The sequence below is a fragment of the Mongoliitalea daihaiensis genome (assembly GCF_021596945.1).
Lineage (GTDB): Bacteria > Bacteroidota > Bacteroidia > Cytophagales > Cyclobacteriaceae > Mongoliitalea > Mongoliitalea daihaiensis.
Window position 1 is genome coordinate 4,324,440 of the sequence record NZ_CP063779.1, and the last position, 57,671, is coordinate 4,382,110.

The window sequence follows — 57,671 nt, forward strand, 5'->3', positions numbered from 1 at the left end:
ACTATGCAGTATTTGGAAATACTTTAGACTGATACAAAACATCCAAAACTTTCTAATAAAAGCAGTTAAAAACCAAAACCAGCTCCGACTTTTGATTAAAAAATTGATCGATTATGCTCCAAAAGCAATTTATCTTGAAAAAAAGAAAGGAAAATTGGCTCTTGAACATATAATTAACCTCTTAACCTGACGGCTATGTCCGCCAGGCAGGCATTCGGAGCCGTTCTCTTCCAGTCTACTCCTAACTTCTTAAAGATACTGATTTTCATAGTTACTCTGAACCGCCCCCTGTCTTCCAAGGTGATGTTATGCACTGTTCTTTTTCATTTTTTTGAGGCAATAAGTTCAAAAATCAATTCTTTCAATATTTCTAAATCACTCTCTATTGTTCCTTTCATATATCTTTCAAACACACTTTTATTGTCCGGAGGGTTTAGGTTCAGAATCAACCCTTTTTCCAAGGCCAATAACCTTAAAAACTCTCTTTGTGCACGTCCGTTACCTTCTCTAAAGGGATGAAAATAATTTACATTATCTAAAATTTCGGCTAACTTCTCTGCTAATTCTTTTCTTCTGTTTTTTCGAATTTTCTTGTAGTCAGCTATTAAAGAATTAATGTAGCTACTGGCATTATCAAAATGGGTGGTGGGAAAAAATTATTTTCCATCTTTACTTATTTCCACAACCCTCTTTTTGCCAGCCCAGACATATATGTCTTGAAACAAATGCTTGTGAATATCAAAAGGTTTTCAATTCCTTTAATCTTAATGGGATTGTTGTAAAGTTCCTGAAGTCGTTTTGTCACAGCTCCACTTTCAACAAAAAGTAATACATCTGGGTCTGTAATTCCCGGAATATTTTTTAAAATTCCTGTTTTTGGGTCTACATAAGTATAATCAAAATCTATGTACTTATAGGAATCAGACATAAGCCCTTTCTTCCGCAAACTTCACTAATTCACTTAATGAAATTTTTCCTGATACATAATCCCTGATTATTTCAACCCCTTTGGGCGTAGGTTTAAAACCCTCAAACATATTACTTCCCAAAGCATTTGCCGTGCTTTCTAATGTCTTTAAATCAGAAAATTTCACTCCCATTATCGTCAGGTTATTCCTATCAATTTCGATTGTAGCAAACATATGTTTTGATTTTAAACCTTTTACGAATTTACAAAATTTCCGTCATTATATTCTTAGGTTCTTCTTTTTTAGAATAGTGCATAACGGGATTCAGCTTGGAGACGGCGGGCATTCGGAGCCGTACTCTTCCAAGCTTACTCCTAACTTCTTAAAGATACTAAATTTCATATTCACACTGAACCGCCCGCTGTATTCCAAGGTGATGTTGGCAGCTGGCTTTATTCCCACCAATCCTTCACTTTACCTTTATCTTCTTTTCTTACAATTGCTTTGTTAGGAATTTGATTATTTAAGGATATGTCCATCCATCCTTTCTTCCAATATTTCTCAGATACATTAAATTCACCCACTCCAATATCAAAGTCTTTATTTGCTTTTGGCACTCTGTAGTCAGCCCAATTACAAATCTTCTTTTTATCTGTTGAGTAGCTTTCCCAAATTCCAACAAAAGCATTATTAAAATATCCATCTGAAATGAATTCAATATTATCATATTCTATCTGATTCTTTGAATTCAAATACCATTTAGTATAAAGTTTACCTTTAAAAACCCCACTGTGAGTTTGTTCTTTATTCTCTTTAAAACTGTAATCAGCAATTAATACACCTTGTGAAATAATTCCCTCCTCTGCAAATTCATCGTCAACTCCATAATTGAGCTCCTTAACTTCATAAATTTCGACCAAACTTATTGTGCCTTGAAAATCACAGATTGTTTCATTTACATTTGACTTCCCAACAACTGAGTATTCAATATCTTTTCCGGGTATTTTTTTAATTGTTAATAGCTTTATTCTTAATCTTTGATGATCTTCTCCTATTATTCCATAAACATTGCTGTTTTCTGTCTTCAGCCAAAGATTTGAAAAATCAAATTGAACGTATTTACCTAAAATATTTTCTGTCAGTAATTCACTGCCCAGCATAAAGTGATTCAGAAACTTTTCACTTTTCTGAGCAAACGAAACATTCGTTAAAAATAGTAATATGATAATTGTTCGTTTCATTTTTAAGCTTGATGCCAACGTCAGACCGTGAAAAAAGTCTCTCATTTTTCTTAGTTCAACGGTTTTTCATTTCCTCTAAAATTAGTAAATTTAGTTGTATTTGTTTTGATGACCACTAACAAATTTCAATGCACCACATCCTAGGAATAGACCGGTTTCAATTGACCTTCTCCTGTTTGGAAGATGCCATTCCCAATGACAATCCCGTCAGAATAATCGATGCCTTTATTGATATGCTTGACCTGGAACTCCTGGGGTTTAATTCAAAACCTACCGATGAAGAACAGACCAAAAAACATAATCCCTATCTCGACGGAAGACCTTCTTTTGAACCTAAAATTCTTCTTAAGCTTTATTTTTACGGCTACTTTAACGGCGTCCGAAGCAGCAGAAGACTTGAAAAAGAATGCCTTCGAAATATTGAAGTCAGATGGCTCATCAATGGCCTTGCTCCCAACTACCATACCATCGCAGACTTCCGTAAAATCAATCCCAAAGCTCTCAAAAACTGCTTCAAACTCTACACAACTTTCCTGCAGGAAGCAGGTCTCATAGGAGGAAAAACCATTGCAGTCGATGGTAGTAAATTCAGAGCTTCCAACAGCAAGAAAAACAACTACAGCCAAAATAAAATAGACAGGCATCTCAACTATATCGAACAAAAACTCGAAGAATACCTCCAACAACTAGACCAAGCTGACAGTCTCGAACTATCCGAACAAAGCATACAGCTCCTCGAACAAAAAATCGACTACTTCAAAAACAACAAAATCAATTATGAGCTCCTTCAGGAACAGCTCAAACAAAGCGGGGATACCCAACTAAGCACCACAGATCCCGATGCTAGGGCACTGCTCGTACAAGGACAGGTCGTTGAGGTCTCATATAACGTGCAGGCAGCAGTCGATGACAAACACAAACTCGTCGTAGCTACACATGTCATTAACAAAAACGATAGAAACGCCCTCCATGACATCGCTTCCGAAGCCAAGGAAAACCTCCATTCGGATGGTTTCACTGTTCTCGCAGACAAAGGATATCACAACGGAAGAGAATTACAGGATTGCCAGAACAACGGAATTCAGACCATTGTAGCCCCCAGTGAAATAGTCAACTCCAATAAATTTGGAACAACAGAAGAGTACCTCGTTACCAAATTCACCTATAATCCAGACAACGATACCTACACCTGTCCGCAAGGTAGTACACTTACATCCACAGGAACATGGCACAAAAAAACCAGAGAAAGAGACCATCACCTGTTCAAAAAATACAGAACCCCAGATTGTAAAACATGTCCGGTCAAACATCTCTGTACAGGAAGAAAAGACGGAGGTAGGGAGATAGAAAGAAGTGAATATGCAGAAGCAGTTGAAGCTAACCTCAAAAACCTCCAAGGAAACAAAGAACTGTACAAAAGGCGACAGATGATAATCGAACACATCTACGGAACTGCCAAAAGAAAATGGGGATTTAATTTTACTGACCTCCGGGGATTGGAAAAAGTAAACGGTGAGTTTGCACTCATCATGACAGTCTACAACCTCAAACGAACCATTAACATCCTCGGAATACCTGAGCTCTTACAACTAATCCAAAACTGGAAACCCGACTACAAAAGGGTTTCTTTGGCCTTAAAATCAAGCCTTTTTGGTCTATTCAAGGCCCTATTGGCCTTTAAAACTTTAATCTATAAAACTAACGAATTAAACTTAAAATTGACTCAGGTTCAAGATTACCTCTCTACGAACCCCCTATACTCCTCAGAAATGCGGTTTTTTCAAAAAACTGAAAGTTTTTTCACAGCCTGACGTTTTGGCGCTTGGCGAAGAAGCGGATTTCGAAGCACTAAACTGTCTTCCAGCACTGAACTTGATACGAAGCAAAAAACTTCATTTAAGTACTGAAGCCGCTTTTTTGCCAAACGCCTGTTGAACTGACACCCTACGGGTGAGCGATTTACCTAAATTCTACTTATTTTTAGTTATATCAAAATCTTTCATCATGAAAACTCAAAAAAAACACGCTGGGCACCGTAGCCCTCAATGATTCCGCTCAGGGGTATTTGCTAAAACTCGCTTCTTTCCTAGAAGCAAAAGCATATTCCCCCATGACCATCCGCAACTATATGGCCGAAATGCGCTTTATTTTTGCCTATTTCAATCATCTCAATCCTGAGCAGCTCACCCAAGATCACATCGCCTCCTACATCAACTACATCAAAAAAGAACATGCGGTGGGTAGAGATAAATGTAGAATGACAGCCCAAAGCTGTAGCTTCTTTTTTAAACACATTTTGCCTTCGCCCTACGTAGTGCCTCACGCTCTCTATCCCCGAAAGGAGTTCAGGCTTCCTGAGATTCTCACCCAAGAGCAGATCAGTCATGTAATCCAATCTACTACCAATATAAAGCATAAAGCCATCATTGCTCTGTTCTATGGAACAGGGATCAGGCTGAGCGAACTTCGTTTCTTGAAATGAAACATATTTCTCGGACAGACATGCAGCTCAAAATTGTGGCTGGTAAAGGTAGTAGGGACAGGTTTACAATCCTTCCTGCTGCCGTTCTTCCTCTACTCGAAGCATATTACAGGGTACACAAGCCGAAAGTCTTTCTCTTTGAAGGACAAACTCCAGGCAAAGCTATGAACGACCGCTCCATACAGCATGCCATCCGCATGGCCATGAATCAGGCGGGCTTTGAACAGTATGGTTTTTCTGCACATTCTATCAGGCATTCCTTTGCTACACACCTCTTGGATGCCGGTACGGACATCCATACCATCAAGCAGCTACTTGGACATTCCAAGATAGAGACTACCATGATCTATCTCCACCTGACCAAACAGCGCAGGGATAAACTCGTCTCTCCTCTTGACCTGCTCGGTCATGGAAACTGATGTTTCTTTTCAGTCCCTGTTCAGGCATCAATCCATCTCCAACTTCAATCCTTACAGCAGAGCGGTCTTTGCCGATCTTACTGCCTGTCATACCGCCGCAAAAGGGTATCACCTCAGCGGGTGCAATGAGCTGCATTGTGGAAACATCGCCCATAGATACCATTCCTGCGGCAACAGGCACTGCCCCAACTGTGGAAGCATGAAAAGGGATGCCTGGATTGAGAGTAGAATGGACGAACTCCTACCTACCGCCTATTATCACATTGTCTTTACCCTGCCACATGAACTCAATCCAGTATTCATGGGGAACAGAGCTAAGCTATTCGACCTTTTGTTTCTGGCAGCTTCCCAAACCCTGCTCAAGCATGCAAAGATGCCTGAATACCTTGGTGCCGAACCGGGGATCACAATGGTACTGCACACATGGGGACAGGATCTTAGTTTTCACCCTCACGTCCACTGCATCGTCAGTGCCGGAGGATATGACGGACAGAGATGGTAGGTAGATGCCAAACGCAAAAACAACCGATTCCTTTTTCCACAGAAAAGTATGGCAAATATATTCAAAGCAATCTTCATGGAAGGGTTGGAAAAAGACAGCTCAATTGGCTGGATTGGAAATAAAAACAGCTTACTGAAAGCCATAAGGTTCAAAAAATGGAACGTCTATGCCAAAGCTCCTTTCGGTTCGCCTGACAGGGTAGTGGAATATCTTGGACGTTACACACACAAGATTGCCATCACCAGACACCGAATCCTTGAGGTCAACGCAACACACATCAAGTTCAAATACAAAGACTATTCAGACGGTTCCAAAACAAAACAGATGTGGCTTACCCATCAGGAATTCCTTCGACGGTTTGAGCAGCATATATTGCCAAAAAGGTTTGTCAAAATCCGACACTTCGGATACCTGAGACTACAGGAAAAAACTGAACGGTTGGCACTGATACGGTCGTCACTTAATATGCAACCAGCCAAACCCAAAGTCATCATCCCATTCCAGATCAGAATGTTTGAAAAATACGGCAGGGATATCCACAAATGTCCCTGCTGCGAACATGGAAGAATGGAGACCATCTTTGATACTAGGGACAAATCAGGAAGAAAGCCAAAACCTCTTAAACCAAATCCCGCACCTTCTTGATCCAATTTCTGGATCCAAGAAATCAAGGGTTGGGTCCAAGACATGCCGAAAATTCAAATCCCCAGGTGTTGGGTGGGGGAAGTCATGCCCAAAGCAAAGCAAAAACTCCCAAAGTCATCGAAAAACAGAAACAACCGCTTCCTAAAATCCACCAACCCGCCTACTATTCCACCTAGCAAGACCTTCACCCTGCGAATGTCAGTCAACAGCCACTAGCAAAAAGCCCTGATAGATTTTTTCTCCTATCAGGGCTTTTTTTCGAGGACTTTTCTCTAGTGGGCTAAATGTTAGCTGCTGTTTTTCTTCTTGTTTTGTTTTTCAAATTCTTGTTTTATGTCCAATTTAAAGTTCTGGTATTTCTTATGTCCAATTTTTTTTCTAGTTACTTCAATCGCTGAAATTTGTCCCTTATTATCTAATACAACTTTCAAATAATCGCCTGATGTTGTCCATCTACTTTCAATGCGTTCTTTCAAAGTGCCGTTTTTATTGTAATATTCTGTCCACCGAAGTTTCTGCCCATTTTTTTCAACTATGTCTTTGTCGCAAAATCTTTTTATTTCTGTTATGTAGTTATTAGTGTCAGTAAATAAAACATCAAATAAAGTAGCATTTCCATCAGAATTTGTGTCAGAGTAAAGCTCTTTGAATTTCTTTTCGGTAAATGTTTTATCTACATATTCAAGACCTTTTATTTCCAAATAAGTCTTAATTTTATTTAATACATTTTTTTCTTCTTTTGTCAATTTTTGAATTGGTCCAAACTCATAGTAGTTTTCTTTTTTGCTATAAGTCATATAATAACAATCGTATGTATAACAAGGGATAACATCTGAAACGAATAAAGTCATAATTCTTGCTGTCCCGCTACATTTTAAAGCTAACTTTTTATCCCAATCAAATCCTTTGTCAATGCCTTGGTTAAGTAAAATTTCAATAGTCCAACTCAAATCTCCAATCCAATTCCAATCAATTTGGTCTGCTTGATTGTCTTTAATCCATAAAATTACATCTTCAAAAAGATTGAATTTAACTTCATTTGGATTAGAAACAATATTTGAGATTTCCTTTTTCCACTGTTTGTAATTTTTGCCTTTGAATTCATAGGACAATACTAATTCTTTGATAGGTTGTCTGTCCTTACCAAAGTAATGTTTTGCTTGTCGTATAATTTCAGGTTTAGTCATTTGTCAATGTGTAGGGTCTGATAAAATAGCAGCTAACGTCAGACCGTGAAAAAAGTCTCTCATTTTTCTTAGTTCAACGGTTTTTCATTTCCTCTAAAATTAGTAAATTTAGTTGTATTTGTTTTGATGACCACTAACAAATTTCCATGCACCACATCCTAGGAATAGACCGGTTTCAATTGACCTTCTCCTGTTTGGAAGATGCCATTCCCAATGACAATCCCGTCAGAATAATCGATGCCTTTATTGATATGCTTGACCTGGAACTCCTGGGGTTTAATTCAAAACCTACCGATGAAGAACAGACCAAAAAACATAATCCCTATCTCGACGGAAGACCTTCTTTTGAACCTAAAATTCTTCTTAAGCTTTATTTTTACGGCTACTTTAACGGCGTCCGAAGCAGCAGAAGACTTGAAAAAGAATGCCTTCGAAATATTGAAGTCAGATGGCTCATCAATGGCCTTGCTCCCAACTACCATACCATCGCAGACTTCCGTAAAATCAATCCCAAAGCTCTCAAAAACTGCTTCAAACTCTACACAACTTTCCTGCAGGAAGCAGGTCTCATAGGAGGAAAAACCATTGCAGTCGATGGTAGTAAATTCAGAGCTTCCAACAGCAAGAAAAACAACTACAGCCAAAATAAAATAGACAGGCATCTCAACTATATCGAACAAAAACTCGAAGAATACCTCCAACAACTAGACCAAGCTGACAGTCTCGAACTATCCGAACAAAGCATACAGCTCCTCGAACAAAAAAATCGACTACTTCAAAAACAACAAAATCAATTATGAGCTCCTTCAGGAACAGCTCAAACAAAGCGGGGATACCCAACTAAGCACCACAGATCCCGATGCTAGGGCACTGCTCGTACAAGGACAGGTCGTTGAGGTCTCATATAACGTGCAGGCAGCAGTCGATGACAAACACAAACTCGTCGTAGCTACACATGTCATTAACAAAAACGATAGAAACGCCCTCCATGACATCGCTTCCGAAGCCAAGGAAAACCTCCATTCGGATGGTTTCACTGTTCTCGCAGACAAAGGATATCACAACGGAAGAGAATTACAGGATTGCCAGAACAACGGAATCCAGACCATTGTAGCCCCCAGTGAAATAGTCAACTCCAATAAATTTGGAACAACAGAAGAGTACCTCGTTACCAAATTCACCTATAATCCAGACAACGATACCTACACCTGTCCGCAAGGTAATACACTTACATCCACAGGAACATGGCACAAAAAAACCAGAGAAAGAGACCATCACCTGTTCAAAAAATACAGAACCCCAGATTGTAAAACATGTCCGGTCAAACATCTCTGTACCGGAAGAAAAGATGGAGGGAGGGAGATTGAGAGAAGTGAATATGCAGAAGCAGTTGAAGCAAACCTCAAAAACCTCCAAGGAAACAAAGAACTCTACAAAAGAAGGCAGATGATAATCGAACACATCTACGGAACTGCCAAAAGAAAATGGGGATTTAATTTTACTGACCTCCGGGGATTGGAAAAAGTAAACGGCGAGTTTGCACTCATCATGACAGTCTACAACCTCAAACGAACCATTAACATCCTCGGAATACCTGAGCTCTTACAACTAATCCAAAACTGGAAACCCGACTACAAAAGGGTTTCTTTGGCCTTAAAATCAAGCCTTTTTGGTCTATTCAAGGCCCTATTGGCCTTTAAAACTTTAATCTATAAAACTAACGAATTAAACTTAAAATTGACTCAGGTTCAAGATTACCTCTCTACGAACCCCCTATACTCCTCAGAAATGCGGTTTTTTCAAAAAACTGAAAGTTTTTTCACAGCCTGACGTGATTCAGCTTGGAGACGGCGGGCATTCGGAGACGTTCGCTTCCAACCTACTCCTAACTTCTTAAAGATACTAAATTTCATATTCACACTGAACCGCCCGCTGTATCCAAGGTGATGTTAGGCTTTGTTTTTCCTTTCAATCTCCCTAGATAGATTTTCCCAAATACTTAAAATGGTCTTACTTGACTTTATTTCAGCTTTGTTAATTAATAAATTTCCTTCTTCCGTGCTTATGTATCCATCTTTTTCCTTCAGAATTAATCCTTTGTCTAATAACCACATGATTGAATGTTGAATTTCATTGTCAGTTGGGATAGAATGATTTATACCATCTGCAATCAGTCTAATTTCATTTTTTTTAATTGCAGATTTTTGACTGCCCAAATGAATTGATAAAAAGATCCAAGAAATCGTATTAAAATCATCCATCAAACTCTCCTGTTTTCTTAAACTTTTGAATTTTTAATTCCCATTCTTTATATCGAACACTTTGAAAATAATCTACAGCACTTTCACCATCATATTCTTCTGGCGGGTCAGGTTCGTTGCCACTTAAATATCCTAGTAACCAATATTTAGATTCAATTGACATTTTTTTTATTTCCTGATACGATATGCAAAAGGTTGAATTTTTAATAGGACAATACGCATCAATTCTTCCTTTAAAAGTATGAGGGTTTCCTATTAGAAAATGTTTTCCTTTACAATCTTCTAACTCAATCCAAAGATTTTCATCATATTCAGGTCTATCAGTCATATAAATGTGTTTTCTATAATAAAGCCTAACGTCAGACCGTGAAAAAAGTCTCTCATTTTTCTTAGTTCAACGGTTTTTCATTTCCTCTAAAATTAGTAAATTTAGTTGTATTTGTTTTGATGACCACTAACAAATTTCCATGCACCACATCCTAGGAATAGACCGGTTTCAATTGACCTTCTCCTGTTTGGAAGATGCCATTCCCAATGACAATCCCGTCAGAATAATCGATGCCTTTATTGATATGCTTGACCTGGAACTCCTGGGGTTTAATTCAAAACCTACCGATGAAGAACAGACCAAAAAACATAATCCCTATCTCGACGGAAGACCTTCTTTTGAACCTAAAATTCTTCTTAAGCTTTATTTTTACGGCTACTTTAACGGCGTCCGAAGCAGCAGAAGACTTGAAAAAGAATGCCTTCGAAATATTGAAGTCAGATGGCTCATCAATGGCCTTGCTCCCAACTACCATACCATCGCAGACTTCCGTAAAATCAATCCCAAAGCTCTCAAAAACTGCTTCAAACTCTACACAACTTTCCTGCAGGAAGCAGGTCTCATAGGAGGAAAAACCATTGCAGTCGATGGTAGTAAATTCAGAGCTTCCAACAGCAAGAAAAACAACTACAGCCAAAATAAAATAGACAGGCATCTCAACTATATCGAACAAAAACTCGAAGAATACCTCCAACAACTAGACCAAGCTGACAGTCTCGAACTATCCGAACAAAGCATACAGCTCCTCGAACAAAAAATCGACTACTTCAAAAACAACAAAATCAATTATGAGCTCCTTCAGGAACAGCTCAAACAAAGCGGGGATACCCAACTAAGCACCACAGATCCCGATGCTAGGGCACTGCTCGTACAAGGACAGGTCGTTGAGGTCTCATATAACGTGCAGGCAGCAGTCGATGACAAACACAAACTCGTCGTAGCTACACATGTCATTAACAAAAACGATAGAAACGCCCTCCATGACATCGCTTCCGAAGCCAAGGAAAACCTCCATTCGGATGGTTTCACTGTTCTCGCAGACAAAGGATATCACAACGGAAGAGAATTACAGGATTGCCAGAACAACGGAATTCAGACCATTGTAGCCCCCAGTGAAATAGTCAACTCCAATAAATTTGGAACAACAGAAGAGTACCTCGTTACCAAATTCACCTATAATCCAGACAACGATACCTACACCTGTCCGCAAGGTAGTACACTTACATCCACAGGAACATGGCACAAAAAAACCAGAGAAAGAGACCATCACCTGTTCAAAAAATACAGAACCCCAGATTGTAAAACATGTCCGGTCAAACATCTCTGTACAGGAAGAAAAGACGGAGGTAGGGAGATAGAAAGAAGTGAATATGCAGAAGCAGTTGAAGCTAACCTCAAAAACCTCCAAGGAAACAAAGAACTGTACAAAAGGCGACAGATGATAATCGAACACATCTACGGAACTGCCAAAAGAAAATGGGGATTTAATTTTACTGACCTCCGGGGATTGGAAAAAGTAAACGGTGAGTTTGCACTCATCATGACAGTCTACAACCTCAAACGAACCATTAACATCCTCGGAATACCTGAGCTCTTACAACTAATCCAAAACTGGAAACCCGACTACAAAAGGGTTTCTTTGGCCTTAAAATCAAGCCTTTTTGGTCTATTCAAGGCCCTATTGGCCTTTAAAACTTTAATCTATAAAACTAACGAATTAAACTTAAAATTGACTCAGGTTCAAGATTACCTCTCTACGAACCCCCTATACTCCTCAGAAATGCGGTTTTTTCAAAAAACTGAAAGTTTTTTCACAGCCTGACGTTTTGCAGCTACACGCAGGTGGGGATTTTTAGCACTGAACTCCATTAAAAGTACAGAACTTGAATTTATTACTTCACTTTCATAGAAGCACGAAACCCCCACTTGCGTGTAGGTGCTGTTGAACTGACACCCTACGGGTGAGCGATTTACCTAAATTCTACTTATTTTTAGTTATATCAAAATCTTTCATCATGAAAACTCAAAAAAAACACGCTGGGCACCGTAGCCCTCAATGATTCCGCTCAGGGGTATTTGCTAAAACTCGCTTCTTTCCTAGAAGCAAAAGCATATTCCCCCATGACCATCCGCAACTATATGGCCGAAATGCGCTTTATTTTTGCCTATTTCAATCATCTCAATCCTGAGCAGCTCACCCAAGATCACATCGCCTCCTACATCAACTACATCAAAAAAGAACATGCGGTGGGTAGAGATAAATGTAGAATGACAGCCCAAAGCTGTAGCTTCTTTTTTAAACACATTTTGCCTTCGCCCTACGTAGTGCCTCACGCTCTCTATCCCCGAAAGGAGTTCAGGCTTCCTGAGATTCTCACCCAAGAGCAGATCAGTCATGTAATCCAATCTACTACCAATATAAAGCATAAAGCCATCATTGCTCTGTTCTATGGAACAGGGATCAGGCTGAGCGAACTTCGTTTCTTGAAATGAAACATATTTCTCGGACAGACATGCAGCTCAAAATTGTGGCTGGTAAAGGTAGTAGGGACAGGTTTACAATCCTTCCTGCTGCCGTTCTTCCTCTACTCGAAGCATATTACAGGACACAAGCCGAAAGTCTTTCTCTTTGAAGGACAAACTCCAGGCAAAGCTATGAACGACCGCTCCATACAGCATGCCATCCGCATGGCCATGAATCAGGCGGGCTTTGAACAGTATGGTTTTTCTGCACATTCTATCAGGCATTCCTTTGCTACACACCTCTTGGATGCCGGTACGGACATCCATACCATCAAGCAGCTACTTGGACATTCCAAGATAGAGACTACCATGATCTATCTCCACCTGACCAAACAGCGCAGGGATAAACTCGTCTCTCCTCTTGACCTGCTCGGTCATGGAAACTGATGTTTCTTTTCAGTCCCTGTTCAGGCATCAATCCATCTCCAACTTCAATCCTTACAGCAGAGCGGTCTTTGCCGATCTTACTGCCTGTCATACCGCCGCAAAAGGGTATCACCTCAGCGGGTGCAATGAGCTGCATTGTGGAAACATCGCCCATAGATACCATTCCTGCGGCAACAGGCACTGCCCCAACTGTGGAAGCATGAAAAGGGATGCCTGGATTGAGAGTAGAATGGACGAACTCCTACCTACCGCCTATTATCACATTGTCTTTACCCTGCCACATGAACTCAATCCAGTATTCATGGGGAACAGAGCTAAGCTATTCGACCTTTTGTTTCTGGCAGCTTCCCAAACCCTGCTCAAGCATGCAAAGATGCCTGAATACCTTGGTGCCGAACCGGGGATCACAATGGTACTGCACACATGGGGACAGGATCTTAGTTTTCACCCTCACGTCCACTGCATCGTCAGTGCCGGAGGATATGACGGACAGAGATGGGTAGATGCCAAACGCAAAAACAACCGATTCCTTTTTCCACAGAAAAGTATGGCAAATATATTCAAAGCAATCTTCATGGAAGGGTTGGAAAAAGACAGCTCAATTGGCTGGATTGGAAATAAAAACAGCTTACTGAAAGCCATAAGGTTCAAAAAATGGAACGTCTATGCCAAAGCTCCTTTCGGTTCGCCTGACAGGGTAGTGGAATATCTTGGACGTTACACACACAAGATTGCCATCACCAGACACCGAATCCTTGAGGTCAACGCAACACACATCAAGTTCAAATACAAAGACTATTCAGACGGTTCCAAAACAAAACAGATGTGGCTTACCCATCAGGAATTCCTTCGACGGTTTGAGCAGCATATATTGCCAAAAAAGGTTTGTCAAAATCCGACACTTCGGATACCTGAGACTACAGGAAAAAACTGAACGGTTGGCACTGATACGGTCGTCACTTAATATGCAACCAGCCAAACCCAAAGTCATCATCCCATTCCAGATCAGAATGTTTGAAAAATACGGCAGGGATATCCACAAATGTCCCTGCTGCGAACATGGAAGAATGGAGACCATCTTTGATACTAGGGACAAATCAGGAAGAAAGCCAAAACCTCTTAAACCAAATCCCGCACCTTCTTGATCCAATTTCTGGATCCAAGAAATCAAGGGTTGGGTCCAAGACATGCCGAAAATTCAAATCCCCAGGTGTTGGGTGGGGGAAGTCATGCCCAAAGCAAAGCAAAAACTCCCAAAGTCATCGAAAAACAGAAACAACCGCTTCCTAAAATCCACCAACCCGCCTACTATTCCACCTAGCAAGACCTTCACCCTGCGAATGTCAGTCAACAGCCACTAGCAAAAAGCCCTGATAGATTTTTTCTCCTATCAGGGCTTTTTTTCGAGGACTTTTCTCTAGTGGGCTAAATGTTATATGCCGCTTTTCTTTGTCCACCTATATTTACTTCCATATTCCTTGTCGTCTGTAACAATTTCATACTTAATTTTTTCTCTGTCGTTAACCAAATAGTATTGGATTAAGCCAGAATATTGACTGTTTGAATAAAATTTAAGTTCATTTTTTTCTGTCCAAGTTCCGTTGAGAACATAGTCCGATTGCATATCGGCAATTAAATAATTTCCATATTTTGGTATTTGTCCGCCAACTGGAATTATAGAAATGTGAATGAAATTCAAGTTACTTCTGTCTTTCAAGTAGCGATATGCAACGAGTTCAAATTGTCCATTTGGTGCAAGTTCTCGGTGTTCTATTTCTAAATGGTCGTTTTTGTCAATATAGTCCAAAGCTGAAACTTTGATTTTTACACCATTAATTTCTTTGTCAGTTAGGGTAATTTTTTCTCCTGTCCGCAAAGAAGGTAAAATGTCAAATTGTGCAGAGATAGTTTGATTGTCTAACCACTTTAATCTTGTCAAAGTGTTTGGAAGAGAAAAGTCACGCAAGTTTTTTGTTGTGTCAGAAAGTTTCAGAATTGCGGTGCCTGATTGTCCATATCCAAATGCTCCGAGGTCTAAACTATAATTTATTAAAAGCATAGAACTGTCTGGTGAAAACTCTCTGTAATTTTCTACATAATCTTGGTCAGTCATAAAAACTTCTTCTTTCCTGTCGTAAAGATTACACGAGGATAGAATTACCAAGGTCAATATGTAGATTGTCTTTCTCACGGTGTCTTTTTAAAGTGGCATATAACGGGATTCAGCTTGGAGACGGCGGGCATTCGGAGACGTTCTCTTCCAGCCTACTCCTAACTTCTTAAAGATACTGATTTTCCTAGTTACTCGGAACCGCCCGCTGTATTCCAAGATGATGTTAGCAGAATTTAATTTTTTCTAAAGTATTTGATTTCTTTCACTACCCAATTGTTTCTTTCTTTTTCAATTAATACTAAAGTAGAAGTACCTGTTTGTTGAAAATCACCATCTTTCCAAACAGTTAAAAAATAAAAGCCTTTTGTTAACGAATCATTAAAACTGACTCTGCTTATTTCTGGTCTAAACTTAAAGCTTTCCTCTTCTTCTGAGTCAAAACCAATAGGAGAAATCTTATACTTTTGATTAAAATTTAAATTATTACACCCAATAAATTTATCATTCAAAGAATTATAGGTAGTCGTACTCGTTAAATCAAAATACAACATATCTCGTGTATCATTTATATTAATCATCCAACTATTTTTTTTTATTACATCAGGTAGTGAAATAAGCCTACCATCAAATTCAGCATAATGTGTTATTTTACATTTATCTTCAATTATTTTTTCAAAGGCTATTTTTGCTGAATTATTATTTTCAACAAAGGGTATTGTATCAAAATAATCAATAAGCTCAAGTTCAACCCACAAACAATAATTTGAGTAGTGGAATGATTCAAATACATTTGGTAGAGTCTCTGACAATGAAAGAACCTCTTCATTTTCATACGAATTGGTGCTTCTACAGCCAGCAATAAGTATAATAATCAAATTAATATATATTCTTGGGTTCATTTTTTTTTTATTTCTGCTAACGGGATTTAGCTTGGGGACGGCGGGAATTCGGAGCCGTTCCCTTCCAGCCTACTCCTAACTTTTTAAAGATACTAAACTTTCAATTTACTAGGAACCGCCCGCTGTCTTCCAAGGTGATGTTGGGCACTGTAATTCCTTTTTTCATTGAAGGTCTGATTCATATATGCTATGGTCTTGCAATAAACTTATAAATCTTTGCCTATCATTTTTCCAATGTAAGTCTGTTTGAAGCTTGTTCACTACTACAGCCTTTGTTTTTTCATCCCTGAAATTTAAAAGCTCAAATATCACCTGATAGTATTCTCTCACTCCTACATTTTCAAACTCTGTATCTTTAAGATACTCGATTAAAGCTGTTTTCAAATCTTGATGATATTCTGCCTTGTACCAATTTGATAAATAAAATATTGCTGATTTATTGCGTTCATTAAAAGCCAATTCTTCAATTCTTGGATGATACTTTTGGGGATAAATTCTATTTTCTAGTGCTCTCAAGGTTAAAAGCCAATCAGTGTTCGGTGAATAAAGAATAATGCTATCTAGTCTTTGAATTTTTTCGTCTTTTTCCTTTTCCTGTTGGGTCAGCCTATTCCAATACCTATGATAAAAAGACACAGATAACTTTTCAGAATCCTTTATGTCCATTGTATGTATTGTAAAAGTTTCATCCTTGGCTAAAAATGAATTCAAAACTTCATCTAGTTGAGGATAATCTCGATCAGCCAGTGCCCAAGAGGCATAGCATTTTACGATAGGATTTTCATGGGTAGTTAGTTCTACTAAATATTCTAGATCGGTATTATCTCTTAATTTTTCGAATGCTCGGTACAATTCACTTTTATTGTAACCGATATACTCGTAATGAACTTCACCTATCTGAATGAAACTTTTAATGATTTTGTCACTGTCTTGACTCCACGCCAGATTAAAAAGGAATAGTATAATTATGGTGAGTGATGTATGTTTCATCGTTTCATTTTATAGTGCCCAACGGGATTCAGCTTGGAGACGGCGGGCATTCGGAGCCGTTCACTTCCAGCCTACTCCTAACTTCTTAAAGATACTAAACTTTCTATTTACTCTGAACCGCCCGCTGTCTTCCAAGGTGATGTTAGCGAACGTATTCATTTAATTCCCTCGTTTTAACGGACAGGTAAATTGATTCTTCATTATACCAGAACTCTCCTCTGTTGAAATAAACTGGACGGCATGGCAATTTCATGACTGCTTCTTTAAAAATCACATTAGTTTCGGAGTGGGTGGAGTCTTCGATTTTCACTTCCCTTATTCTTCCTGTTTTATCTGACTTAACATTCACTGAGACTTTTATTGATTCCCCTTTCAAATCTTCTATTTCATTAGGATTAAAATTCTTTAAGATGAAATTCTTTAAATCTTCCTTATCTGAATAATCACATTCAAAAGACTCAGTTTTTGTTGAATTGACAACTCTTCCTTCTTTAATGGCAAATTTTATTTCCTGTTTATAAATTGGAGTATAAAATGACTGTTCATAAACTTGGTTTTTCCCTGCCCAATAATCTCCATCAACAAAATCTGCTCTTATTAATCCATCGGTAAATTTTATCCCTAATATTTCTTCTATCAATGGATTTAATTGTTTTTCTGAATGGCAATCAAATACGTTGGATAAATACAGAACACCGTTAATTATTCTCCATTCTGCTCGAAAGCCTTTCCAACAATCAGAAGAAACTACATATTCATCTTTCCTTAACCTCAGGATTTTATCACTTATTCCTTCAATCTTATCTAGTGGAGAATCATAAAAATTTAAAGTGTCCATTCCAAAAAATAGGACATCACGAATTTGGGAGGTCGCTTTTGATTGATTTGCAACCATAATAAGAATCAAAAATATGTAGATGGGTTTCATCATATGTTCGCCAACGTGATTCAGCTTGGAGACGGCGGGCATTCGGAGCCGTTCTCTTCCAGCCTACTCCTAATTTCTTAAATATACTGAACTGTCTATTTACTCTGAACCGCCCGCTGTATCCAAGGTGATGTTGAACTGACACCCTACGGGTGAGCGATTTACCTAAATTCTACTTATTTTTAGTTATATCAAAATCTTTCATCATGAAAACTCAAAAAAAACACGCTGGGCACCGTAGCCCTCAATGATTCCGCTCAGGGGTATTTGCTAAAACTCGCTTCTTTCCTAGAAGCAAAAGCATATTCCCCCATGACCATCCGCAACTATATGGCCGAAATGCGCTTTATTTTTGCCTATTTCAATCATCTCAATCCTGAGCAGCTCACCCAAGATCACATCGCCTCCTACATCAACTACATCAAAAAAGAACATGCGGTGGGTAGAGATAAATGTAGAATGACAGCCCAAAGCTGTAGCTTCTTTTTTAAACACATTTTGCCTTCGCCCTACGTAGTGCCTCACGCCCTCTATCCCCGAAAGGAGTTCAGGCTTCCTGAGATTCTCACCCAAGAGCAGATCAGTCATGTAATCCAATCTACTACCAATATAAAGCATAAAGCCATCATTGCTCTGTTCTATGGAACAGGGATCAGGCTGAGCGAACTTCGTTTCTTGAAATGAAACATATTTCTCGGACAGACATGCAGCTCAAAATTGTGGCTGGTAAAGGTAGTAGGGACAGGTTTACAATCCTTCCTGCTGCCGTTCTTCCTCTACTCGAAGCATATTACAGGGTACACAAGCCGAAAGTCTTTCTCTTTGAAGGACAAACTCCAGGCAAAGCTATGAACGACCGCTCCATACAGCATGCCATCCGCATGGCCATGAATCAGGCGGGCTTTGAACAGTATGGTTTTTCTGCACATTCTATCAGGCATTCCTTTGCTACACACCTCTTGGATGCCGGTACGGACATCCATACCATCAAGCAGCTACTTGGACATTCCAAGATAGAGACTACCATGATCTATCTCCACCTGACCAAACAGCGCAGGGATAAACTCGTCTCTCCTCTTGACCTGCTCGGTCATGGAAACTGATGTTTCTTTTCAGTCCCTGTTCAGGCATCAATCCATCTCCAACTTCAATCCTTACAGCAGAGCGGTCTTTGCCGATCTTACTGCCTGTCATACCGCCGCAAAAGGGTATCACCTCAGCAGGTGCAATGAGCTGCATTGTGGAAACATCGCCCATAGATACCATTCCTGCGGCAACAGGCACTGCCCCAACTGTGGAAGCATGAAAAGGGATGCCTGGATTGAGAGTAGAATGGACGAACTCCTACCTACCGCCTATTATCACATTGTCTTTACCCTGCCACATGAACTCAATCCAGTATTCATGGGGAACAGAGCTAAGCTATTCGACCTTTTGTTTCTGGCAGCTTCCCAAACCCTGCTCAAGCATGCAAAGATGCCTGAATACCTTGGTGCCGAACCGGGGATCACAATGGTACTGCACACATGGGGACAGGATCTTAGTTTTCACCCTCACGTCCACTGCATCGTCAGTGCCGGAGGATATGACGGACAGAGATGGGTAGATGCCAAACGCAAAAACAACCGATTCCTTTTTCCACAGAAAAGTATGGCAAATATATTCAAAGCAATCTTCATGGAAGGGTTGGAAAAAGACAGCTCAATTGGCTGGATTGGAAATAAAAACAGCTTACTGAAAGCCATAAGGTTCAAAAAATGGAACGTCTATGCCAAAGCTCCTTTCGGTTCGCCTGACAGGGTAGTGGAATATCTTGGACGTTACACACACAAGATTGCCATCACCAGACACCGAATCCTTGAGGTCAACGCAACACACATCAAGTTCAAATACAAAGACTATTCAGACGGTTCCAAAACAAAACAGATGTGGCTTACCCATCAGGAATTCCTTCGACGGTTTGAGCAGCATATATTGCCAAAAAGGTTTGTCAAAATCCGCCACTTCGGATACCTGAGACTAAAGGGAAAAACTGAACGGTTGGCACTGATACGGTCGTCACTCAATATGCAACCGGCCAAACTCAAAGTCATCATCCCATTCCAGATCAGAATGTTTGAAAAATACGGCAGGGATATCCACAAATGTCCCTGCTGCGAACATGGAAGAATGGAAACCATCTTTGATACTAGGGACAAATCAGGAAGAAAGCCAAAACCTCTTAAACCAAATCCCGCACCTTCTTGATCCAATTTCTGGATCCAAGAAATCAAGGGTTGGGTCCAAGACATGCCGAAAATTCAAATCCCCAGGTGTTGGGTGGGGGAAGTCATGCCCAAAGCAAAGCAAAAACTCCCAAAGTCATCGAAAAACAGAAACAACCGCTTCCTAAAATCCACCAACCAGCCTACTATTCCACCTAGCAAGACCTTCACCCTGCGAATGTCAGTCAACAGCCACTAGCAAAAAGCCCTGATAGATTTTTTCTCCTATCAGGGCTTTTTTTCGAGGACTTTTCTCTAGTGGGCTAAATGTTATCTGTAGCTTTACTTTGCTTTATTTCCAAAATTGCCACCATTTAATCCTAATTACTTCTCCAATAACCATCGGGTTTTTAGTAATTACTATGTCATTTTTTGGTAGGTCTGAAATTTTTAAATTTAACTCAGTGTCATTTTCTAATCCAGTAGATTTGACTATAAGTGTTATTTCTTCTTTCTTATATTTTTTTGGAATTACTATTTGAAAATTTCCCAAAGAGTCTGTTTCGGATTTAATTTTTGTTCCCTTAACAATTACAAATGTTTTAACTGGATAATCCCAACCTTCTTCAACAACTTTCCCTTTTATGATATTAGGAATACTGTCACTTGAACTTATTTGAGTATAAAAATTTCCTTTATTATGAGGCAAATCCCTAATATTCAATTCTGTTTTAAAGTAATTATCTTCATTAGTATTTGAATAACTTACCGTTGTTAATGTCATTAAAGCCAGAGTTGCTGCAATTTTATTCCAATGGTTTATTTTATTGGCTTTGTTTATATTCAAAATCCTATTCATTTGGCTTTGATTTAGCCTGGCACAAATAGATTCTTCACTTCCATTTAGATAATTGACGATTTCTTCATCTGTCATTTTAGAAAAATCCGTAACATTTTTGGAGCAGATTGAACAAAATTTCCCTCTTTCAAAATCAGACATACTTGTCCAGTTTATCTTATTACAAGGTTTTTCAATCGATATTTTTAATCTGCTGTTTTTCATATAGTTACAGATAACGTGATTCAGCTTGGAGACGGCGGGCATTCAGAGCCGTTCCCTTTCAGCCTACTCCTAACTTCTTAAAGATACTAAACTTTCAATTTAATGGGAACCGCCCGCTGTCTTCCAAGGTGATGTTAGCATACGTCTTCCTTTTTCAATAAGATACTCTAAACCAGTTCTTATCTATTTTTTTGTTTTTGTGTAATCCATTTGAATAAGATATTCTTTCTTCTATTTCTTTGATTTCATCTTGATCTTCTGAATATACAAATGCTGAATAATGGTCTAAAAATCCTCTATTAATGAAAAATTTAACTGTGAAAAACCCTTCACTTGACTGATAAATTAAGATTTCATTTCCGCCATTAGAAATCGGAGGGAAATTCCAGTTGCTTAATTTTGCTATTCCATTATTATATTTTCCATTTGGTTGGATCTTGCCCTCTTTTATTAATTCAATTATCTCTTCTCTTTCTTTTTTTCTTATACTCCAGTCTAATTTTTCTATCAGCGATTCACCTAAAACCAAAGTCAAGCTTCCAATTAAAAATGTTAATCCAAGGATAATTTTGGGTGTTCTTTTTATCTGATCTGATTTTTTTACCATTACAACAAGAAGCCAAATTGTCAATCCAAATCCAACAACAACATAGGGAGCAATAATTATGATTGCTAACATTCCAAAGGTGTAATAATAAAATAGAGGAGCTTGGATAATTGCCATTAATAGCAAAAAGAATGAAAGGATGCTATAAATGTTGCTTTTGTTCATTGTATGTATGCTAACGGTTTGGCGCTTGGCGCAGTGGCGGATTTCGGAGCACAAAACTGTCAATACACCACAAAAGTTGATGCGAGGTAGAATGTTCAATTAACCACTTCATCCGCCATTGAGCCAAACGCCTGTTGAACAAAAGCTTCGCTAGCCCTGCCACTCTGAATCCTTCCCTAAGATAGCTGATTTTTCGTATACATCAGTATACCCAGATTCACTTATCATGACTTTCAAAAAAGAAAATTACACGACTACCGTACAAAAAGCTAAGGTCGTCGTACCGGGATTCAAACAGGCATTCTCCTGGTTCGAAGAACGAATGGTTCTCGACCAATGCTCCAAAAGCATGGCCAACAATTACGGACGGAACATCGCCCATTTGGCACTTCACTTCGGTAAACTACCACATGAAGTACCCATCGATCAGGTCAACTCATACCTCTATCGCCTTACCGTCCATGATAACCTCTCCATAAGCTTCTTCAAACAGACCGTCTTTGGCTTGAGGTACTGGTACAGACTCTTTGGTCTCAACGACCAGGCACTACAGATGCCTTCCATCAAACATACCCAAACACTTCCAACAGTCCTCTCCAAACAGGAATGCAAGGACATCTTTGCTGCCCCAAGACTCCTCAAACACCGCTTCCTCCTCGCCTTTGCTTATGCAGCCGGGCTTCGGATGAATGAACTTCGCCATCTTAAAATCACCGATGTAGATCTCCAGCGCAAACAGATACATATCCGGCAAGCAAAAGGCAGAAAGGACCGCTATGTCATCCTTGCAGATCTGCTCGTAGATAGATTCAAAAAATATATCACCGAAGTCAAGCCACAAACCTATCTCTTTGAAGGGCAAACTCCCGGGCAGGTACTCGGAGAACGCAGCATCCAATACATCATCAATGAAGCCGTTAGCAAAACAGACATCACCAAAAATGTCTCCATGCATACACTCCGGCACAGCTTCGCAACCCACCTGCTCGAAGACGGTCTCGACATCCATTCCATCCAACGACTCCTAGGCCACAGCGACATCCGAACTACCATCGTCTACCTGCACATCGCACAGGTTACCCCAAAATCAGCACACAGTCCGCTCGACTCCCTATACCACTATCACGGACATCCATGAAACCCGCTCACGAACTCGCCGAAATCATACGCCTCTACGGTGATTCCTTCAGCGCATCCCATGATCCGCTCAAACACCATCAGCGAACCCTCCATGCCCTGTCCATCTGCCGAACCGCTGCTCTCGGAGGACATGTTCAGCGCTGTGACAACCCTGACTGCAAACACGAAATCCTCGCTTACAACTCCTGCCGTAACCGTCACTGTCCCAAGTGTCAACATGCAGAACGGGAAAAGTGGATAGCGGCCCGCATGAAAGACTTACTCGACTGCACATACTTCCATCTGGTATTCACCATCCCCGAGGAACTCAACACTTTCTGCCTACGCTTCCCCAAGCAACTCTACCACATCTTATTCCAAGCCAGCAAAGAAACCCTCTTCACCTTTGGACATGACCCCAAACACCTCGGAGCACAGATGGGAGCTGTTTCCATTCTCCATACTTGGGGGCAGAACTTAACGCTCCATCCACATGTACACATGATTGTCCCTGGAGGTGGCTTTACCAAACAAAAACGATGGAAAACATGTGCATCTAGCGGAGATTTCCTATTCCCTATCAAAGCCATGGCTACAGTATACCGGGGAAAGTTCCTTCAAGAATTCCTCCGCTTTGCCAAACAGGCTGAACTTCCAATCACTCCACAACTCAGAAAAACCCTCTATTCCAAAAACTGGGTTGTCTACGCCAAGAGGCCTTTCCAAAACCCCGCAGCTGTTGTCGAATACCTCGGTAGGTACACCCATCGGGTAGCCATCTCTAACCACTGGATAAAATCCACCGACAACGGAAAAGTATCCTTCTCCTACAAAGACTACGCACACGGGGCCGTCACCAAAATCATGACTCTCGACGCTGGCGAGTTTCTGCGTCGCTTTTGCTTACACGTCCTACCTCCAATGTTTGTCAAAATCCGACACTATGGTTTCCTCTCCAGAAGAAAAAAAGAAGAACTCAGAGCCTTCCAGCAAGAACAGGGTATCAACTCAGCATGTGTTCAAAAAGAAAAACATGGAGACCCACTCTATTTCCAAGAAGATTACAACATCACCATCTGCCCCTGCTGCCACAAGGGGACACTCATCACCATCGTTTACTTCGCCGCAAATGCACCTCCGCCAACCATCAACAATAAACTCAAAGCACATGTAAAAACCTAAAAAACAGCTCATACAAGCAAAGGAAAACCATTGGATAAAAGACATTCAGACGCTGAAAAAACAGTAAACAACTTAGCAAAAAGCTCAAAATAATAGATAGCAGTCAATTACTACTATCAAAACCTCCTATAAGAAACCAGATTTTTTAACCATCAGGAACCACTACAAACTTTTAATCCCCATAGCTAAACCATCTCTCAACCCCGCTACACTTCTGTCAACAGGGGCTAATTCCGAAATTCCGCTGCGCTACACTTCGGTTTAGCCCTTATATGTTATAGGGCGTTTTTATTTCTGTCCACCAAGCCATATGTCTCCACGTTTAAATGAAAAAGATTCTGTTATGTCTCCAATTGGTTCTTTAAACTTGCTTGTCCGATGGGGCTTTTTTAAAAGTTTTGCGAACCATATTTTGATGTCTTCATAATCTTGTCTTGAAGCATAAATTTCGGGTTCTCCAACTTCTGTGTTGTCATAATGGTCTTCGTCTAAACGATACTCCCAAATGAAGCTTTCAAGTCTGCCTTGTAATTCACCATAATTGTCTTCGTTTAATACTTTGCTCTTTTCTGGATTAAAGAATGTGTTTTCATAAAAGTCAACATTGTCGCCAATTGCACACACAACCTGTGATTGAGAAAAGCGTGGTTCGAAAAGCCAAATTTTTAAATAATAGGGTTGTCCAAGCTTGTCGAGTTGGCTTTTCCAAGCTTCGTAAATGTCCAAAAGTCCTTTGAGTATTTTTTGTTTTGTCTTTCGTGTTGGTTCAGGAGTCATACTATTTGTTAATGAAAGTCCACTCCAAGGGTGAACCCTAATTTTTGCATAGTAACGGTCTCTTTCGTTAAGCAAATAGTCAGTCAGATTGAGGTCTAAATTGTCAAGACGCCAACTTTCAATTTCCTTCCATCTTCTTTTATGTCCACGTATTTTTTTCTTTCTCACGGTCGTCTGTTAAAATGCCATATAACGTGATTCAGCTTGGAGACGGCGGGCTTTCGGAGCCGCATTCTTCCAGCTTACTCCTACCTTCTTAAAGATACTTATTTTCATATTTACACTGAACCGCCCGCTGTATCCAAGGTGATGTTAGGCGTTCGTTGTTTTTCTTTCGAGCCCATCTATATATCCAATTTTGAATAGTCTTTCTTTGTTTTCTTTGTCAATTTTTGTCTTTGCAGTATAAAAAGCAAGAATGTCAAGTGACTTTGGAAATTTTTGTTTAATGAACTCGTCAAAATTTATGTCTGTCTTAGAAATTCTTAATTGATTAAGTGCACTTAATTTTTCAAGACCTGTTAATGATTTAAAGGTTTTACAGTTGATTAACTTAAAGTCTGTCAAGGACAAAATCTCTTTGTCGAAATGAAGCTCAGTCAATTGTATTTGGTCTTCAATTAGGAGATTTTTCAGTTTCTTGAAGTTTGAAATGTTTTTGAAACTATTAAATGCTCTAACCCTAATTATTTCAAGAGTTTCAATTTCGTTTTCTTCAATTTCATCTAAATTTTCTCGTCCACCTAATACAAAGTGTAATGATTTAAGTTTTTTGAGTTTGTTTACAAAGTCTAATTTCACCTTCGAAATTGAATTTAAACCCAAATATTCCAATTCTGTCAGCTTGCCAACAACGTCAATGTTTTTCGTATGTCCACTAATAATTAAGAAGTTTAAATCTTTGTAGTTTTCTAAATGTTGAAGATTAAGTGCTTTTGTTCTTGTCTCACCGATTATTAACTCTTTGAGGTTTTTAAGATTGTTAGCTTGAAGAATTTCAGTCTCTTTGAGTTCGAACACACCCAAACTTAGTCGTCTCAAATTTTTCAATTCAGTCAAGACTTCCAAATTGTCGACTTTCAATAAACAGTCAAGCCAAAGGGCTTTAATGTTCGGTAATTTTAAAAGTGTTTTGCAGTCGAACGAACCTTGATAATGACCATAAAAGCGAACGCTAAAATTATCGTCATATTCTAAACAAAGTTCGTTTAGTTCGGCAAGTATTTTGTCAGTATATAATTTGTCAGAGAATTGAACAATAACAAGTTTTCCGTCCTTTAAATCCTTGTCGATTAATAGTCGGTCAATTTTCTCTGGATTATTTATTCTGTTCTGTGGTCTCATACAATGACGCCTAACGGGATTCAGCTTGGAAACGGCGGGCATTCGGAGACGTTATCTTCGAGTCTACTCCTAACTTCTTAAAGATACTAAACTTTCTATTTACTCTGAACCGCCCGCTGTATCCAAGGTGATGTTGTGGTGTCGTGATTTTTATTCTTGAGAAATGAATTCAGCCCAAGAAACTATTTTTGTCTTCTCTATCTTCCCTAATACTAATAAGTCAGAATCTCCTGTTACTAAGAAATCTGCTTTACCATCAACCGAAAGACTCAATAAGAAATTATCTTTTGGATCCCTACATTCATTGATTTTTGATTCCACCCTTATTAATTCTCCAAAAGTTTCAATTTGGTTCAGAAGTGCTTTGATATCTGATTTTTTAAAAAATCTTTTGAATTTGGGCCTTTCTGAAACCATTAAAAACTCCTCAAGCAATTCTTGCGAAAAAATCAGTGTTACTGCCCCAGATTTAATAAGGATATCCAATTCCTTTTGTCTTTTGGAGATCAAAAAACTTATCCACAGATTAGTATCCAGAATTACCCTTCTATTTTTCATACCGGGCTTTGCGGACTGCTTCAACCTCTTTAGTAATTTCTTCTAAACTTGGGGCTTCATCTGACTTACTCCTGAATTTTTTCAATACTTCAGAAAAAGCATTCTCAGATTTATCTTTCTTAATCCTTATCAAATCCAAATTTGCCAAATCTTTCAAAAGGGCTTTGGCCTTAGGATTCAATATATCAACTCTAATAGTTTCCATATTTTTAATCTTTCTTAAAGATACGAATTTTTTAAATCGGTGGTCATTTTATCATGCACCACAACGGTCCTCAGCTTGGAGACGGCGGACGTTCGGAACACCTCTCTTCCAGCCTACTCCAATCGTTAACAATATACGAATCTCCTTCTTTAAACGAAACTGTCCGCTGTATCCAAGGTGATGTTATGCAATGGACCATGTTTTCGGAGCTGAAATTTCCTCTCTAACCGAATTCGAACTCCCCTTTCGTCTATCCCTTTCTCAGCCTCCTGCCTTAAACTCCACCTAGCCAGAAGCTTCAGTTTTTTCGTTTTCGTCGAATTCACTTTTTTAAATCTCTTTGAATGAAAAGATTCTAAAGTGTTCATTGATCTTGTAGGTAACGGGGTTTCAACTTTTTCTTTTTTTACCTGGCATAATTGCCTTGATTGAAAAAAGCCTCACTTTCAGAAACCAATATCCTTTAGACCATTTTTATCTTTTCTTGTTGAAACCAATTTGAGGATCCCTACTGAGGTTTTCCCCCTTTTTTGCGAGCCCAAACAATACTTGCTAAACCAAGAAATCAAAAGCGACGAATTCACTTTTTTCCCCTCCCAAACAATCTTCAATTCTTAACATTCACTCTCTGTTTTAAACCAACTTCATAAAAATCCCAATCTTTTCATTTTAAACAGTCCGCTTTTCAAAAGGTGCTCCTTGGTCTGTTGCATAACGGTCTCGGGTATGAAACGTAGGGCATTTCGAAGCACTTCACTGTCCGCCCGAAACAAAGCTGGCTAAGTGCCGAAAACTTACGATAACCACTAGCCGCCCTATGTTTTATACCCATTGTTGCCAAACGTTTTTTCTTTTTTTCTAATCAGAATCCATATTACAAGTCCGCCTATCATTGAACTTACGGAGAATGCAATTCCAACCCCATTTTCATATGTCGGATTAAAGATTTCAAAAATTGGAGGTTTGTCTCCCCAAAAAATGAAGACTAATTCAAATATCACGAGATATACTAGTAAGCCTACTCCAAAGTCTTTTCGACTGCGTAATTTTTTTCTGAAAATCAATGATAAAACTATCCCTATTCCAAGTTGGCAAGCAAGCATTATGGCGAGCACAAAAGGACTCATTCCGACTTCACCACCTGGTCTGCCTGAGTTTGTCAGCCATACCATAAATAAGAGCAAAGTTGCAATGCTATGTCCGAATAAGTACTTTATCATTTGAATTAATTGCAAAATTGAAGTTCAAAAGTTAAAGACTAATCTAGATTATCAACGAAAACTCCTAATTGACAATTATAGTCTGCTTGTTCAGTTGGCGAATAAAGATTGATGCCTTTCCCATGATTCATTTCATAGGTCTCTGGATATAGTTTGAGATTTACTGACTTAACTTCAAATTTTCTTCCGTCATATTCAATTTTTGTTCCCACTTCAACAAACTGCGAATTGTCGTATTCATGTTTGTCTATTATTAGAAGGTCAAATGCTTCTCTGTTGTATAAGTAAGCTATGTCAGCACCTTGAACATGCTGAATTAAAATTCTCATCTTAAGTGTTTCCATGTTTATGTTTTAAATGTTTGGCAACGGGATTCAGCTTGGAGACGGCGGGCATTCGGAGCCGTTCTCTTCCAGCCTACTCCTAACTTCTTAAAGATACTAAACTTTCTATTTACTCGGAACCGCCCGCTGTATCCAAGGTGATGTTACCACCAGTGCTTTTATTCATTCGTTGGTTTGTCATTGTCAACAGATGTTTCTATTTCTAATTTTTGCTCAGTCGTCATTTCAGTTTTTGCTCCTTCATTTTCCTGTTGTCTGAGTTTCCAAAACCAATAAAGTCCGCCAAGCGGAACCCCAATTGTCCAAAAGGAGTTAAGGAAGCCCATATATCCAAAACTTACACCTAAAAGTATTTGAAAGCTTAAAAGACTAAATGAAAATCCGTTTACTGCCGCATAGGTAATAGCTGGAACATTTAAAAAAATCACAGCAATATATTTCAACCATTTCTTCTTTAAGTCACTACGCTTTATTTGTCTAATTACATAAATATTGAAAATAGGAATACAAATGGCAAGAAGTCCAAATAACCAAAAAATTGTCATTGAAGGAATTGGTTGTTTTACGTCAAGAGTGTTTATGTTGAGTATCTTCCCTGAATTGTCGTCAAAAAGCACATTAAAAACACCAAATTCTTTATCATTTGAAAATTCAATTAATGCAACTGTCGTGTTTGGAGGAGTGTTTTCTTCTTCGTTAGTTGAAAATTTCTTTTCAGACTTCATTAATGAGTAGTTTAACTCTGTTCCGAAATTCTTTACAACAAGTTCTCTAAAGTCCGCAAGCCCATTTTTCATTGCTTCCTTGTCAGTGTTCCTTGCCATTTCGTGTTCCATGGCAAACTGGTCAATTGCCTTGTCGTAATCTTCATTTATTAGTGTCTCAACAAACTCTTTCGTCTTGTCTTTATAAGTAAAAGTGTTTTTAATGAAGTCGCAACCTGTCAGTAATGAAACTGTCAAGATTGTTAATACGATTTGTTTTGTTCTTGTCATACGTTGGCTGTCTTTTAGCATTGGTGGTAACGTTTTGCGCATATGGCTTGTGGCGGTTTTCGAAGCGAAATTCTTTCGTTCAATGTTAATCTCCATTAGAAGTGAAAACCCGAATTTACGATAATCCCGCCATAAGTTATATGCGCTGTTGGCGATAGTTTTTATTTCAATTGCTATCAGTCAGTGTTTTATATCAAAGATATCGCATCGTTACGTTCACATAAAATCCATCAAAATATATATCACACTTGTGCTCATTGTGAAAGTCGTATCTAAGCTCTATTTGCTCATTCTTAATTGTCCACTTGCTGTTGTACTCCTTTGAATCGCTCCAGCGCTTTTCAATTTTTAACTTCTCAAGTTCTTCAATGATCAACCGGTCAGAAAGAATCAATTGCAATTCTTGGATAATCTTGGTTTTTGCTGCCTCTTTTTGTCTGATTTCTTCCTGTTCAGATAGTGAATCTAAACTTGGACATACGGTTTGACTTACTCGAATCTGATTAACCCGATTCTTTCCAAATATTTCAATCAAGACAGGTCTATCGCCAATTAACTTCCAAGCTTGATAGTAATTATCATTTGCCAAGTTGTCAATGTTCGTCCTGTAACCGTTAGCCACTAAAATGCTATCAATTCTTTTTAGGTCGGTCGAAAAGGACTGAAAGGAGAATATCAAGAAAACGTACAATAGGAATTGTTTCATCTTTTCAAATTATCGCCAACGGGATTCAGCTTGGAGACGGCGGGCATTCGGAGCCGTTCACTTCCAGCCTACTCCTAACTTCTTAAAGATACTAAACTTTCTATTTACTCTGAACCGCCCGCTGTCTTCCAAGGTGATGTTAGCGAACGTATTCATTTAATTCCCTCGTTTTAACGGACAGGTAAATTGATTCTTCATTATACCAGAACTCTCCTCTGTTGAAATAAACTGGACGGCATGGCAATTTCATGACTGCTTCTTTAAAAATCACATTAGTTTCGGAGTGGGTGGAGTCTTCGATTTTCACTTCCCTTATTCTTCCTGTTTTATCTGACTTAACATTCACTGAGACTTTTATTGATTCCCCTTTCAAATCTTCTATTTCATTAGGATTAAAATTCTTTAAGATGAAATTCTTTAAATCTTCCTTATCTGAATAATCACATTCAAAAGACTCAGTTTTTGTTGAATTGACAACTCTTCCTTCTTTAATGGCAAATTTTATTTCCTGTTTATAAATTGGAGTATAAAATGACTGTTCATAAACTTGGTTTTTCCCTGCCCAATAATCTCCATCAACAAAATCTGCTCTTATTAATCCATCGGTAAATTTTATCCCTAATATTTCTTCTATCAATGGATTTAATTGTTTTTCTGAATGGCAATCAAATACGTTGGATAAATACAGAACACCGTTAATTATTCTCCATTCTGCTCGAAAGCCTTTCCAACAATCAGAAGAAACTACATATTCATCTTTCCTTAACCTCAGGATTTTATCACTTATTCCTTCAATCTTATCTAGTGGAGAATCATAAAAATTTAAAGTGTCCATTCCAAAAAATAGGACATCACGAATTTGGGAGGTCGCTTTTGATTGATTTGCAACCATAATAAGAATCAAAAATATGTAGATGGGTTTCATCATATGTTCGCCAACGGGATTCAGCTTGGAGACGGCGGGCATTCGGAGACGTTCTCTTCCAGCCTACTCCTAACTTCTTAAAGATACTGATTTTCCTAGTTACTCGGAACCGCCCGCTGTATTCCAAGATGATGTTAGCAGAATTTAATTTTTTCTAAAGTATTTGATTTCTTTCACTACCCAATTGTTTCTTTCTTTTTCAATTAATACTAAAGTAGAAGTACCTGTTTGTTGAAAATCACCATCTTTCCAAACAGTTAAAAAATAAAAGCCTTTTGTTAACGAATCATTAAAACTGACTCTGCTTATTTCTGGTCTAAACTTAAAGCTTTCCTCTTCTTCTGAGTCAAAACCAATAGGAGAAATCTTATACTTTTGATTAAAATTTAAATTATTACACCCAATAAATTTATCATTCAAAGAATTATAGGTAGTCGTACTCGTTAAATCAAAATACAACATATCTCGTGTATCATTTATATTAATCATCCAACTATTTTTTTTTATTACATCAGGTAGTGAAATAAGCCTACCATCAAATTCAGCATAATGTGTTATTTTACATTTATCTTCAATTATTTTTTCAAAGGCTATTTTTGCTGAATTATTATTTTCAACAAAGGGTATTGTATCAAAATAATCAATAAGCTCAAGTTCAACCCACAAACAATAATTTGAGTAGTGGAATGATTCAAATACATTTGGTAGAGTCTCTGACAATGAAAGAACCTCTTCATTTTCATACGAATTGGTGCTTCTACAGCCAGCAATAAGTATAATAATCAAATTAATATATATTCTTGGGTTCATTTTTTTTTTATTTCTGCTAACGGTCCTCAGCTTGGAGACGGCGGACGTTCGGAACACCTCTCTTCCAGCCTACTCCAATCGTTAACAATATACGAATCTCCTTCTTTAAACGAAACTGTCCGCTGTATCCAAGGTGATGTTATGCAATGGACCATGTTTTCGGAGCTGAAATTTCCTCTCTAACCGAATTCGAACTCCCCTTTCGTCTATCCCTTTCTCAGCCTCCTGCCTTAAACTCCACCTAGCCAGAAGCTTCAGTTTTTTCGTTTTCGTCGAATTCACTTTTTTAAATCTCTTTGAATGAAAAGATTCTAAAGTGTTCATTGATCTTGTAGGTAACGGGGTTTCAACTTTTTCTTTTTTTACCTGGCATAATTGCCTTGATTGAAAAAAGCCTCACTTTCAGAAACCAATATCCTTTAGACCATTTTTATCTTTTCTTGTTGAAACCAATTTGAGGATCCCTACTGAGGTTTTCCCCCTTTTTTGCGAGCCCAAACAATACTTGCTAAACCAAGAAATCAAAAGCGACGAATTCACTTTTTTCCCCTCCCAAACAATCTTCAATTCTTAACATTCACTCTCTGTTTTAAACCAACTTCATAAAAATCCCAATCTTTTCATTTTAAACAGTCCGCTTTTCAAAAGGTGCTCCTTGGTCTGTTGCATAACGTTTTGCTTTCCTTTATAGAGGAAAGCATTCTAATTCAGGACGCTTTCCTCTATTATAGTGGAAATAACTTTTTAAATATATTCAAAAATTAAATATCTAGGTTATCTAGAGGACTAATTATTTGCTCAAACCCCTTAGTTGTAACATGAGTGTAAATTTGTGTGGTTTTTGGACTCTCATGACCCAATAAACTTTGAATATATCTCAAATCTGTTCCCCTCTCCAACAAATGTGTTGCAAATGAATGACGCAAAGTATGAACAGTAGCTTTTTTAGAAATTTTAGAATTCTTTAAAGCAGTTTTGAGTATGGCAGAAATACTTGTGGAAGAATATTTTACTGGCTGATCCTTTGAGCTTCCATGCCCTTCAAATAGATAAAAATGTGGTCTCTCATTTTTAATATAAACACGCAAAATTTCAAGCGTTTTTTTTGATAATAGCGTATATCTATCCTTTTTACCCTTTGCCTGATCTACCCTTATTTGCATCCGTTGAGAATCTATATCAGTTATCTTTAAATTTATCAATTCACTAATTCGTAAACCTGCTGAATAAATGGTTAGTAAAATTGCCTTATGCTTGATGTTTTTAATTGACTTCATGATGGCTGAAATTTCTTCTTCACTTAATACTACCGGTAATATTTTTTCCCTAATCGGTCTATCAACATGGTAATATTTTCTTTCCCCTCCTCTAACCTTTTCAAAGTAAAACTTTATAGCATTGATGGCTTGGTTTTGGTACGAACATGAGACTTTTCTCTCATTGACCAAATATCTCGAAAAATCCATTACTTCCTTCTCACCTAATTCTTCCAAAGGGATATGAACAAAATAATTCAAAAACTCTTCAAATAAAGGAACGTATGCTTTGATAGTCCCTTCACTATACCTACGCTCCTCCAACTTATGAATATATTCCTCTGGACACTTTCGGTAATTAGGTATCTCAGCACTTGACTTGCGCTGAACCTTGTCAGGTGCTGCTTCTTCTCTGTAAATCAATGAAAAACCCAACTCTACTATTTTCTTTTTCAATTCCTCCAAAAACTGCTCAGAATAGGGAATACTCCAAGACTTACTCTTGCTATCCCACTGATAGTAAGGGAAGCTCTTAACTACTTTCATCAACTCAGCATGAAATCCAAAATATAAGCGGAGCCGCGCTTTCGCTGTCTTGATCATCAATACTTGATTTTTATCCAATAAGACTGTCTCATCTTTCTGTGGAACTTCTATGACTGGACGCTCTGTGATACTTGTCAACCGCTCTCCAAAATACCCCTTCAGCTTCTCTAAATTGCCCGGATAATGGGGAATCTCCCATACAAATGCATCCTTGTTCCAGCGAGAATACATGATCGACCGGACAAATTGAATATCCACCTCATTCTTTGGCATCCTCAAAAGCAACTTTCGGCCAACTATCTCCAATGTAAGGGGTCTTTTTTCCATAGCGTCTCAAATAGTTAAACTGATTGTCCGCATTCATTCCAGTAGCTCCGCAATTGCTCACATTCATTAGTTTTCAAGGATTCTGTTGACTGTAAACCGTTGACAGTGGTCGATTATCCGCCATACGCTATTCATTATTTTTACGCTGGTGTAATTGCGGATAATCCTATACTTAAACTACCCAATCCTAAAAATAACCCCATCACCCTCCAAATAAAAGCCTCAACCCCAACTTAAACGTTTATTTTAATAGACCACTAAGGCCCTAAGACACAAAGAAAAAACATAGATCACAACACATGTAATATCCAAAATCAATCATAAAAAAACTATCCCTCTATCATAAAAAATCCGCGTTAAATCCGCTCAATCTCCTTTATCTGTGAGAGACAATCAATCTCCTCACCCACCTATACACCAAGTGCACCGGCAGACCCATCACCGTGTAAAAAGATCCTTCGATTTTTTCAACCCCCACATACCCTATCCACTCCTGAATCCCATAAGCGCCAGCTTTATCATAAGGACGATAGCGATCTACATAATACTCCATCTCCGCTTGTTCCAATGTCCTGAAATACACTTGAGCAGCATCGATATCAGCATATACCTTCCCTTGGTAAGCAAATGCAACACCTGTACACACCTGATGACTAGTGCCCGAAAGAAGCCTCAACATCTCCAAGGCTTCTTCCCGATTTCTAGGCTTATTCAACACCTTCCCTCGCACAATCACCACCGTATCCGCAGTAATCAATAAGGTATCTTCCTCCAACTCCTCCATAAAAGCCATTGCTTTCTTCTTAGCCAAAAAATACGCCACATCTTCCACAGGCAATTCCGACGGAAAAGACTCATCCGTACCCTTGACACGCACCTCAAATGGAATATCTAAGTTAGCCAACAACTCTTTTCTCCTAGGAGACTGGGAAGCTAAAATTATTTTTTTACCTGCTAAATCTATCATCGACCGTAAGCTTCGTAAGGAAATTCGAACTCCTCCTGTTTAACGGAAGCAAATAGCAATCCGGATAAGGTTTTGGGATAAAAATACGTAGATTTTTGCGGCATCGTGTAGCCACTTTTACACACTTCCAACACTTGCTTCATAGGTACATCTTTGGTGATCAGCGCCAATGTATCTTGTTCCTGTGCCACCGTAGCAAAACATTTATGCAGATTACGCTCATATCGAATATTTCCCGAATAACGCTGCTCTTCATATGGCATACCAAGCACTTGATCCAAAAAGAAATAATGCAATACCACTAAATCCAATGCTTTAATCGTCTCCGGAAAATCCGTCTCCCAAGCTTCATAAACCGATTCTTTCAATTTTATTTTAAATGCCTTTTCTCGAAAAACCAACCCAAAAGCCCACTTTTTCTGCAATATCAATTCATAAATTTCTTCCTCATCATCTAGCTCACGTACATCAAAATACTGGGATGTCTGATCCAATATGGCTCCTTCATCCATGGCCGGCACATGGATTAAGCGATGAGTAGGAAGTATCTTCAAATCCTTAGAAGATGCATTGGTAAAATACATCATGTGGTAATTGTACGCCTCCGTACCCTGATGCTCTGCATGTGAAATGATTTGGGATTTTCGGTATTGAATAGCTCCTTCATACCGATGATGCCCATCAGCCAAGATGATCGACTTATCTGACAGCACTTGCAGAAATCTCCGGATAGTAGGTACATCATGGATGACAGCCAAGACCTCTCGCACACCCTGATAGTCTTCCATATCGACAATAGGATTCTGTATAGCCTCATCCATCAGTGGCTCCAACAAATGTAGAGGATCCTCATACAATCCATGGGTAGCACTGCTTTGAAACTCAGTTTGCCTAAGAAGCTCTATACGGTCATCAACGGACTTGGCAATCGTATTCTCATGCCTCAGTACAATCCCTTCATCCCAATCATATGCCTTGATCTGTGCAATAAAACCCTTCCGACAGGACTCTTCTTCCTGCCCTGGAAATTTGAAATACTGATAATACACATAAATCCCAGGAATTTGATCTTGCACAATCACAGCGTCCTCTTTCCATTGTCTCAGGGTATCTGCTGCCAATCGGGCAGGGTGTTCCCCTAAAGGGACTGTTACATGAATACTATTAAACGTATGTTGGTAAAGTGCTTTTAGCTGCTTCTCGGAGACTACGTCAAAAAGAGGAGAGACCAACTGCCCTAGTTGGTCTCTATGCTTTTCATGATATCTCCAGCCTTTAATTGGTAAAATTTCCGCCATTAAATCAACCTGTTTTTCCAGTTGGTACGATTCGCACCGACATCGCTTTTCAATTGCAGTCTATTTTTGTGTCGATCGTATAATTCAACACCCAAAACTGCCAAAAGTTTTAACTCTTCCTCAGTCCATTGTATATCAAGCTTGTCTGGTGTGAAATATTTCTCCACAAACTTGGTGTCAAACTGACCACTGATAAATGCTTCATGACTTAAAACAAAGCGACAAAAACTAAGGGTAGTTTCAATCCCAGTAATGTAATACTCATCGATGGCCTTAATCATTTTTTGAATCGCAGCATCCCGATCATCTGCATGCACAATCAACTTGGCAATCATAGGGTCATAGTAAATCGGAATATCCATCCCCTGCTCAAATCCATCGTCTACGCGTACACCTTTACCTGTAGGACGGATATAGGTCTGCAACCTACCGATATCAGGTAAGAAATTATTCCGCGGATCTTCGGCATACACCCGCACTTCCAAGGAGTGCCCATGGATTTTCAAATCTTCTTGTTTGAATGGCAAGGGATTTCCCTCAGCGATGAGTATTTGCTCTTGCACCAGATCTTTTCCTGTGATCATTTCAGTTACCGGATGCTCTACCTGCAAGCGGGTGTTCATCTCTAGGAAATAAAAATTCAATTGTTCATCTACAATAAATTCTACGGTTCCTGCCCCATGGTAATTACAAGCCTGGGCAACTTTCACAGCAGCTTCACCCATCGCCTGACGCATCTCTGGAGATACGACCGCAGAAGGCGCCTCTTCTATGACTTTCTGATGTCTTCGCTGCACACTGCACTCCCGCTCAAATAAGTATACTACATTCCCATGTAAGTCTCCTAACACCTGAATCTCAATATGACGGGGGGAAGTAATGTATTTTTCAATAAATACAGCACCATCACCAAAAGCAGACTGCGCTTCAGAAATAGCCCGATTCATCTGCTCTTCAAATTCAGCCTCCTCTTCTACAACCCGCATCCCTTTACCTCCACCACCGGCCGAGGCTTTGATCAATATCGGATAACCGATCGCTGCCGCTTTAACCTTGGCAGCAGGAATATCCGAAATTGCATCTTCTGTACCAGGAACCATCGGGATTCCATACGCTGATACCGCATGCTTAGCAGCCAACTTGCTTCCCATCACTTCAATAGCCGCAGGCGAAGGACCTATGAAAATAATACCAGCCTCCGTGACCTTCCTAGCAAATGAAGCATTTTCAGATAAAAACCCATAGCCCGGATGAACAGCATCTACCCCCAACTCCTTACACACTTCGATAATTTTATCTGATAACAAATACGATTGATTGGAAGGTGGTGGCCCCAAGCATACCGCCTCATCCGCAAATTTAACGTGAGGAGAATGGGTGTCCGCTTCAGAATAAACGGCAACTGTGGAGATACCCATTGCTTTGGCTGTACGCATGACACGAAGGGCTATTTCACCTCGGTTGGCGACAAGAAGTTTATTAATTTTATTCATATGGAGGATTAATTTCCGCTTGCAAAAAACATTTCTTGCGAAGTAAGCAAATTATAGCCATTATCGAAAATCATAAGCTACTTAGATGAAAAGCTTTCCTGCTAATCAACATATATAGACCCAACACTCAATGCAGGTATGGTACCTATGAATATGTATAGCTGCACTGGTAAATTTCTGTAAGAACCATTCAAAATAGGATTATCTCACGAAGTCACCAATAGACGCTCAAGCAACTTGCTGACCCAAAATCAACCATCCTCGCTAGCTTCTAATAATCCAACACGGTTAAATACCATCGGTATTTTTGCACGGCAAAACTAATTGTATTACTTTTGAACGGTTTTTTAACCTGAAAATACAGAAGTTAAATGTTGTAATCATCTTAAATCGAAATACCTTGGATTTATTTGCAAAACTAAAAACGAATTTAGGCCCATTGGGCAAACATTCAGAATTAGCAGAAGGCTACTTTGCTTTTCCAAAATTAGAAGGGGAAATAGCTCCCCGAATGAAATTTAGGGGAAAAGAAGTATTGACGTGGAGTTTGAACAATTACTTAGGTCTAGCAAATCACCCGGAAATCAGAAAAGCAGACGCAGATGCGGCAGCAAAATGGGGGGCAGCCTATCCTATGGGAGCCAGAATGATGTCTGGACAGACAGATTTGCACGAGCAGTTGGAAAGAGAGTTGGCGGAGTTTGTAGGAAAAGAAAGCTCTTACCTTTTGAATTATGGCTATCAGGGTATCTTATCAGTGATAGATTCGGTATTGGACAGAAAAGATGTGGTAGTGTATGATTCAGAATGTCATGCATGTATCATCGATGCCTTACGTATGCATTTAGGCAAACGTTTTGTATTCCCTCACAACGATATTGAAAACTGCGAAAAACAGCTGCAACGCGCTACCAAATTAGCAGAAGAAACTGGTGGTGGCATACTTGTGATTACAGAAGGAGTATTCGGGATGACAGGTGACCAAGGCAAACTGAAAGAAATCGTCGAGCTGAAGAAAAAATTTGATTTCAGACTGTTAGTAGACGATGCACATGGATTCGGTACCATGGGCAAAACCGGTGCGGGCACTGGTGAGGAACAAGGTGTACAGGACGATATCGACTTATATTTCTCCACATTTGCTAAATCCATGGCATCTATCGGTGCATTCATCGCAGGTGATGCAGATGTTATTCGATTCCTCAAATACAACATGCGCTCACAGATATTTGCTAAATCTCTGCCCATGTTATTGGTAGAAGGTGCACTGAAGCGCTTAGAGCTGTTGCGCACTCAGCCCGAATTGAAAGAAAATCTTTGGAAAATCGTCAATGCCTTGGGCAATGGCTTGCGGGAAAAAGGATTCAGTACTGGGCAGTCCAACTCCCCAGTTACTCCAGTAGTCTTAAATGGTACCGTAGGAGAAGCCGCAACCTTGAGTAAAGACCTAAGAGAAAACTACAATATTTTCTGTTCTGTGGTAATCTATCCAGTTGTTCCTAAGGGAATGATCATCCTTAGACTAATCCCTACGGCGACCCATACCTTGGAAGATGTAGCAGAAACAATTGCTGCTTTTGAGGCTGTCAAAGAAAAACTAGTAAGCGGTTATTACAAAACTACCGAATTAGCACTATCTTTCGGTGAATAAAAAAATCAAAAAAATCGCTAACAGTGTTGTTTTAGAAACATTTTAGCTATATTCAAACCAAAATAAACTTATCATCAACCTTAAAAATCAACTTTTATTATGAGCAGATTTAGCGAAATAAAAGATCTTATCATGAGTCTCGAAGGCGACTTTGACAAATTCTACAGTAAAGGCAATCAAGCTGCCGGTACAAGAGTAAGAAAAGGAATGCAGGATTTGAAAACATTGGCTCAGGACATCCGTAAGGAAGTTCAGGACATGAAAAATGCTGAGTAATTCTTCGTATTTAAAGAAATAAAAAAGGTGGCTTACAGCCACCTTTTTTATTTTAAATCACTCTAAACCAAGGATATACAATTACTTCTGAGGCATTGCAACACTGACTTCAAAAGTATTATTACTTCTATTGACGTCAGCTAATCTCATACTTGGATCTATTTCTATACTTTTTATCTGACCGATTGGTTTATTCAAAACCACATCTTTGGTGTAATTAGTCCAAGCCCATTTTTCAGTCATTCCACGCGCAGGCATGCCCGCTTCTTCAGGCTTACCGCCCCTCATAATCACAAGTGGAAGATAAATAGATTCTTGGCTACCGTCCACATAAGTCACCACCACATCCAAAGGCATAGGCATATAACCAATCCTCTCCAAAGTGATTTTTGTCTGATCTCCTTCGCCGACCACTGATTTCACTCCGTAATCTACTGTTTTGGTTGAGGCAATAAAATAATCGTAATACCAATCCAATTCTAAACCGCTGACACGCTCAAACACGCGCACTACATCATGACCAGTAGGATGCTTAAATTTCCAATCATTCCACAATCGAAGCATGGCCTTGTTGAAATTTTCTTGACCGACGATGTAGGCCATCTGCTCTACAAAAACAGCACCTTTACTATATACTGCTGGACCATAAGCAGAATTTAAATTGTAATGATCTGCATGCGTGGTCAGAGGTTCCTCGTTTCCGGATCCTGCCAGTCTAAAATAAGAACGATAGCTACCATCTACTACGAAGCCGTTAGCTTTTTGAAAAACTGCATCCATCACCACATCTGTGCCCCAAGTAGTGAAGCCTTCGTCCAACCAAGCCTCAGAAGACTCATTAAAACCTAACACACCATAATACCACATATGGATCATTTCATGGACAGTAACACCTACTAGACTTCTGAGATTTCTATGACCAGTGATCAGCGTAGCCATCGGATATTCCATACCGCCATCTCCTCCTTGAATCACCGAAAACTGCTTGTAAGGATATTCCCCAAAATTGGCTGACATAAACGCCATCGCATCAGCCGTATACCCTTTTAATTGCTCCCAGTTTTCTTCTGTTTTATCTGATTTGATATATAAAAAATGCAACATAGGACCATTTTCCATCTGCACCTTCTCGTGGGTAAATTTAGGATCCGCTGCCCACATAAAATCATGCACATCCGGTGCCACAAAGTGCCAAGTTAAGGTATTCCCTCGTGGTGTAGGTACACGGACTCCAGCATCCTCATATCCATGCCCAATTTCATTGGCATTTTGCAAATAACCTGTGCCACCCAAGATATAATCTTTGTCTATCGTAATCTTGACATCAAACTGTCCAAAATTCCCATAAAATTCGCGCCCAATATATGGATTAGCATGCCAACCTCTCACATCATAAGCCGCCATTTTAGGATACCACTGGGCCATAGAGTACCGGACACCTTCGGAGCTGTCTCTGCCAGATCTTCTAATCTGCAGTGGTACCTGACCCTCAAATTCCATTTCGAAAACAACGGTAGAATTTGGTAAAATCGGCTCTACCAAATCCACCTCCAAGATGGTTTCTTCATGATGAAATTTCACAGGTCTACCATTCATAGTCAATGAATTGGCTTTCAAGACCCCATATTCCTCTGGCTGCAACTTGAAAATACGATCCCCAACTCTACGATCGGGATCAGGGATGGTCCGGCTTCGCACATCCATCATGCTATTCGGCTGAAAAGCATTGAAATATAAATGATAAAACACCCGATCCAGGGTATCAGGAGAGTTATTGGTGTAATGCAGTTTTTGTGTTCCTTTAAATGTATTGGTTTTGACATCCATGTCAACTTCCATTTCATAGTCGGCCTTTTGCTGCCAACGCTCTACCTGAGCCCTTACTTGCAAGGCTACAAACCCAGCAAGGAGCATCGTCAGCATCGCTCGCTTTGTGAATTTAATCATATCGTTTGGATTTAATTTTTTTTGAAAAATAAAGCAAAAACATTTACCCCCCAAACCTCTCATGAAATAACCTGACAGGACTCCACTGATCTCCATTTATCAATTCCTATTTCCCCCTGTATGAAAATAGAAGGCTTGTTCATTCCAATACCGTTAATTCATGGTAGTAACTAATCAAATACTATGATAAAAGATACATTTACACACATGAAAAAAAGCAAGTGGATAGGATTGCTTTTTATAATGCTCTTCTGTTTGCCGGCATTCAACGGTATGGCTCAAGTAGACATGAGCCAGTTTGCTGTCATGAAAGCCCGCAGCATCGGCCCTGCTGGCATGAGTGGCAGAATTACAGCAATTGATGCAGTTGATGATCAACCAGAAATCATCTATGCAGGAGCTGCTTCCGGCGGAATTTGGAAATCTACTTCGGGCGGAATCACCTGGGAACCCATTTTTGACGAAGAAAAGGTTCACTCCATCGGAGCAATCTCCATTTATCAAAAAAACCCGAACATCATTTGGGTGGGTACTGGTGAAGGAAACCCTAGAAACTCCCTTAACCTTGGTTATGGCGTATACCGATCCCTAGATGCTGGTAAAACCTGGGAAATGATGGGGTTGGAAAAAACAAGAGCTATCCATAGAATCATTGTACACCCAGATGACCCGAATACGGTATTTGTTGGTGCTATTGGGTCTCCTTGGGGTGAACAAGAAGATCGTGGTGTGTACAAAACCACTGATGGAGGCAAAACTTGGAAGAAAATCTTGTACGTAGATACCAAAACAGGTGTCGGCGAAATGATCATGGATCCTACAAATCCCAACAAAATCTTCGTCAACATGTGGGAACATAGAAGATATCCTTGGTTTTTCAAGTCGGGAGGAGCTTCTTCTGGATTATATGTCACCATCGATGGAGGAGAAAACTGGAAAAAATTAAGCGATAAAAACGGCTTGCCTTCAGGTGATGTAGGCAGAATGGGACTTGCTATCTCAAAAGCCAATCCTAACAAAGTGTATGCCTTGGTCGAATCCTCTAAAAATGCCTTGTATGTATCTTTGGACGGTGGAGATAACTTCAAAATGGTCAATAACAAACCCGAAATTGGAGATCGCCCATTTTACTACTTTGAAATTCACGCAGATCCGCAAAATGCCGATCGTTTATTTACCCTCTATTCTCGAGTGGGTATGAGTGAAGATGGCGGAAAAAGCTTTACTCAATTACTGACCTATGAAGGAGTACATCCAGATCACCATGCTTGGTACATCAATCCAAATAATCCTAATTTGATGATCGATGGAAATGATGGAGGCTTAAATATCACCCGGGATGGCGGCAAAACTTGGTACTTTGCCGAAAATATCCCCGTAGGACAGTGGTATCACATCAATGTTGACCAGGAGGTTCCTTACAATATTTATGGCGGCTTACAAGACAATGGGAGTTGGGTAGGCCCTGCTTACGTTTGGAGAAGAGACGGCATCCGCAACACCTATTGGCAAGAAATCATGTTTGGAGATGGATTTGACGCAGTCTCTGATCCTGCGGATAGCAGATATGGCTACTCCATGTCCCAAGGAGGTAACTTGGCTAGATTTGATAAGGAAACTGGTCATAAAAGAACCATTAGACCCACCCATCCAGATAAAGATGTATTCTTGCGCTTCAACTGGAATGCGGCTTTAGCTCAGTGTCCGCATGATGACGCGACGATATATTACGGAAGTCAGTTTTTGCATAAGAGCACAGATCGAGGTGAAACTTGGGAGATCATTTCTCCAGATTTGACTACCAATGACCCCGAAAAACAAAAGCAACAAGAAACAGGAGGCTTGACCTTCGATATTACAGGTGCGGAAAATCACACAACTATTCTGGCGATCGCCCCTAGTCCTATTGATCCAAATGTAATCTGGGTAGGTACAGATGATGGAAATGTACAGGTGACACGCGATGGCGGTAAAACTTGGACCAATACATCAACTAAAATGCCTGGATTCCCAACTGCAAGTTGGATCCCTCAAATTCAGGCATCCCGCTACGATGCTGCTGAAGCATGGATCGTCGCAAACAACTATCGTAATAATGATTTCACAGCATACGCTTACCGTACCAAAAACTACGGAAACAGCTATGAGCGTATTGCCGATGACAGCAAGGTATGGGGCTACACACTTTCCATCATTCAAGACCCAGTAGAACCTAACTTGGTTTTCCTAGGAACTGAATTTGGTCTTTATGTGAGTTTCGATAATGCCAAAACATGGAACCAATGGAGACATGGATACCCGAAAGCAAACTCCACCTATGACATGGTCATTCAAGAGCGCGAAGCTGACCTAGTGATCGGGACTTTCGGCCGTTCCTTGTATGTGTTGGATGACATTAGACCCTTAAGAGCATATGCTCAAAATCTAGGGAAAGCACCAGCTGGAATAATTACTGCAATTCAACCTTCTGATGCTTATCAAGCTGAAATCCATCAGCCCCACGGTGAACGATTTGCTGCAAGTGCCAAATACGCAGGAGAAAATAGGGCTTTTGGGGGAAGAATACATTTCATCCTCAATGACCCCGGAAAAGAAAAACTCGATACTGTCAGCATAGCAGTTTTCAATGCATCAGGGGAGCAAATCCGTACCCTAAAAACGATCCCCCAACAAGGTGTCAATCGGGTTATCTGGAATCTTGATAGAAAATCAGCCGCGGAGACTCCAATGGGTAGAGGGGGTCAAGGAGGTGGAAGACGAGGTTTCTTCGAACCAAGCGGTGGACCAGCTATCCCAGGGACCTACAAATTAGTTCTTTCCTACGGGAATGCTACTTCAGAAACATCCATCAATGTGTACGGAGATCCAAGAATTGAAGCTAATCTTGCAGATCTCAAAGCCCGAGAAGACTTCATCAAGGAAGTGGAAATCTTTGGATCGGAAGTAATGAAAGCAACCCGACAATTGGACGATGCTAAAAACACCATTGACAAATTGCTGACATTCGCGAAAGATGTGGACACACAAGAAGTCAAAGACCTGGTGAAATTGGCCAACGAAACCAAAAAAGGATTAGATAAAACCCGTGAAGCTTTTTACGGTCCTACCAGGGAAGGTCAAGGTATCGTACGTAACCTTTACCCGACTACCATGAGCAGATTATTTGCACCTAGAAGCTATGCAGGCTCTTCTTATGGCAAGCCAGGCCCTACCGAACAGCGATTGTTCGACCAAGCAAAAGAAGCTGCTAATGAAGCCATGGAGGTTCACAAAGAATTCATGGAAGGAGCTTGGAAAACATTCGTAGAAAAAGCAAAAAACACTACCATCGATATCTTTCAAGAGTGGTAAAACACGCATGGTATCTGAAGATGGGTAAACGCCCAATAAATTAAAAGTATGGGTCAGCCTTGCTGACTCATACTTGCAATAAAGAAGTTTTTATGAGATGAGGAGATTGATGTAGTAAGGAAGGGCCTTTCTTTGTCAATCTCCTTTCTTTTTTTCTGAATTGCTGAGTCCTCAAGCTTACCGATGTACAGTACCCGAGCCTGTCGAAGAGCTACATTCGATTAAAAATATCCACTAACCTGTGTATGGCATCTGATCCTATTGGTTTGGAAAAAAAGTCTCCCATCAACGGGAAACTAAATGCACGCTCACGATCAGAGCCAAGTTCAGAAGAACTCAGAATAGCTACTTGAAGGTTGTTTTTTTTCGGCCAGGTGGAAATAGTTTCCATCAACTGAAACCCATCAATTTTGGGCATATTGATATCCAAAAGAAGCACCGTGTCCACCTCTGAATTATCCCAGTCATTTTCCAAAAACTCCAAACCCTTAAAAGGATTATTGAAGACGAAAATTTCTTCCACATCATCTAGCAAATGTGATTTCTGAATAGAGCGTTTGGTGACTAAATTAGACACTGCATCATCGTCAATCAAAATTATTCGTTTTCTTGTCATTGCTTTAAAATTTCTCTTCCACTCCTAAACCAAACAAAGCAAAATCATATTTTACAGGATCATTTACGTCAAAAGTCCGTAAACGTTCGGTCAATTCCAAGGCAGTCAACCAATCCGTTTGTTTCCGTTGGATAAGACCAAGTTTACGTCCTACCCTATCCACATGCACATCACATGGGCAGATTAATTGATAGGGCTGAATGGTATTCCAAATCCCAAAATCCACAGCGGAATCATCTTTTCTCACCATCCATCGAAGAAACATATTGATTCGTTTGCAAGCTGCCTTCCTAGCCGGAGTAGCTACATGCTTCCGAGTTCGGCTTGGGGCATTTTCCAACGAAAAAAACAAGCGATGGAAATTAGTTAATAAAGTCTCCATAATGGCCTCATCCTTGGTATAACCAATAGTAAAAGCCTCCTCCAATGAATGATGCCTCCTGTAAAACCAGGAAAAAAACTCTATGAAATAGAGTGTGTCAATATCATTAAAAGTCCGATGCTTAAAAGTTAAAAATCGCTTTAAATCGGATTCCTGATGGTGAAGTATAAACGTATATGGATCATTATCCATCAACCTTAATAATTCCTTGCATTTATTGAGAATCGTCTTTCGTTGCCCCCACGCCAAAGTAGCTGCAAAAAAACCCGCAATTTCAATGTCTTGCTTTTTGGTAAAAAGATGAGGAATAGCAATCGGATCTGTTTCTATAAAATCGAGCGTATTATACTGCCTATACTTTTGATCTAAAAAAACTTGGATATCCATAAATTAAATTGTGACGCTAACTTCTCCACCTTGGATACCATCAAACCATTTAAACTGCACCTCTTCGTCTTGGATAGCTGCTACATGCCAATCAAAGCACTTGATACGGGTAAGGACTGTCAATTGATCCTCGTCCGGATTATATAAGCAAATATCAAAATCCGGCATATCTTTGAAGTCAGTAGCATTCCATTTTTCCAAAATCAATCCTTGCTCAATATACTTAACTTTAGCTCCAAAAATATGATCTTGAAGAATGGATGGAACCCCATCTTTTCTTCTAATCTGGAATCCCCTAGGACCAAACATAATTTGTTTGTAAACTTTCCCCTCCAATAAGCCATTCGTTCCAGGCAATTCCTTCCACGAAACATCCACATATTCCACCTCATTTTTTTTACCTCTCAAACTGGCCAAAAGCCTAGATAAGCCGGAAAAAAAATAGGTCATCCCAATAAACAAGACCCCAAATGTTGCGATTACAGGATAGGAAATCACAAAAATGAGATTCCAAATAAACTTAAATACGTGATGGAGTATCAGTTGTACTTTATTCATGAGGCAATTAACGAACCCCAAAGGTACAAGGTACCTGAGGGAAATCAAAACACTCCGCTATTCTCAGTAGGAAATCTCTACAGGAAAGCGGGAGTTGACAGCTCTTAATTGATCAAAAGCTGCTTTCGAAAGTTTAATCAATAAGCGGCTATTATCACCGGTATCAGGCAATTTACCTACTACACGGGCAAAAATTGTCACATCATTTTCCTCATTACGCACGCGCATAATCGTGCCCACAGGAGCCGTTCGATGCAAGACCAAATACTTCTTATGATTTCCCGTTCCGTCAATAACCTCTGCCAAACCTGCTTCTCGGATATCTTTAAATGATGTATCGGCTGTATTGGATGGATTTTCAACCACCACCCGAGCATCTACCTTTTCATTATTAACTTTTACTGGCACAGTAGACTTAACCACAGGTACATCTTCGCTTGATACCTGTGTTCTGCCTACTTTTAATTTTTGCCCTGTTTGAAGGTTATTAGAAGCCAAATTATTCCAAGTAATCAAATCATTCATAGAAGCTTCGTATTTCCTCGAAATCGCATACAAAGTTTCACCAGCCTCCACAGTATGGGAAATCCATTCTCCAGCCACTGTTGCTGGAATTGTGGTACTTGTGTTTTCTACGGTGGCAGCACGCTTGGGTTCTGGAGTAACCTCCGTTTTAGCTGTGACCACCGGTTCGGCAGCTTTAGTAGTTGTATTGCTTGCCTTAGTAGTGGCCGGCGGCGCTGTTGTAGCCGGCGGAGTGGCGCTAGGCACAGGGCTGCTAACTGGAGCCGCTACTGCGGCTGATTTGATAACCAACGCTTGACCAACACTAAGGTCTGTCCCTTGCAGATCATTCCAAGTCAAGATATCATTTACAGTCACATTGTATCTTCTTGAGATTGCAAACAAGGTTTCTCCCGCAGCTACTCGGTGGATTTGCTCGTTAGGAGCAAGTGCCGCTTTTGAAATGTAAGGAACCCTAACCCGCGCACCCATCTTCAATCCATCCTGTAAATTGTCGTTGGACTGTAAGATGTCATTCACGGCTACCTGATATCTTCTGGATAAACCAAATAACGTTTCACCTTGTGAAACTTCATGAATAATAAAAGTCTTATCTCCAACTTTTTCGATCCCAATGGAATCCAACAAGGCAGGAGTGTGTGCATGCACAGCAAGCGTAAAGGAAAAAAATAGACCGAGAAGGATAATATGTTTCATAGGATGGTTTAATTTCATGGATACAAATTTCAGATAAATTTTATCATTTACAAGAATGAAACCAGATTGTTGAACAAAGGTGATTTTCCAGTAATTTTTCTCCGATTACAAACGATTCCCATTAAAAAAAAGTTAAACCAAAGTAATGTTGCACAACAGGCTCAATATTTCCTATATTGAAATCAAAATTAACCTAACTATGAACAAACTGTTTTTCTTTTGTCTATCCTTCCTTCTGATTACACAAATCCAGACGCTTCAAGCACAGGAAGAGGAGGAAGTGGTCTCGGGCAAGAAATCTGTTTTCACTTTTAAAATCGATGACAATATAGATCCTCGAATGAATCGCAAAGTCAAACTAGCTTTGGAAGAAGCCTCCAAAAAGAATGCTGACTTGGTGCTGATCGAAATGGATACCTATGGAGGAGCTGTCAACGATGCCGATGATATCCGCACCATGGTCATGGAATTTGAAAAACCTATCCATGTCTGGATCAACAAAGACGCAGCTTCTGCTGGTGCACTGATCTCCATTGCCTGTGATAGCATTTATATGGCGCCGGGAGGTAGTATCGGGGCTGCCACGGTCGTCATGGGGGGCGGAGGTGATGCAGCTCCTGACAAATATCAATCTTATATGCGATCCATGATGCGTAGCACTGCTGAGGCTAAAGGAAGAGACCCGAAAATCGCAGAGGCGATGGTAGATCAAAATTTAGAAATTGCAGGAGTAACCGAGAAAGGCTCGGTCATTACCTTTTCTGTCTCTGAAGCCATTGCCAATGGTTTTAGCGAAGGAGAAGCTAAAAATAAGGAAGAAGTCATGAAGCTTCTCGGAATAGAAGATTATGAATTTGTGGCCTATGAAGTCTCCAAAGTAGAAAATGTGATTTCCTTCTTTTTGAACCCTGCTGTCAGTGGATTTTTGATTTTGGTAATCTTCGCAGGAATTTATTTCGAGATACAAACCCCCGGAGTGGGCTTCCCTTTGGCAGCATCCCTCACGGCCATCATTTTATATTTCATCCCTTACTACCTCACTGGATTGGCTGAAAATTGGGAGATCGCGATATTCATAGTAGGCGTCATACTTTTGCTCGTGGAAGTCTTTGTCATTCCTGGTTTTGGAATTTTTGGAATTCTAGGTATCATTGGAATATTAACAGGCCTCACCCTTGGTATGATTCCAAATGATGCCTTTGATTTTACATTTGTCCCTAGTGGGGATTTATTTGTTGCTTTGCTGACAGTGATTTTAGCTGCCATATGCGCAATAGCTCTCATTTTCTATTTTGCACCAAAAGTGAATCAATGGCAAGCATTTAGCTCCATTGCATTAGCCAATACACAGCAGCGAACAGATGGCTATTCTTCTTCTACATATGCAGATAATCTTCTTGGAAAAGAAGGCATTGCACACACTAGACTGATGCCTAGCGGTAAAATTGTCATAGATGACGAAGTCTATGACGCTTATTCTAGAGGAGAATTTATAGACAAGGGAGAAGCTATCAAAGTCATTAGCACCGAAGGAACTTCACTTAAAGTTAAAAAAGTATAGGAAAGTCAACTCTATGAACAAAGTTTTTCTTGCCTTTGCGGCAATACTATCCTCAGGAATTTTTGCTTTTTCTTACTGGAGCGAATGGATTAATTTTCGCCTAGGAAATGCAGAAATTCCCGTAGGTCCAGATGATTTTACACCTCCTTATTATTATGCCTCCACTGGTTTATACCAGCAAGTACTTTTGATTTTTGCTTGTGCATTTTTATTGATCTTCGGATTTGCAATGTACGCAGTAGTCAAGAAAAAATGGGGCCAAGTCATGTTTGCTTTCAGCCTCAGTATGCTCTGTATTTTGGCAGTTATGATAAATGGAGCCATTAAATAATGTACCTTTGCAGCATGGAAATATCAAACAACACCGTCGTAGGACTGACATACGAACTAAAAGTCAGCAGAGAAGCTGATGAAATCGAATCTGCACCATTCAGTGTAGAAGTAAGGGATGAGGAAGATCCTTTTTATTTTTTATTTGGCAGTAGCGGGCTTCCCGAAAAATTTGAAGAAATGCTCATGGGCAAAAAACAAGGCGAATCTTTTGCCTTTACATTGGTATCAGCCGATGCTTATGGTGAAGCCGATGATGAAATGATCATGTCTATCCCTAAATCACAATTCAGCTCTGAAAGGGGATTTGAAGAAGGGATGTTGGAAGAAGGTAACTTCTTACCTTTGATGGATGAAAATGGCTATCCTATGCAAGCGAAAGTATTGAAAGACTTAGGAGAAGAAATCTTACTTGACTTCAATCATCCCTTAGTAGGATTTGATCTTCACTTTGAGGGAGAAATCTCTGAAGTAAGAGAAGCTACAGCCGAGGAACTCTCTCATGGACATGTGCATGGGGAACATGGACATCAGCATTAAACAGCAGAATTTACAGGATAAATGAATTCGAATATTTACGAAACTTTGGGAGATGAAAAAATTCGCTTGCTCGTCAAGCATTTTTACCTCAATGTTCGCGAAGAACCTACCCTTCGAAAACTTTATCCGGAAGAAGACCTCAGTGGAGCCGAGGACCGGCTCTACTGGTTTTTGCTCCACGTATTCGGTGGCCCACACACGTACCTTGAAAAGCGAGGACATCCCATGCTCCGCCGCAGACATTTTCAATGGCAAATCGATCAACACTTGAGAAACAGCTGGATGGATTGCATGTTGAGAGCCATGGATGAAGTAGCTATGGAAACCGATATACGGGAGGCATTGATGAATTACTTTGTAAAGGTTGCTAATCACATGGTGAATTCGTAAGATGCTTTTATTAAGGAAAATTTATACCGGATACGCCCTTCTAGTATTTGTACTATCGTTTTTGATGCTGTTCCCATTATTCTTAGCAGCAAGCTGGATACCAGGTATGCAGCGGTATGGGAGAAAAGTCAATCAGTTTTGGGCTCGGGTGTATTTTACCCTGATATTTATGCCTGTAAAAATCGAAGGAAGAGAACATATTCGTAAAGGACAGCCCTATGTGTTTGCCGCCAATCACTTCTCGTACATAGACATTGCGATGATGGGGTATATTCCTGGAGATGTCGTCTATGTAGGAAAAAGCTCTATCCGTAAAATTCCCTTGTTTGGCTATTACTTCAAAAAATTACACATCGCAGTAGACAGGCAAAGTGCCAAAAGTCGCGGAGAAGTACTTATCCGAGCTAAACAATACATAGATCAAGGCAGCAGCATCGTTATTTTTCCAGAAGGAGGCATCACTACAGGAGCCCCTCCTCACTTGAATCGATTCAAAGATGGAGCATTTAATATGGCTGTGGACAAACAAATCCCGGTAATTCCTGTCACCTTATCATTTAATCATTTAATTTTGCCTGATAACGGAAAATTGACCATGAATTTCAAGTCAGGGAAACTGGTAATCCACCCTCCCATTGACACTAAAGGCTTGAGCAGCAAAGACACCCCTCTGATCAGGGAAAAATGCTACGAAATCATTCAACAACAGTTATGGTCTGATAATGATCTAGCTGAAGCAGATAAAACACCACTAGAATTATGAAAGTAGATGTAAATACCGTCAAAAAAATTGCCCACCTAGCACGATTAGAATTTGATGAAGCAGGTTTGGAAAAGATGAAACGTGACATGACTCAGATATTGGACTGGGAAGAGCAGCTGAATGAAGTCGATACGGAAAACATAGAGCCCATCACTACCATGTCTTCAGAGGTAAATGTCATGCGAGAAGATGTGGAAGGAGAACACTTGACACACGATCAAGCCTTAAAAAATGCTCCTCAGCGAGATTCAGATTATTTCCGAGTACCAAAGGTTTTAGAATAATGTCCTTAAAAACAACTAGAGACAAAAATATTGTTTTCTTCAAAGGCCTTCCCCTTTTCCTCGTGATAATGGGAGGGCTTTTTCTCTTATTCACGCTGTGGTTTTGGGAGAGGGGTATTTTCCAGATCCTTCCAGGGGTTTTTGCAGAATCAGTAAATGTTCCTTTAGATTATATCCAACTTGGTTTGGAAATCTTCCCTATGCAGGCAGAAAACTTTATTCTCCTGCAAAGTTTTGAATCCCTCCCCCCCTTAACCTTCCCCAAACTCTCTTTACTGTGGGGCGTCATCACTTGGATTCTACTTACCCTGACTTCTTCCCTGATCAGCACCTTCAAACGTACGCCTTTTATCATTGGGATGGCTGTATGGATGGCATTGCTGTCAATTTCAGGAATCAACAGCCTAAATATCGGAGGGATTTATAGTAACTATGCGTTGATTATTTTATTGATAGGTTGGGTTGCGCCCTTGATATTCATTAACTTTTATCAAAACCATTGGTCCTTGCTCCAACGATTTGCATTTGTTTTTTCCAGTGCGACACTAACATTGATAGGATTAGTTTTTTTTAGTGATATGCCTGCTGCTGCCTTATTGGTAGCCGAAAACTTGACACTGCCGGCACTTGCACTTGCTGCTTTTTTTTTACTTCACATCGGACACGCTATTTTTTCAGGCGTAACAATTTTTCTAATCAAACTAAATAAAGGTACACAGCTAAAAATATCCTACCACTTAGTAGTGATCTTTATTGTATATTTTCTGTTGGTGTTTTCTACCTTGTTAGATACCTTGGGTGAAATCAATTTACCCATTCCAACAATCCCTCCATACCTTCTTTTTGTACTTGCAGGAGTTATTGGTTACTTCGTTTATCAAGAAAAAATCAAGCAAACACCTCAGCCATTTGAACAGCCGATTGTTGGTCAATCACTTTACTTATCTTTTTTCGGGATAACCTTATGGACCTGGGGGAAGGCTGTTTTTGTCGAAAATCAACCCTACATTGAATTTTTCAACCACGTGTTTCTATACGGACAGGTGGCCTTCACATTGCTTTTTTTCGCTTACTTGCTGGCCAATTTTTTAGATATTCTCAATAGCGGAAAAGATGTAGAAAAAATCATTTTTAAACCTCAACATTTTGCCTACTTCCATATGAGAATTGGAGGAATTATGGGCTTGGCTATTTTGATTGTATTTGGAAATACCATTATCATCAATCATATAATCTCTGGCAGCACAAATCAAGCAGCAGATTATTATTACCATGCGGAAATGCCCAAACAAGCAGCTATCTTGTATGAAAGCGCTTGGATGCAGTTCCGTAAAAATGATAAAGCAAAAAATGCCGCTGTACATCTTCGCCTTTTGGAAGGCAATAAGCGAGAAGCGCTTGAACAATTGGAACAAAGTATGGACTTCAACCCTAATGTCCCCAATCTCCTTTTGATCAGCAAGCTCCTGCACGAACAGGATAAAGTTTTTGAGGCTGTTTTCTACTTAGATAAAGGATTGAAGATTTTCCCAGATAACCCATACTTGCTGAATAACCTTGCACTGCTTCAATCTAAATTGAACAAACCCTCCGAAGCAATTGAGAAGCTAGATCAGTTCAAAGATAAAAACCCAGTCTTTGAAGCAAATTGGATAGGTCTGAATGTCAAACATCAACGAGAACATCAAGGACTACAAGCTACCTTCCTTAACCCTCTCAGTAAAATCAATCAGCTGGCACATGACAATCGATTGGGCAACAGTTGGGAAGGGGCATTAACATTGCAAGATTTTTCCGGTAATTTCATTGTACAGACAGCGGCAATTCGGAATTTGTGGACGAATAGACCCCATGAATCCTTGACAAAAGACCTCGCATTGATAGATACTCTTATAACAACTACCGAGATCACCTTTCGGGAAAGAAACCTACGAGATAGCCGAGTGATTCGCCTATATCAAGCAAAAGAAATTGGTGAAACTTTGAAGTACTTGATAGGCAATTCCGAAATTTTCTCCAATTCCGCAGGGTACTATCATCTTTGGAGTGCCTTGGTATTGGCCGGGCAGCTTGACTTAGAAAAAGCAGCTATTGATATTTTGGTGGCTGAAGAGCGAGGCGTTATTGATTTCAAACCCCATCACCTAGCCATTCTTTATTTTGGCGGTAAACCAATAGAAGCCATCCGAATCAACCAAAAATTCACGATACCTTTCCCTTATTGGATGACTTGGGGGGAAGACGGAAAATTGGAACAAAATCCCCAGCTCCAATATTTTGAGGCGCTGAAAAACTTTCATACCAAACTGGAAGATGAATTGATGTCAGACCTTCAAAGCATCGAACAAGATTACCTCCAAGCTTCCTTTGCGACCAATGTATTGATTTATAAAGCGCATCTCCTAAGCACTGCAAGCATTGAATCAATAAAAACAGTCTTGCAAAAAGACACAACTTTCCCGCTTCAGGCAGCAGCGGTAGAGGATTGGATGGCCTATATCCGTGGGGAAAAAACTGAAATTGATGCAACAAATTCCCTAGGTCAATTGCTCAATCCTGAATCGGGACTCACAAGGAATCCCTATTGGGTCCCTTTAGTATTGAAAAGCCTGGCAAATACCTCAGACGAAGTAGATAAATACAACATCCTGCAAGACGCTAAGCAATTCAGTAAAGACCCAATACTTTGGATAGCTTATATCCGACAAGCAAGAAAAATAGGTTTAGACTTCTACGCTACGGATGCACTTCAGCAAATATATGAATGGGTCGAAAGAGCAGAAGTGGAACGATTACTTTCCAAATCTGTAAATTGAAAAATGCCATCAGTGGATACAGTCCCCCTAAAAAATGAAAGAGACAACCCGAAATTCCGCAAAAGTGGATTCAGGTTATCTCATTTTTTTTTCACATCTCTTAAAACTGGCACTACCGAATCATCGATAGATTTATACTTTTCGGATCCATCCGTGGGTATCGGCTATCTTGCCATACTTGATGGCATCCAATTTTTTCAATACTTGATTAGAGAATGCATCGTCATCTTTGGATGGCAACTCATAATCTTGACCGTTGACATGAATTTTGGAAATATGAGCAATAGTGGCAGCGGTTCCAGTCCCAAAGGCTTCGGTCAATTTACCTGCCTGCAATAATTTATCCAATTCCGTAACAGTCATAAAGCGCTCTTCTACCACATAGCCCATTTCTTTCGCTAAAATGAGAACAGATTCACGGGTGATACCTTTCAAAATGGTGCCGGTATGAGTAGGTGCTGTGATGATGGTATCGTTAACTACAAACATCACATTCATAGTTCCTGACTCTTCTATATGTTGATGGGTTTTACCATCGGTCCATAGCAATTGGTCATATCCTTGCTTTTGAGCTTGCAGAGCAGGATACAGAGAAGCTGCATAGTTACCCGCAGCCTTCGCAAAACCTGTCCCGCCCTCGGCGGCTCTAGTATAGGTCTGCTCTACTTTTACAGACACAGGTTTGGCATAATATTGACCTACTGGGCACGTGAAAATCATAAAAGAGTATTTCTGAGAAGGGCGAATTCCTAAATAATCATCGGTAGCAAATACAAATGGACGCACATACAAGGAATAACCAGGTTTTTGTGGGATCCAAGCTTGATCTACCTCCAATAATTTATACAAACCCTCCATGAAAATCTCCTCAGGCACCTCAGGGATACACATTCGTTGAGCAGATGCATTCAGACGCTTTTGATTGGCATCAGCTCTGAAAAGGAGTATTTCACCTGCATCGTTTTTGTATGCTTTCATTCCCTCAAAAACAGATTGGCCATAATGCAAGGTGGCATTGGCAGGATTGAGCCTTAAGGGCTCATAGGGAACAATACGAGAATTGGCCCATTCTCCATTTTCATAATCTGCCACAAACATATGATCACTGATCGTCTGACCAAACAACAAATTATCAAAATCTGTCTGAGCTAATTTGGATTGAGAGGTTTTGGTAACCTCTATAGCTAATGCTGTTTTCATGCCTTAATTTCTCGGCTTCCAAGTAACCTCATCCACACCCAACTCCTGAGTGATTTTTCTTCCTAACACGAAAAGGTAATCGGAAAGCCTATTTAAATATTTTACAATTAGTTCATCAACGTGTTCGACTTCCATCAAAGAAATCACACAACGCTCAGTTCTTCTACAAACGGTTCTGGCAATATGACAAAAAGAAACAATTTGGTGACCACCGGGAAGTATAAAGTTCTTCAACATCGGAAGCCCTTCTTCCATGGTGTCAATTTCCTTTTCAAGTAAAAACAAATCTTCTTCCAACAAATCCGGACGCTTCACATTTTCTTTCCCAGGCTCTGTTGCCAAGGTAGCACCAATCGTAAACAACCGATCTTGAATTTCTTTTAATACCGCTTCACGATCTTTATTGACCTCCTGATCCCTTAATAATCCAATGTAGCTGTTCAACTCGTCAACTGTCCCATAGGACTCAATCCTCAGATCGGATTTCATTACTCTTCGTCCCCCCAACAAGGAAGTGGTCCCTTGATCGCCTGTTTTAGTATAAATCTTCATGTGACTTTAATCAAAATGGATTGCAAAATTACACATCTTATTGGATTTAATCAGAAGATTTACATGATGGGTTCAACTACCGCTGCTCGGGTAGGGTTAGGATTGATGGTATCCGATTCGACCAAACCATCTTTGAGACGGACAATCCTGTGCGCATAGTGTGCGATATCATCCTCGTGCGTCACCATAATGATGGTATTCCCCTTTTGATGTAGATCATGGAAAAGCTCCATGATGCTGTAAGAAGTTTTGGAATCTAGGTTTCCCGTAGGCTCATCCGCCAAAATAATACTGGGATCATTGACCAATGCCCGCGCGATAGCGACCCGTTGACGTTGCCCCCCCGACAACTCATTCGGCTTATGCCCTACCCGATCTGCTAATCCTACATTTTTCAAGGCTTCAAAAGCACGCTCTTCCCGATCGGATTTACTATATCCTGCATAAATTAATGGCAACGCTACATTTTCTAAGCAAGAGGCTCTTGGTAACAAATTGAACGTTTGAAAAACAAAGCCAATTTCCTTATTCCGAATCTCTGCCAACTCATTCTCTGTCATATCAGAGACATTTTTATTATTCAAAATATAGGTGCCAGCCGTAGGCGTATCCAAACAACCGATAATGTTCATCAACGTAGATTTGCCTGAACCCGAAGGTCCCATAAAGGCAACGTATTCACCTTTGTTGACTTCAATAGAAACCGAACGAAGTGCATTCACCACTTCTGTACCCATTTTGTAAGTTTTCTGAATATCGGTTGTTTCAATGATTTTCTTCATTTTATCAAATAGTTGGAGTTCTTCAAATATAGTTCATTAAAATAGTTCAAGAAAATTTTTTGATAGAACAATTCCTAAGATGTTTAAAAAACTGTAATACTCTCTTCATTCCCGAAAATTTGATTTCTATTCCCAGTAAA

Annotated in this window: 60 protein-coding genes and 2 pseudogenes (1 of these 62 only partly in view); 26 read left to right on the plus strand and 36 right to left on the minus strand. The window is 39.7% G+C overall.

Features of this window, described 5'->3' with window-relative positions; genetic code table 11:
* Positions 1-190: the 3' portion of a transposase gene (locus tag IPZ59_RS20360; protein ID WP_394800719.1), read on the plus strand. It extends 179 nt beyond the left edge of the window; the window shows 190 of its 369 coding nt (coding positions 180-369); its start codon lies beyond the left edge, outside the window; the stop codon is at positions 188-190.
* Positions 191-323: 133 nt separating this feature from the next.
* On the opposite strand, the gene IPZ59_RS18275 is transcribed toward IPZ59_RS20360, so the two are convergent.
* The 4 genes from IPZ59_RS18275 to IPZ59_RS18290 all read right to left on the minus strand — a co-directional run bounded on the left by IPZ59_RS18275 (position 324) and on the right by IPZ59_RS18290 (position 2,149).
* The gene (locus IPZ59_RS18275; RefSeq protein WP_317208053.1) at positions 324-617 is read right to left on the minus strand and encodes a Fic family protein; all 294 of its coding nucleotides are present in this window, start codon (positions 615-617) and stop codon (positions 324-326) included.
* Positions 618-673: 56 nt separating this feature from the next.
* Entirely contained in the window at positions 674-928 is a 255-nt protein-coding gene (locus IPZ59_RS18280) for a hypothetical protein (protein WP_236137487.1), read from the minus strand.
* Positions 921-1,142: an antitoxin VbhA family protein gene (locus IPZ59_RS18285; protein ID WP_189582589.1), complete on the minus strand. Its 222-nt coding sequence runs from the start codon at positions 1,140-1,142 to the stop codon at positions 921-923. The genes IPZ59_RS18280 and IPZ59_RS18285 overlap by 8 nt, the downstream gene beginning before the upstream one ends.
* Positions 1,143-1,360: 218 nt before the next feature.
* Positions 1,361-2,149, minus strand: coding sequence for a hypothetical protein (locus tag IPZ59_RS18290; RefSeq protein ID WP_236137488.1), 789 nt, complete (start codon positions 2,147-2,149; stop codon positions 1,361-1,363).
* A 128-nt stretch (positions 2,150-2,277) separates the two neighbouring features.
* On the opposite strand from IPZ59_RS18290, the gene IPZ59_RS18295 reads away from it, so the two are divergent.
* The 4 genes and pseudogenes from IPZ59_RS18295 to IPZ59_RS18310 all read left to right on the plus strand — a co-directional run bounded on the left by IPZ59_RS18295 (position 2,278) and on the right by IPZ59_RS18310 (position 6,197).
* Entirely contained in the window at positions 2,278-3,960 is a 1,683-nt protein-coding gene (locus IPZ59_RS18295) for an IS1182 family transposase (RefSeq protein WP_236137489.1), read from the plus strand.
* 254 nt (positions 3,961-4,214) lie between these two features.
* Positions 4,215-4,631, plus strand: a complete 417-nt coding sequence (locus IPZ59_RS18300; protein ID WP_262912231.1) for a site-specific integrase — start codon at positions 4,215-4,217, stop codon at positions 4,629-4,631.
* Complete coding sequence (locus IPZ59_RS18305; RefSeq protein WP_236137491.1) at positions 4,628-5,050, plus strand: tyrosine-type recombinase/integrase; 423 nt, start codon at positions 4,628-4,630, stop codon at positions 5,048-5,050. The genes IPZ59_RS18300 and IPZ59_RS18305 overlap by 4 nt, the downstream gene beginning before the upstream one ends.
* Positions 5,040-6,197 (plus strand): annotated as a pseudogene (locus IPZ59_RS18310) (IS91 family transposase). The gene IPZ59_RS18305 and the pseudogene IPZ59_RS18310 overlap by 11 nt, the downstream one beginning before the upstream one ends.
* A 287-nt stretch (positions 6,198-6,484) precedes the next feature.
* On the opposite strand, the gene IPZ59_RS18315 reads toward IPZ59_RS18310, so the two are convergent.
* Positions 6,485-7,384, minus strand: a complete 900-nt coding sequence (locus IPZ59_RS18315) for a hypothetical protein (RefSeq protein WP_236137492.1) — start codon at positions 7,382-7,384, stop codon at positions 6,485-6,487.
* Positions 7,385-7,530: 146 nt separating this feature from the next.
* Between IPZ59_RS18315 and IPZ59_RS18320 the strand changes: the two genes are divergently transcribed.
* Together IPZ59_RS18320 and IPZ59_RS18325 are read left to right on the plus strand one after the other, a co-directional pair.
* On the plus strand, positions 7,531-8,184 hold the full coding sequence (locus IPZ59_RS18320) for a transposase (protein ID WP_236137493.1): 654 nt from the start codon (positions 7,531-7,533) through the stop codon (positions 8,182-8,184).
* A gap of 109 nt (positions 8,185-8,293) precedes the next feature.
* Complete coding sequence (locus IPZ59_RS18325) at positions 8,294-9,214, plus strand: transposase (RefSeq protein ID WP_236137494.1); 921 nt, start codon at positions 8,294-8,296, stop codon at positions 9,212-9,214.
* Between the two features lie 119 nt (positions 9,215-9,333).
* Here IPZ59_RS18325 and IPZ59_RS18330 read toward each other — a convergent pair whose 3' ends face one another.
* Together IPZ59_RS18330 and IPZ59_RS18335 are read right to left on the minus strand one after the other, a co-directional pair.
* Positions 9,334-9,645 carry a hypothetical protein gene (locus tag IPZ59_RS18330; RefSeq protein WP_236137495.1) on the minus strand — a complete coding sequence of 104 codons (312 nt, stop codon included), beginning with the start codon at positions 9,643-9,645 and terminating at the stop codon, positions 9,334-9,336.
* The gene (locus IPZ59_RS18335; protein ID WP_236137496.1) at positions 9,638-9,973 is read right to left on the minus strand and encodes a hypothetical protein; all 336 of its coding nucleotides are present in this window, start codon (positions 9,971-9,973) and stop codon (positions 9,638-9,640) included. Before IPZ59_RS18335 ends, IPZ59_RS18330 begins: the two co-directional genes overlap by 8 nt.
* 139 nt (positions 9,974-10,112) lie before the next feature.
* Between IPZ59_RS18335 and IPZ59_RS18340 the strand changes: the two genes are divergently transcribed.
* From IPZ59_RS18340 to IPZ59_RS18355, 4 genes and pseudogenes are all read left to right on the plus strand, one after another.
* Positions 10,113-11,795, plus strand: a complete 1,683-nt coding sequence (locus IPZ59_RS18340) for an IS1182 family transposase (protein ID WP_236137489.1) — start codon at positions 10,113-10,115, stop codon at positions 11,793-11,795.
* A gap of 254 nt (positions 11,796-12,049) precedes the next feature.
* Entirely contained in the window at positions 12,050-12,466 is a 417-nt protein-coding gene (locus IPZ59_RS18345) for a site-specific integrase (RefSeq protein WP_262912231.1), read from the plus strand.
* 33 nt (positions 12,467-12,499) lie between these two features.
* The gene (locus tag IPZ59_RS18350; RefSeq protein ID WP_236137497.1) at positions 12,500-12,883 is read left to right on the plus strand and encodes a tyrosine-type recombinase/integrase; all 384 of its coding nucleotides are present in this window, start codon (positions 12,500-12,502) and stop codon (positions 12,881-12,883) included.
* Positions 12,873-14,028: pseudogene (locus IPZ59_RS18355) on the plus strand (IS91 family transposase). The gene IPZ59_RS18350 and the pseudogene IPZ59_RS18355 overlap by 11 nt, the downstream one beginning before the upstream one ends.
* Positions 14,029-14,315: 287 nt before the next feature.
* On the opposite strand, the gene IPZ59_RS18360 reads toward IPZ59_RS18355, so the two are convergent.
* From IPZ59_RS18360 to IPZ59_RS18375, 4 genes are all read right to left on the minus strand, one after another.
* Entirely contained in the window at positions 14,316-14,996 is a 681-nt protein-coding gene (locus IPZ59_RS18360; protein ID WP_236137499.1) for a hypothetical protein, read from the minus strand.
* 233 nt (positions 14,997-15,229) lie between these two features.
* Positions 15,230-15,895 (minus strand): hypothetical protein, encoded by a 666-nt coding sequence (locus IPZ59_RS18365; RefSeq protein ID WP_236137500.1) that lies wholly within the window; start codon positions 15,893-15,895, stop codon positions 15,230-15,232.
* Positions 15,896-16,057: 162 nt separating this feature from the next.
* Complete coding sequence (locus IPZ59_RS18370) at positions 16,058-16,885, minus strand: hypothetical protein (RefSeq protein WP_236137501.1); 828 nt, start codon at positions 16,883-16,885, stop codon at positions 16,058-16,060.
* 142 nt (positions 16,886-17,027) lie between these two features.
* On the minus strand, positions 17,028-17,816 hold the full coding sequence (locus IPZ59_RS18375; protein ID WP_236137502.1) for a hypothetical protein: 789 nt from the start codon (positions 17,814-17,816) through the stop codon (positions 17,028-17,030).
* Positions 17,817-18,080: 264 nt separating this feature from the next.
* Here IPZ59_RS18375 and IPZ59_RS18380 point away from each other — a divergent pair, with 264 nt between their 5' ends.
* The 3 genes from IPZ59_RS18380 to IPZ59_RS18390 are packed head-to-tail and all read left to right on the plus strand — an operon-like array spanning position 18,081 to position 20,060.
* Positions 18,081-18,497: a site-specific integrase gene (locus IPZ59_RS18380; protein ID WP_262912231.1), complete on the plus strand. Its 417-nt coding sequence runs from the start codon at positions 18,081-18,083 to the stop codon at positions 18,495-18,497.
* Complete coding sequence (locus IPZ59_RS18385) at positions 18,494-18,916, plus strand: tyrosine-type recombinase/integrase (protein ID WP_236137491.1); 423 nt, start codon at positions 18,494-18,496, stop codon at positions 18,914-18,916. Before IPZ59_RS18380 ends, IPZ59_RS18385 begins: the two co-directional genes overlap by 4 nt.
* Complete coding sequence (locus IPZ59_RS18390) at positions 18,906-20,060, plus strand: IS91 family transposase (protein ID WP_236137503.1); 1,155 nt, start codon at positions 18,906-18,908, stop codon at positions 20,058-20,060. The genes IPZ59_RS18385 and IPZ59_RS18390 overlap by 11 nt, the downstream gene beginning before the upstream one ends.
* 309 nt (positions 20,061-20,369) lie before the next feature.
* On the opposite strand, the gene IPZ59_RS18395 is transcribed toward IPZ59_RS18390, so the two are convergent.
* Together IPZ59_RS18395 and IPZ59_RS18400 are read right to left on the minus strand one after the other, a co-directional pair.
* Complete coding sequence (locus IPZ59_RS18395; protein WP_236137504.1) at positions 20,370-21,080, minus strand: hypothetical protein; 711 nt, start codon at positions 21,078-21,080, stop codon at positions 20,370-20,372.
* Between the two features lie 154 nt (positions 21,081-21,234).
* Positions 21,235-21,759, minus strand: a complete 525-nt coding sequence (locus tag IPZ59_RS18400) for a hypothetical protein (protein WP_236137505.1) — start codon at positions 21,757-21,759, stop codon at positions 21,235-21,237.
* A gap of 319 nt (positions 21,760-22,078) precedes the next feature.
* Between IPZ59_RS18400 and IPZ59_RS18405 the strand changes: the two genes are divergently transcribed.
* The gene (locus tag IPZ59_RS18405; protein ID WP_236137506.1) at positions 22,079-22,990 is read left to right on the plus strand and encodes a tyrosine-type recombinase/integrase; all 912 of its coding nucleotides are present in this window, start codon (positions 22,079-22,081) and stop codon (positions 22,988-22,990) included.
* A complete protein-coding gene (locus IPZ59_RS18410; RefSeq protein WP_236137507.1) occupies positions 22,987-24,153 on the plus strand; it encodes an IS91 family transposase in 1,167 nt (388 codons plus the stop codon). Before IPZ59_RS18405 ends, IPZ59_RS18410 begins: the two co-directional genes overlap by 4 nt.
* Before the next feature lie 288 nt (positions 24,154-24,441).
* Here the strand turns inward: IPZ59_RS18410 and IPZ59_RS18415 are convergent, their stop codons facing one another.
* The 15 genes from IPZ59_RS18415 to IPZ59_RS18480 all read right to left on the minus strand — a co-directional run bounded on the left by IPZ59_RS18415 (position 24,442) and on the right by IPZ59_RS18480 (position 37,924).
* A complete protein-coding gene (locus IPZ59_RS18415; RefSeq protein WP_236137508.1) occupies positions 24,442-25,098 on the minus strand; it encodes a hypothetical protein in 657 nt (218 codons plus the stop codon).
* Between the two features lie 144 nt (positions 25,099-25,242).
* Entirely contained in the window at positions 25,243-26,274 is a 1,032-nt protein-coding gene (locus IPZ59_RS18420; protein WP_236137509.1) for a hypothetical protein, read from the minus strand.
* A 150-nt stretch (positions 26,275-26,424) separates the two neighbouring features.
* Positions 26,425-26,832 carry a putative toxin-antitoxin system toxin component, PIN family gene (locus tag IPZ59_RS18425; RefSeq protein WP_236137510.1) on the minus strand — a complete coding sequence of 136 codons (408 nt, stop codon included), beginning with the start codon at positions 26,830-26,832 and terminating at the stop codon, positions 26,425-26,427.
* Positions 26,822-27,037, minus strand: a complete 216-nt coding sequence (locus IPZ59_RS18430; protein ID WP_009034614.1) for a hypothetical protein — start codon at positions 27,035-27,037, stop codon at positions 26,822-26,824. Before IPZ59_RS18430 ends, IPZ59_RS18425 begins: the two co-directional genes overlap by 11 nt.
* Positions 27,038-27,852: 815 nt before the next feature.
* Entirely contained in the window at positions 27,853-28,257 is a 405-nt protein-coding gene (locus IPZ59_RS18435) for a hypothetical protein (RefSeq protein ID WP_236137511.1), read from the minus strand.
* A gap of 38 nt (positions 28,258-28,295) precedes the next feature.
* Positions 28,296-28,601, minus strand: coding sequence for a hypothetical protein (locus tag IPZ59_RS18440; RefSeq protein ID WP_236137512.1), 306 nt, complete (start codon positions 28,599-28,601; stop codon positions 28,296-28,298).
* A 158-nt stretch (positions 28,602-28,759) separates the two neighbouring features.
* Positions 28,760-29,638 (minus strand): hypothetical protein, encoded by an 879-nt coding sequence (locus tag IPZ59_RS18445; protein WP_236137513.1) that lies wholly within the window; start codon positions 29,636-29,638, stop codon positions 28,760-28,762.
* 151 nt (positions 29,639-29,789) lie between these two features.
* Positions 29,790-30,302, minus strand: a complete 513-nt coding sequence (locus IPZ59_RS18450) for a hypothetical protein (protein ID WP_236137514.1) — start codon at positions 30,300-30,302, stop codon at positions 29,790-29,792.
* A 139-nt stretch (positions 30,303-30,441) separates the two neighbouring features.
* Positions 30,442-31,230 carry a hypothetical protein gene (locus tag IPZ59_RS18455; protein ID WP_236137502.1) on the minus strand — a complete coding sequence of 263 codons (789 nt, stop codon included), beginning with the start codon at positions 31,228-31,230 and terminating at the stop codon, positions 30,442-30,444.
* A 141-nt stretch (positions 31,231-31,371) separates the two neighbouring features.
* Entirely contained in the window at positions 31,372-32,037 is a 666-nt protein-coding gene (locus IPZ59_RS18460; protein WP_236137500.1) for a hypothetical protein, read from the minus strand.
* A gap of 761 nt (positions 32,038-32,798) precedes the next feature.
* Positions 32,799-34,112 (minus strand): tyrosine-type recombinase/integrase, encoded by a 1,314-nt coding sequence (locus IPZ59_RS18465; protein WP_236137515.1) that lies wholly within the window; start codon positions 34,110-34,112, stop codon positions 32,799-32,801.
* Positions 34,099-34,233, minus strand: coding sequence for a hypothetical protein (locus tag IPZ59_RS20290; RefSeq protein WP_262912232.1), 135 nt, complete (start codon positions 34,231-34,233; stop codon positions 34,099-34,101). Before IPZ59_RS20290 ends, IPZ59_RS18465 begins: the two co-directional genes overlap by 14 nt.
* A gap of 309 nt (positions 34,234-34,542) precedes the next feature.
* A complete protein-coding gene (locus IPZ59_RS18470; RefSeq protein WP_236137516.1) occupies positions 34,543-35,133 on the minus strand; it encodes a Maf family nucleotide pyrophosphatase in 591 nt (196 codons plus the stop codon).
* Positions 35,130-36,431 carry a DUF1015 domain-containing protein gene (locus tag IPZ59_RS18475; protein ID WP_236137517.1) on the minus strand — a complete coding sequence of 434 codons (1,302 nt, stop codon included), beginning with the start codon at positions 36,429-36,431 and terminating at the stop codon, positions 35,130-35,132. Before IPZ59_RS18475 ends, IPZ59_RS18470 begins: the two co-directional genes overlap by 4 nt.
* Entirely contained in the window at positions 36,431-37,924 is a 1,494-nt protein-coding gene (locus IPZ59_RS18480; RefSeq protein ID WP_236137518.1) for an acetyl-CoA carboxylase biotin carboxylase subunit, read from the minus strand. The genes IPZ59_RS18475 and IPZ59_RS18480 overlap by 1 nt, the downstream gene beginning before the upstream one ends.
* A gap of 400 nt (positions 37,925-38,324) precedes the next feature.
* Here IPZ59_RS18480 and IPZ59_RS18485 point away from each other — a divergent pair, with 400 nt between their 5' ends.
* Positions 38,325-39,575, plus strand: a complete 1,251-nt coding sequence (locus IPZ59_RS18485; protein WP_236137519.1) for an aminotransferase class I/II-fold pyridoxal phosphate-dependent enzyme — start codon at positions 38,325-38,327, stop codon at positions 39,573-39,575.
* Between the two features lie 99 nt (positions 39,576-39,674).
* Positions 39,675-39,851: a histone H1 gene (locus IPZ59_RS18490; protein WP_236137520.1), complete on the plus strand. Its 177-nt coding sequence runs from the start codon at positions 39,675-39,677 to the stop codon at positions 39,849-39,851.
* Between the two features lie 81 nt (positions 39,852-39,932).
* On the opposite strand, the gene IPZ59_RS18495 is transcribed toward IPZ59_RS18490, so the two are convergent.
* Positions 39,933-41,774 (minus strand): M1 family metallopeptidase, encoded by a 1,842-nt coding sequence (locus IPZ59_RS18495; protein ID WP_236139835.1) that lies wholly within the window; start codon positions 41,772-41,774, stop codon positions 39,933-39,935.
* 267 nt (positions 41,775-42,041) lie between these two features.
* On the opposite strand from IPZ59_RS18495, the gene IPZ59_RS18500 reads away from it, so the two are divergent.
* Positions 42,042-45,149: a VPS10 domain-containing protein gene (locus tag IPZ59_RS18500; RefSeq protein ID WP_236139836.1), complete on the plus strand. Its 3,108-nt coding sequence runs from the start codon at positions 42,042-42,044 to the stop codon at positions 45,147-45,149.
* A gap of 211 nt (positions 45,150-45,360) precedes the next feature.
* Here IPZ59_RS18500 and IPZ59_RS18505 read toward each other — a convergent pair whose 3' ends face one another.
* The 4 genes from IPZ59_RS18505 to IPZ59_RS18520 all read right to left on the minus strand — a co-directional run bounded on the left by IPZ59_RS18505 (position 45,361) and on the right by IPZ59_RS18520 (position 48,313).
* The gene (locus IPZ59_RS18505; RefSeq protein WP_236137521.1) at positions 45,361-45,765 is read right to left on the minus strand and encodes a response regulator; all 405 of its coding nucleotides are present in this window, start codon (positions 45,763-45,765) and stop codon (positions 45,361-45,363) included.
* A gap of 4 nt (positions 45,766-45,769) precedes the next feature.
* A complete protein-coding gene (locus IPZ59_RS18510) occupies positions 45,770-46,534 on the minus strand; it encodes a TIGR02757 family protein (RefSeq protein WP_236137522.1) in 765 nt (254 codons plus the stop codon).
* Between the two features lie 3 nt (positions 46,535-46,537).
* On the minus strand, positions 46,538-47,092 hold the full coding sequence (locus IPZ59_RS18515; protein ID WP_236137523.1) for a hypothetical protein: 555 nt from the start codon (positions 47,090-47,092) through the stop codon (positions 46,538-46,540).
* Positions 47,093-47,155: 63 nt separating this feature from the next.
* Positions 47,156-48,313, minus strand: coding sequence for a LysM peptidoglycan-binding domain-containing protein (locus IPZ59_RS18520; RefSeq protein WP_236137524.1), 1,158 nt, complete (start codon positions 48,311-48,313; stop codon positions 47,156-47,158).
* Between the two features lie 199 nt (positions 48,314-48,512).
* On the opposite strand from IPZ59_RS18520, the gene IPZ59_RS18525 reads away from it, so the two are divergent.
* From IPZ59_RS18525 to IPZ59_RS18555, 7 genes are read left to right on the plus strand one after another with little or no spacing between them, the layout of a single operon-like run.
* The gene (locus tag IPZ59_RS18525) at positions 48,513-49,874 is read left to right on the plus strand and encodes an NfeD family protein (RefSeq protein ID WP_236137525.1); all 1,362 of its coding nucleotides are present in this window, start codon (positions 48,513-48,515) and stop codon (positions 49,872-49,874) included.
* 13 nt (positions 49,875-49,887) lie between these two features.
* Positions 49,888-50,205 carry a hypothetical protein gene (locus IPZ59_RS18530; protein WP_236137526.1) on the plus strand — a complete coding sequence of 106 codons (318 nt, stop codon included), beginning with the start codon at positions 49,888-49,890 and terminating at the stop codon, positions 50,203-50,205.
* 14 nt (positions 50,206-50,219) lie between these two features.
* Positions 50,220-50,744, plus strand: a complete 525-nt coding sequence (locus tag IPZ59_RS18535) for an FKBP-type peptidyl-prolyl cis-trans isomerase (RefSeq protein ID WP_236137527.1) — start codon at positions 50,220-50,222, stop codon at positions 50,742-50,744.
* Positions 50,745-50,765: 21 nt separating this feature from the next.
* A complete protein-coding gene (locus IPZ59_RS18540; RefSeq protein ID WP_236137528.1) occupies positions 50,766-51,134 on the plus strand; it encodes a globin domain-containing protein in 369 nt (122 codons plus the stop codon).
* A 1-nt stretch (position 51,135) separates the two neighbouring features.
* Positions 51,136-51,897 carry a lysophospholipid acyltransferase family protein gene (locus IPZ59_RS18545; protein ID WP_236137529.1) on the plus strand — a complete coding sequence of 254 codons (762 nt, stop codon included), beginning with the start codon at positions 51,136-51,138 and terminating at the stop codon, positions 51,895-51,897.
* Positions 51,894-52,181 (plus strand): Asp-tRNA(Asn)/Glu-tRNA(Gln) amidotransferase subunit GatC, encoded by a 288-nt coding sequence (gene gatC / locus IPZ59_RS18550; RefSeq protein ID WP_236137530.1) that lies wholly within the window; start codon positions 51,894-51,896, stop codon positions 52,179-52,181. Before IPZ59_RS18545 ends, gatC begins: the two co-directional genes overlap by 4 nt.
* The gene (locus tag IPZ59_RS18555; protein WP_236137531.1) at positions 52,181-54,997 is read left to right on the plus strand and encodes a tetratricopeptide repeat protein; all 2,817 of its coding nucleotides are present in this window, start codon (positions 52,181-52,183) and stop codon (positions 54,995-54,997) included. Before gatC ends, IPZ59_RS18555 begins: the two co-directional genes overlap by 1 nt.
* Positions 54,998-55,129: 132 nt before the next feature.
* Here the strand turns inward: IPZ59_RS18555 and IPZ59_RS18560 are convergent, their stop codons facing one another.
* From IPZ59_RS18560 to IPZ59_RS18570, 3 genes are read right to left on the minus strand one after another with little or no spacing between them, the layout of a single operon-like run.
* Complete coding sequence (locus IPZ59_RS18560; RefSeq protein ID WP_236137532.1) at positions 55,130-56,197, minus strand: branched-chain amino acid aminotransferase; 1,068 nt, start codon at positions 56,195-56,197, stop codon at positions 55,130-55,132.
* Between the two features lie 3 nt (positions 56,198-56,200).
* Positions 56,201-56,749, minus strand: a complete 549-nt coding sequence (locus IPZ59_RS18565; protein WP_236137533.1) for a cob(I)yrinic acid a,c-diamide adenosyltransferase — start codon at positions 56,747-56,749, stop codon at positions 56,201-56,203.
* A gap of 59 nt (positions 56,750-56,808) precedes the next feature.
* Positions 56,809-57,531, minus strand: coding sequence for an ABC transporter ATP-binding protein (locus tag IPZ59_RS18570; protein WP_317208023.1), 723 nt, complete (start codon positions 57,529-57,531; stop codon positions 56,809-56,811).
* Positions 57,532-57,671: the final 140 nt, after the last annotated feature.

Coding starts and splice junctions, on each gene's coding strand:
- IPZ59_RS18495 (WP_236139835.1), bottom strand. CDS start 41,774: ATGCTGACGATGCTCCTTGCTGGGTTTGTAGCCTTGCAAGTAAGGGCT.
- IPZ59_RS18340 (WP_236137489.1), top strand. CDS start 10,113: ATGCACCACATCCTAGGAATAGACCGGTTTCAATTGACCTTCTCCTGT.
- IPZ59_RS18365 (WP_236137500.1), bottom strand. CDS start 15,895: ATGAACCCAAGAATATATATTAATTTGATTATTATACTTATTGCTGGC.
- IPZ59_RS18450 (WP_236137514.1), bottom strand. CDS start 30,302: ATGAAACAATTCCTATTGTACGTTTTCTTGATATTCTCCTTTCAGTCC.
- IPZ59_RS18525 (WP_236137525.1), top strand. CDS start 48,513: ATGAACAAACTGTTTTTCTTTTGTCTATCCTTCCTTCTGATTACACAA.
- IPZ59_RS18505 (WP_236137521.1), bottom strand. CDS start 45,765: ATGACAAGAAAACGAATAATTTTGATTGACGATGATGCAGTGTCTAAT.
- IPZ59_RS18565 (WP_236137533.1), bottom strand. CDS start 56,749: ATGAAGATTTATACTAAAACAGGCGATCAAGGGACCACTTCCTTGTTG.
- IPZ59_RS18430 (WP_009034614.1), bottom strand. CDS start 27,037: ATGGAAACTATTAGAGTTGATATATTGAATCCTAAGGCCAAAGCCCTT.
- IPZ59_RS18530 (WP_236137526.1), top strand. CDS start 49,888: ATGAACAAAGTTTTTCTTGCCTTTGCGGCAATACTATCCTCAGGAATT.
- IPZ59_RS18440 (WP_236137512.1), bottom strand. CDS start 28,601: ATGGAAACACTTAAGATGAGAATTTTAATTCAGCATGTTCAAGGTGCT.
- IPZ59_RS18555 (WP_236137531.1), top strand. CDS start 52,181: ATGTCCTTAAAAACAACTAGAGACAAAAATATTGTTTTCTTCAAAGGC.
- gatC (WP_236137530.1), top strand. CDS start 51,894: ATGAAAGTAGATGTAAATACCGTCAAAAAAATTGCCCACCTAGCACGA.
- IPZ59_RS18405 (WP_236137506.1), top strand. CDS start 22,079: ATGACTTTCAAAAAAGAAAATTACACGACTACCGTACAAAAAGCTAAG.
- IPZ59_RS18400 (WP_236137505.1), bottom strand. CDS start 21,759: ATGTTAGCAATCATAATTATTGCTCCCTATGTTGTTGTTGGATTTGGA.
- IPZ59_RS18360 (WP_236137499.1), bottom strand. CDS start 14,996: ATGACTGACCAAGATTATGTAGAAAATTACAGAGAGTTTTCACCAGAC.
- IPZ59_RS18395 (WP_236137504.1), bottom strand. CDS start 21,080: ATGAAAAACAGCAGATTAAAAATATCGATTGAAAAACCTTGTAATAAG.
- IPZ59_RS18455 (WP_236137502.1), bottom strand. CDS start 31,230: ATGATGAAACCCATCTACATATTTTTGATTCTTATTATGGTTGCAAAT.
- IPZ59_RS18460 (WP_236137500.1), bottom strand. CDS start 32,037: ATGAACCCAAGAATATATATTAATTTGATTATTATACTTATTGCTGGC.
- IPZ59_RS18280 (WP_236137487.1), bottom strand. CDS start 928: ATGTCTGATTCCTATAAGTACATAGATTTTGATTATACTTATGTAGAC.
- IPZ59_RS18545 (WP_236137529.1), top strand. CDS start 51,136: ATGCTTTTATTAAGGAAAATTTATACCGGATACGCCCTTCTAGTATTT.
- IPZ59_RS18520 (WP_236137524.1), bottom strand. CDS start 48,313: ATGAAACATATTATCCTTCTCGGTCTATTTTTTTCCTTTACGCTTGCT.
- IPZ59_RS18420 (WP_236137509.1), bottom strand. CDS start 26,274: ATGAGACCACAGAACAGAATAAATAATCCAGAGAAAATTGACCGACTA.
- IPZ59_RS18320 (WP_236137493.1), top strand. CDS start 7,531: ATGCACCACATCCTAGGAATAGACCGGTTTCAATTGACCTTCTCCTGT.
- IPZ59_RS18515 (WP_236137523.1), bottom strand. CDS start 47,092: ATGAATAAAGTACAACTGATACTCCATCACGTATTTAAGTTTATTTGG.
- IPZ59_RS18375 (WP_236137502.1), bottom strand. CDS start 17,816: ATGATGAAACCCATCTACATATTTTTGATTCTTATTATGGTTGCAAAT.
- IPZ59_RS18290 (WP_236137488.1), bottom strand. CDS start 2,149: ATGAAACGAACAATTATCATATTACTATTTTTAACGAATGTTTCGTTT.
- IPZ59_RS18500 (WP_236139836.1), top strand. CDS start 42,042: ATGCTCTTCTGTTTGCCGGCATTCAACGGTATGGCTCAAGTAGACATG.
- IPZ59_RS18490 (WP_236137520.1), top strand. CDS start 39,675: ATGAGCAGATTTAGCGAAATAAAAGATCTTATCATGAGTCTCGAAGGC.
- IPZ59_RS18540 (WP_236137528.1), top strand. CDS start 50,766: ATGAATTCGAATATTTACGAAACTTTGGGAGATGAAAAAATTCGCTTG.
- IPZ59_RS18480 (WP_236137518.1), bottom strand. CDS start 37,924: ATGAATAAAATTAATAAACTTCTTGTCGCCAACCGAGGTGAAATAGCC.
- IPZ59_RS18295 (WP_236137489.1), top strand. CDS start 2,278: ATGCACCACATCCTAGGAATAGACCGGTTTCAATTGACCTTCTCCTGT.
- IPZ59_RS18315 (WP_236137492.1), bottom strand. CDS start 7,384: ATGACTAAACCTGAAATTATACGACAAGCAAAACATTACTTTGGTAAG.
- IPZ59_RS18465 (WP_236137515.1), bottom strand. CDS start 34,112: ATGCCAAAGAATGAGGTGGATATTCAATTTGTCCGGTCGATCATGTAT.
- IPZ59_RS18435 (WP_236137511.1), bottom strand. CDS start 28,257: ATGATAAAGTACTTATTCGGACATAGCATTGCAACTTTGCTCTTATTT.
- IPZ59_RS18570 (WP_317208023.1), bottom strand. CDS start 57,531: ATGAAGAAAATCATTGAAACAACCGATATTCAGAAAACTTACAAAATG.
- IPZ59_RS18285 (WP_189582589.1), bottom strand. CDS start 1,142: ATGTTTGCTACAATCGAAATTGATAGGAATAACCTGACGATAATGGGA.
- IPZ59_RS18475 (WP_236137517.1), bottom strand. CDS start 36,431: ATGGCGGAAATTTTACCAATTAAAGGCTGGAGATATCATGAAAAGCAT.
- IPZ59_RS18470 (WP_236137516.1), bottom strand. CDS start 35,133: ATGATAGATTTAGCAGGTAAAAAAATAATTTTAGCTTCCCAGTCTCCT.
- IPZ59_RS18390 (WP_236137503.1), top strand. CDS start 18,906: ATGGAAACTGATGTTTCTTTTCAGTCCCTGTTCAGGCATCAATCCATC.
- IPZ59_RS18510 (WP_236137522.1), bottom strand. CDS start 46,534: ATGGATATCCAAGTTTTTTTAGATCAAAAGTATAGGCAGTATAATACG.
- IPZ59_RS18535 (WP_236137527.1), top strand. CDS start 50,220: ATGGAAATATCAAACAACACCGTCGTAGGACTGACATACGAACTAAAA.
- IPZ59_RS18305 (WP_236137491.1), top strand. CDS start 4,628: ATGAAACATATTTCTCGGACAGACATGCAGCTCAAAATTGTGGCTGGT.
- IPZ59_RS18445 (WP_236137513.1), bottom strand. CDS start 29,638: ATGCGCAAAACGTTACCACCAATGCTAAAAGACAGCCAACGTATGACA.
- IPZ59_RS18560 (WP_236137532.1), bottom strand. CDS start 56,197: ATGAAAACAGCATTAGCTATAGAGGTTACCAAAACCTCTCAATCCAAA.
- IPZ59_RS18370 (WP_236137501.1), bottom strand. CDS start 16,885: ATGAAACATACATCACTCACCATAATTATACTATTCCTTTTTAATCTG.
- IPZ59_RS18410 (WP_236137507.1), top strand. CDS start 22,987: ATGAAACCCGCTCACGAACTCGCCGAAATCATACGCCTCTACGGTGAT.
- IPZ59_RS18385 (WP_236137491.1), top strand. CDS start 18,494: ATGAAACATATTTCTCGGACAGACATGCAGCTCAAAATTGTGGCTGGT.
- IPZ59_RS20290 (WP_262912232.1), bottom strand. CDS start 34,233: ATGAATGTGAGCAATTGCGGAGCTACTGGAATGAATGCGGACAATCAG.
- IPZ59_RS18425 (WP_236137510.1), bottom strand. CDS start 26,832: ATGAAAAATAGAAGGGTAATTCTGGATACTAATCTGTGGATAAGTTTT.
- IPZ59_RS18335 (WP_236137496.1), bottom strand. CDS start 9,973: ATGACTGATAGACCTGAATATGATGAAAATCTTTGGATTGAGTTAGAA.
- IPZ59_RS18330 (WP_236137495.1), bottom strand. CDS start 9,645: ATGGATGATTTTAATACGATTTCTTGGATCTTTTTATCAATTCATTTG.